The organism is Cohnella suwonensis (assembly GCF_042655365.1).
GTDB classification, from domain to species: Bacteria; Bacillota; Bacilli; order Paenibacillales; family Paenibacillaceae; genus Cohnella; species Cohnella suwonensis.
The window spans coordinates 1-55,683 of record NZ_JBHSMH010000090.1; the positions used below are offsets into that span (position 1 = coordinate 1).

Here is a 55,683-nt window from a genome sequence, read left to right on the forward strand (position 1 = left end):
ATGAGGGAAAACCTCACGTCCGGTTTGATGAAGGGGGAGCTGGGAAAGTAAAAGGAGGGCTTCCGCCCTCCAATGAAATTTCAGTTCTCTACTCTACGAGTTGCTTGTATGCGATTGGTGCGGTGGACGAGTACGGATTACGAATTGGCTTTGCGAGTAAGGCGGCGTTGTGCGCGCAGGTCTATCGTTCGTTCTTCCAACGACCTGCAAAAGTGCAGTTTGATTCCGGTAATAATCTGCATCGTGAGAATCAAACTGCATGGGGTGCAGTTTGATTCCCTGGAAATCGCGGATATGAGCCGTTTACGTTATTTAAACTGTAGTAGACGCAGGTTGTTGGTCGACGACGAGGAAAATGGTGAAAACAAACTGTAGTCCATGCAGTTTGTCGCGACGGTGGAGGAAGGAAGTGAGGGGCGGCGAGTGTGCTGGAAAGTGGAATGACGAGAGGGAAGTCCGGGAGCGAGATTGCTGGAATTGCGGAAGCTCCAAGGGATGCATGCGAGGATGCCATCTGCCGATGACAGCATCCTCGCATGGATTCGCCAACCCCCAACCCCCAACTCAAACGCCGAATTGCACGGAGTACAACAAATTTTAAAGGTAAGTCGAATTATTTGGAACTAGTTGTAAAAAGAGCATGTAATTCAGCCCATTTCATCGAAAACCGGCTAAAGTTGAATAACAGATGTCTTTTGTGCAACTAGGCGTTGGAGTCGCGCACAATGTCATCAATTTACTGACATTACTACACTTAGTTGCCCGCTTAAGATGAGCTGAACTAGCCGAGCAAAGCGGCTCGTACCTGTTGAAACGTTACATAAACGCACTATCAAAGGGCCGTCGAGGAAACTCCCTTGACTGTTCTTCTTTGTATCGAAAAAATTAGTTTGACAAATATACACCTGGGGGGTATATTTGAGTTGTGAGAAATACCCCGATGGGGTATGATATGAAACAACGAACGAAGGAGGGGATGCGAAATGACGGAAGACGCGAGCTGCTCGACCGTAGCTGGACATTGCGACACAGCGGGCGACGGCGAGACCGGAAGGAAAAGCCATCACTCGGACAAAATGAAGTCGAACCTGATTTCCCGCTTGAACCGCATCGAAGGACAAATTCGCGGCATCAAAGGGCTTATCGATAAAGATACTTATTGCGACGACGTGCTCAATCAGATCGCGGCCGCGCAATCGGCGCTGAACGGCGTTGGCAAGCTGCTGCTGGAAGGACACATGAAAAGCTGCGTCGTCGACCGGATCCAGTCCGGCGATCACGCCGTCATCGAGGAATTGCTCGTAACGGTCAACAAATTAATGAAATAACCCCAATACGATGAACCTATGGAGGGATTCGATATGACTCAACTGACGTTAAAAGTAGAAGGCATGTCTTGCGGACATTGCGTGAATTCGGTGGAAGGCGCGGTGAAAGGGCTGGGCGCGAGCGCCAAAGTCGATCTGCGCAGCGGCTTGGTAACGGTCGATTACGACGCGGCCCAATTGTCGGCCGACGCGATCAAAGCGGCCATCGAGGATCAAGGCTACGACGTCGTATAGTCGTAAGCGAAATCAAGCGACGGGGTCATCTCGCGATGGCCCCATTATTGGGAGCGAAACATACCCCCGGACAGTATATCCGGACGATAGGGACGAAGACGATAAGCGAAGGACGAAGGTGAAGCGACGATGACGACAGCGACAACGAACGTAACGGAGATTACCCCGGTAGGAGACGGGCAAGCTTCCTTATTCATAACGGGCATGACTTGCGCGGCTTGCGCGAACCGGATCGAGAAGGGGCTGGGCAAGCTCGAGGGCGTCTCGCAAGCAACCGTGAACTTGGCGCTGGAGACGGCCCAAGTGCAATATCGCTTGGAAACCGTATCGGTAGAAGACTTGATCCGCAAGGTCGAACAACTGGGCTACGGCGCGAAGCCGAAGGAAGAAAGAGCGGAGCTGGCCGCGGAAGAACGCGGGGAAGAGCGTAAACGCACGGTACGACGGTACGCGCTGAAATTGGCGGCGTCGGCCGCGTTGTCGTTACCGCTGCTGTGGGCGATGGTCGGCCATTTCTCCTTCACTTCGGGGATCTGGGTGCCGGAACTGTTCATGAACGCTTGGTTCCAGCTCGCGCTCGCGACTCCGGTGCAGTTTATCGTCGGATGGCCGTTCTACGTCGGGGCGTATAAGGCGCTTCGCAACGGGAGCGCCAACATGGACGTTCTCGTCGCCTTGGGGACGTCAGCGGCGTACTTCTATAGCCTCTATCTGACGATCGACACGATCGGCGGGCACGCCCACGGCGTCGAGCTTTACTACGAGACGAGTTCTGTGCTTATTACGCTGATCCTGCTCGGCAAGCTATTCGAGACGATGGCGAAAGGCCGCTCGTCCGAAGCGATCAAGTCGCTGATGGGCTTGCGGGCGAAGACGGCGCTCGTCGTCAGGGACGGCGCGGAGATCAGCGTTCCGCTAGAGGAAGTAACAACGGGAGACGTCGTGCTCGTGAAGCCAGGCGAGAAAATTCCGGTCGACGGAGACGTGCTGGAAGGCGTATCGGCCGTCGACGAATCGATGATTACCGGCGAGAGCATTCCCGTCGAGAAAAGAGCGAGAGACAAGGTCATCGGCGCGACGGTGAACGCGAACGGCATGCTTCGCATCCGGGCGACGCAAGTCGGCGGAGAGACGGTGCTGTCGCAAATCATCCGCGTCGTCGAGGAAGCGCAAGGCTCCAAAGCGCCGATTCAACGCGTCGCGGACGTCATCTCCGGCATCTTCGTTCCGATTGTCGTGGGTATCGCGATCGTCGTGTTCCTCGTCTGGCAGTTCGTTATCGATAGCGGCAACTTCTCCGGCGCGCTGGAGAAAGCGATCGCGGTACTCGTCATCGCTTGCCCGTGCGCCCTTGGATTAGCGACGCCTACGTCGATTATGGCTGGCTCCGGCCGGTCGGCAGAGCTCGGCATCTTGTTCAAAGGCGGCGAGCACTTGGAAGCGACGCATCGCGTGAACGTCGTCGTACTCGACAAGACGGGGACGGTCACGAAAGGCAAACCGGAGTTGACCGATATCGAGATCGCGGACGGCGCCGACGAGGACGGAAGACTGCTCGCCCGGTTCGCGGCGGCGGAGCGGCGGTCCGAGCATCCTTTGGCCGAGGCGATCGTCTCCGGCATCGCGGCCAGAGGCGTGACGGCGCCCGAAGCGGAGGCGTTCCAAGCGATACCCGGGTACGGCGTTCAAGCGACGGTGGAAGGGCGCGAGCTGCTCGTCGGCACGCGCAAGCTAATGAACGAACGCGGCGTCGATATCTCTGCCGCGGAAGCCGGGATGCTCGAGCTGGAGCAGCAAGGCAAGACGGCGATGCTCGCGGCGGTCGACGGGCGTTACGCGGCCATGGTCGCCGTCGCGGACACGATCAAGGAAACGTCGAAGGAAGCGGTCGCCAAGCTGCTCGCGTCCGGCATCCGGGTCGTCATGATCACCGGCGACAACGAGCGGACCGCGCAAGCGATCGCGCGGCAAGCCGGCATCGACGAAGTGGTAGCCGAAGTGTTGCCGGAAGGAAAGGCGCGCGAAGTCAGGAAGCTGCAGGAAGCGGGCAACGTCGTCGCCATGGTCGGCGACGGCATTAACGACGCTCCGGCGCTCGCGACCGCGGATATCGGCATGGCGGTCGGCACCGGCACGGACGTGGCGATGGAAGCGGCGGACGTGACGCTTATGAGAGGCGACCTTAACGCGATTCCGGACGCGATCGGGATGAGCCGCAAGACGATGCGCAATATTAAGCAAAACTTGTTCTGGGCGCTCGCTTACAACGTCGTCGGCATTCCGGTAGCGGCGAGCGGTTTTCTGGAGCCTTGGCTGGCCGGCGCGGCGATGGCGCTCAGCTCGGTATCGGTCGTGCTCAACGCGCTCAGACTGCAACGGGCAAAGCCTTAACGAACGAAAGCGATGGAGGAACGACTATGAGAAAAATGGGAATAGCGGCATTGGCGATCGTATTGACGGCTGGTTTGCTGGCGGGGTGCGGCAAGAAAACGGATCACGCAACGATGGAACACGGAAGCATGGCCTCGGAATCGGCGGAAGCGTCGCATGCCGCTTCGAACGGCGATGGGCACGTGGGACACGACGAAATGGAGGGAATGGGCGAAGAAGAGGCTAAGCCCTCCACGACCGCGGAATGGCAATGGGAAGATGGGGATAGCGGGGCGCTCGAATTTAACGAAGAGAACCCGCTCATGATTCGGATCACGGACGAGAACGGCAAACCGGTCGAGAAGTTTAAGTTGAATCACGAGAAGCTGATGCATCTGATCGTCGTCAGAAGCGATCTCATGCATTATCAGCATATTCACCCCGAGTACGAGGGAGACGGTCGATTCGTCGTGTCGGTCGATTTCCCGACGGGAGGGACGTATAAGTTGTTCGCGGATTATATCCCGGAGAACGGTTCGGCAACGACGCATTCCGTTGCGGCTGACGTAACCGGGAAAGGCGGAGTCGCGCCCACGCCCTTAGTACCGGATATCGAAACGTCCAAAACGGAGGGAGGCACGACGGTTTCCCTTCAACTGGACGGCGCCAAGGCGGGCAAAGAGACGAAGCTGACTTACCATTTGACGGACGAGAAGACGGGTAAGCCGGTTACCGATCTAGAGCCCGTGCTCGGCGCGATCGGGCACGTCGTCATCCTGGACGAGGGAGCGGAACGTTACTTGCACGTTCATCCCGTCGTCGAGGACGCTAAGGGGCCGGACGCCGAGTTTATGACGACGTTCCCCGTCGCGGGCTTGTACAAAATCTGGGGGCAGTTCAAGCGCGACGGCAAAGAGTTCACCGTGCCGTTCGTCGTTCGAATAACATAACGATGCTTGACGAACAAAAAGATGACCCTGCGCGAACCCTGCGCGAAGGTCATCTTTTTGTTTACGGCGTGACGGCCGGTTTCTCCGGCGGCGCGTCGGGCCGTTCCTCGACCGTCTCGTCGTCTGCCGGGTCGTAAAGGCCGGACTTCCGTCTGAACCATCTGAACAAGTGGGTCGTGATGACTTTCAGGATGGCGTAGCCCGGCACCGCGAGAATGATGCCGACGAGACCGAACAGGTTGCCCGCCGTCAAGATCGCGAAGATGATCGTGATCGGATGAACCCTCATCGCCTTGCCCATCACTTGCGGCGAGATGACCTTGCCTTCGATTACTTGAACGATCGTCCAGATGATCGCCATCTTCAGCAGCATGATCGGCGACGTGACCATCGCGACGACGAGCGCGGGCATGATGGCGATGGCCGGTCCGACGTAAGGGACGACGCTCGTGCAGGCGGCGATGACCGCGAGGACGAGCGAGTAATCGAGGCCGATAATCAAATAGCCGATGTAGAGCAATAAGCCGACGCAGAAGCTGACGAGAATCTGGCCGCGAATGTACGAGCTGATCTGTTGGTTCATCTCCAGCAGCACGCGCAAGGCGCGACCGCGAAGCGCCGACGGCGCGAAGTCGAGCACGTACGGCGTCAGCTTCTTGCGATCGCGAAGCAGGTAGAACAAGATAAGCGGCACGGTGATAATAGAGAGAATCGTATGCGTGACGCGGCTGACGAGCCCCCCAATGCCGGACCACGCGTTGTTCAGAACGGAAGACACTTGGCCGGAGAAATCGTGCGCCAGCTTCGACGTGTCGATGCCGAGCGTGCTCTGGATCTGGTTAAAAGAATCGCTGCCGACCCATTCCTCGAACTTGGCTTGCGCGTCTTGGCTGTAATCCGGGAACGAAGAGACGAGACCCGAGATTTGATCGCTGAGCAGCGGGACGACCCGCATGACGATAATCGTGATCGCGGTGGCGATAATCAAGTACAGGACGGCGATCGTGTAGCCGCGGGCGATGTTGCGCCTCTCCAGGAAGTCGACGATCGGATTGAGCAGATAGAAGCCGACCCCCGTCAACAAGAATGGCAGGAACACCGTCTCGAGCACGACGATGAACGGGTGGAAGATGTACGAGATTTTGTCCAAGACGAAAATATTCAAGCTGATTAATAGAATGACGACCAGGACGAGAACGACCTGCTGGTTCAGCAGCATCCACTTGACCCGGTCCGACCATTTGCGCTTCGCCGTTTCCACGGAAAACCCTCCCTTACGATACTTCCTATTTTAACCGACGGCGGCTCGGAACACCAACGGAATTGGTGCGGTATCGAACGCGGATCGCCATTTCGAATGCAGCCAGTTCGCTTGCTGTCGGTTCGGCTTCATTCGGGCGCTCTTTACAGAGACGTAACGGTCTGCTATATTATCCCTGTTAATTGTTAACCTAAGAATACGAACTTGGTTAACAATTGGTTTTAGAAGGGGAGGTGATCATCTTGTCGGCTCGGTATGAACGTCTCGCGGCTATGAATAAAGCGTATTTATGGCATCCTTTTACCCAAATGAGAGACTACGAAAACACCGACCCTCTGATCATAGAGCGCGGTGAAGGCATCATGTTGTTCGACGTTCAGGGACGCGCGTACTACGACGGTTTCTCGTCCGTATGGCTTAACGTGCATGGGCACAACGTGCCTGAACTGAACGAAGCGATCGCGGATCAGTTAGGAAGGGTCGCCCATTCAACGCTGCTCGGAATGGCGAATATCCCAGCCATCGAGCTTGCCGCGAAATTGGCGGAAATAACGCCGAATGGCTTAAACAAAACGTTTTACTCCGATTCGGGAGCTACCGGCGTCGAGATCGCGATCAAAATGGCTTTTCAATATTGGAGTAACCGAGGGAATACGCGTAAAAAGACTTTCGTCACGATGGATCAAGCGTATCACGGAGATACGATCGGAGCGGTCAGCGTCGGCGCGATTCCGCTCTACCATGAAGTGTTTCGTCCGATGTTGTTTCCTTCGCATGTCATTCCGTATCCGTATGGATATCGCCATACAGGCGGTGCGCCAGGCGCAAAGGAAGCGACTTTAACCGCATTGCGCTTATTGCTGGAGACGAGCGGAGACGAGATCGCGGCACTCATCGTGGAGCCGATCGTGCAAGGAGCGGGGGGGATGATCGTCATGCCTTCGGGTTGCTTGCGCGAGATGGCCGAGCTTTGCCGCGAGCATGACGTGCTTCTGATCGCCGACGAGGTCGCGACGGGATTCGGACGGACGGGCGCCATGTTCGCCTGCGATCTGGAAGGCGTTACGCCCGATCTCATGGTCGTCGGCAAAGGGCTGACGGGCGGGTACTTGCCCGTTGCCGCGACGCTTGCGACGGACGAAGTGTACGGCGCCTTCCATGCCGACTACCTGGAGCGGAAAACTTTTTTCCATGGCCATTCTTACACGGGCAACCCGCTTGGTTGCGCCGTCGCCTTGGCTAGCTTGAAACTGCTCGAAGAGCGAAACATGGTTCAAGGCGTTATCGCGAAAGAATCGTTCGTGCGGCGGAAGCTGAAGGCGCTCGAGGAAAGGCCGCATGTCGGAGAAATTCGTCAGAAGGGCTTGATGATCGGGATCGAACTCGTACGGGACAAGGCGTTGCGCGAGCCATTCGCTTGGGAGGATCGGATCGGCGTTCGCGTGGCCGCTCGCGCCAGGGAACTCGGCATGCTCACTAGGCCGTTGGGCAACGTCATCGTATTCATTCCGCCTCTTGCCAGCACGGAAGACGAGCTGGACGTCATGACGGATCTATTGACCGCATCCATCGTCGATGTTACCGAAGGTCAATCGTCCGCATGATCGGGACGCGCGGATTATTCGTGACCGGAACGGATACCGGCGTCGGGAAGACGATGGCGACGGCGGCGCTTGCCGCGACGCTTCGAGCCGAGGGGCTGAATGCCGGAGTCTGGAAGCCCGTCCAGTCCGGCACCCTATTAGGAAATGGCGTTACGGATGCGGAACGGTTGCTTCGGCTCTCGGGTATCGACGAGCGGCCGGAGGCCGTGGCGCCTTATACGTTCGAAGCGCCGCTAACCCCGCTGCTTGCCGCCAAGCATTCCGGAGCGACCCTTTCGTTAGAGGGAATTATTGCGGCTGGTCGACCTCTGTTCCAACGTTACGAGGCATTGCTCGTCGAAGGCGCAGGCGGCGTTGCCGTACCGCTTACGGAGAATCGTCTGATGATCGACTTGATCTCGGAGCTTCGCATGCCGGTTCTGATCGTAGCCCGTTCCGGACTCGGAACGATTAATCATACGCTCTTGACGGTATCGCTGTTAAGGCAACGCGCAATCCCGGTCATAGGCGTGATCATGAACGACGGTCCGCAGGCAACGCATGAAGATCCGAGCATCGCGACGAACGCGGAGCTTATCGAACGTTACGGCGCAGTGAAAGTCCTTGGCCGTTTGCCCAGCTTCCGCGGAGAGGCGAATACGGAAATGCTAATACGCGCCGTTCGATCAAGGATTCATTTCGCGCCTATCAGGCAGCTGTTTTCATAAACGACAACCGATCGGAGATGAACGAGAATCCATGAATAACGCAACGAAGTGGCAATCTCTTGCCGACAAAGCGCTGAACGGGGAACGATTGACGATTGACGAAGGGCTTGCCGTCCTGGAAGCCGATCATGACGATGTCCTGTCGCTCATGCATGCCGCTTTCCAGGTCAGGAAATTTTTCTTCGGCAAAAAAGTGAAGCTGAATATGATCATCAACGCCAAAAGCGGCCTATGCCCCGAAGACTGCGGCTACTGCTCGCAATCTATCGTATCTACGGCGCCGGTCAAGAAATACTCGCTGCTCGACAAAGAAACGCTGCTCGCGGGAGCCAGAGAGGCGATGGCTCGCAAGGCGGGGACCTATTGCATCGTTGCCGCCGGCAAGGGTCCGACGGACAAGGAACTGGATCAGGTCGCGGAAGCGGTGAAGGAAATCCGCGATACGATGCCGCTCAAGATTTGCGCATGTTTGGGCATTCTGAAGAACGATCAGGCGGAGCGCCTTGCGGAAGCAGGGGTTCACCGCTATAACCATAACTTGAACACGAGCAAAGCGAACTACCCGTCTATCACGACGACCCATACGTATGATCAGCGCGTCGAAACGATAGAGAAAGTAAAGTCCCGAGGCATGTCTCCTTGCTCCGGCGTCATTATCGGAATGGGGGAGACGAACGTGGAAATCGTCGAAATGGCCCATGCTTTGCGCGAGCTTGACGCGGACTCGATTCCGATCAATTTCCTCAATGCGATTCCGGGAACCCCGCTTGAACATGCCGGGCGCACTCCGCCAATGCAAGCGCTAAAAGTATTGGCATTGTTCCGGTTCGTCTGCCCTTCCAAAGAAATTCGCGTGGCGGGTGGACGAGAGGTTAATCTCCGTTCGCTTCAGCCGTTATCTCTATACGCGGCTAATTCTCTCTTCGTGGGCGACTATTTAACGACGGAAGGGCAAGACGTCTCGTCGGATCATAGTATCATTGAAGATTTGGGCTTCGAAATCGAATTAAACGCGTTATAAGGAGGGCGGACGATGGATGGGCTGGCAAATGAGCTAGAAGCGTTAAATCGCGCGTCGTCGGTTCGCCGTTTACTGGACAGCGCGTCCATTCCCGATCGCCCCGGCTATATATTACGAGGAAATCGCGCGCTGCTCGACTTATGTTCGAATGATTATTTGGGGCTTGCCCGGCATTCGGCCATCGCGGAAGCGATGCGCGATTCGCTCCTGACCGAAGGAGCCGGCGCAGGCGCTTCCCGGTACGTGACCGGCAACTTTCCGTCTTACGGGCTTCTCGAAAAAGCGTTGGCCGAATGGCAGAACCGCGAAGCGGCGCTTGTGTTCGCGAACGGATATATGGCGAACGTCGGCGTAATCGGCGCGCTAGCGAGCCGGGGCGACGTCGTATTCAGCGATCGGTTCAACCATGCGAGCATCGTCGACGGGATCGCGATCAGTCGCACCGAGCATGCCCGGTATCGTCATAACGATATGGAGCATTTGCGCTTTTTATTGAATAAATACCGCGACAAGCGGCGCAAGCTGATCGTTACGGATGCCGTATTCTCCATGGACGGCGATAGGGCCCGGTTGACCGAGCTGGTTGCGCTCAAAATGGAATACGGTGCCATGCTGATGGTCGACGAGGCGCACAGCGGCGGGATTTACGGACAACGCGGCGAGGGATTGGGGCATGAGCTCGGGCTGGAGAACGACGTGGATATTCATATGGGGACGTTCAGCAAATCGTTCGGCGTCTACGGAGCTTACGTGTGCGGGAGCAACACGCTTATCCGGTGGCTCGTGAATAAAGCAAGGCCTCTGATGTATTCGACGGCGCTGCCTCCTTCGGTCGTAGCCGGTATTGCCAAGTCGCTGGAGCTCGTGCGGACGGAGCATTGGCGTCGCGAGCGGCTGTCCGCGGCAAGCCGGGTTTTTCGTTCTTCATTAATTGAAGCGGGATTTAACGTCGGATCGGATGATACTCCGATCGTTCCTCTGCTCGTGGGCGATAACGATAGGGCCTTGAGATTCAGCATCGCATTAGAGGAGGAAGGCATAGCCGCGGTAGCCATTCGTCCGCCGACCGTACCGGCAGGAACGGCGCGTATCCGCTTTACTTTGTCGGCTTCGCATACCGTAAACGAACTGAAAGAAGCGGCTGCGCGTATTCGCGGCATCGGCCTTCGATTGGGAGTGTCGGATTCGTGCAACGGGAGTTAAGCGGGACGATGATGTGGCTGACCGGATGGAGCATGCCGGCAAGCACATTCGATCGGCTACGGGATCAGTTGCCGGACTTTCGTCATGTTTCCGTAAATTACAGCAGGGTCGAAAGTGCCGATGAGATGTTAGAAATGACGGAATCCGCCGCAACAGCTCTATCGTCGTCTCGCGACGGCCCGCTCTTCATCATGGGCTGGTCGCTCGGGGGAGTATTGGCGCTAAGACTCGCGGCGCTAAAGTTGGCGGACGGCCTAGCGTTGTTCTCGACGACGGCGAAATTCACCCGGCCCGTGGACGAGGCGGATCGCGGATGGGCGGATGCTTACGTTAGACGGATGATCCATGGCATCCGGAAAGAACGGCATGCCGTCGAAGAAAAATTTCGGAGGCTGGCATTCGGCGAGACGGAATGGAGAGTCGGTTACGGCGATGAATTCCCTATCGCGGGCAGTTGGTCGGATTCCGCGCTAATCGCCGGACTCGAAGTCCTTCGCGGCGTGGAATGCCTGACCCGATTGCGGGGAATCGAGTGTCCGGTTCTTCTTGTTCACGGTAAAGAGGATCGCATATGCCCATACGCGGCGGCGGTGGAGTTATTCACGGGATTGCCTCGCGCGAAGCTGTTGACCCTTCCCGGAAGCGGGCACGCGCCGTTCCTTGGTAGGGAAGCGGATTTGGCCGAATCGCTAAGGAGCTGGTGGCATGATCGATAGAAAATCGGCGATAAGGCGTCAATTTAACCGAAGCGCCGCAGGCTCCTACGATGCTCATGCCCATGTTCAGCGAATCATGGCTCATAAGCTTTCTAACTCTCTCGAATCTTGGAGACGCGAAGGGGATAACGACGCGCCTCGTATTCTCGAGATCGGTTGCGGAACCGGCATGCTGACGGAAATCATGGTCAACGATTGGCCCAACTCGTCCATTACCGCGATTGATATCGCGCCCGCAATGATCGCGGCGGCCGAACGGCGCGTTAGAACGAGCTTCGCGGAGGGTTCCGCCCATGGCGAAAGGCGATCGTCCCGCGTTCGCTTCTTGCATGCGGATGTCGAAGCATGGTCGGCCAGCGCTTCCCCATCCTCGTTCGATCTCATCGTTTCCAGCGCTTGTTTTCAGTGGTTAAACCGTCCGAAGCAAACGTTGGAGAACCTTCGACGGATGCTTTCCCCCGGAGGTCTGATCGCATTCGCGACGTTCGGTCCGGAAACGTTCCGCGAGCTGCATGCGTCATTCGATGCCGTATACCGTGCCAATGGCAACAATCCGGAGCGGCACGGGCTATCGTTTCAATCGGCGGATCAGTGGGGAAGTTTACTGAAGGAAACAAGATTCTCGACGATCCGATGCGAGCGCTTGGTTCATACGGAAACACATGCTTCCGCGAGGGAGTTCCTTCACTCCGTCAAAGCGCTTGGAGCCAGCGCCTCGGAAGCTGCCGCTTCGCGCGGCTTCGGTTCGAGGCGACTGATCGCCGGCATGTATGAAGAGTACGAGCGTAGTTTCAGTTTGCCGGGAGGCGTCGCCGCGACTTACGAAGCGTTATTCGTCGCGGCCCGGAAAATCGATCCTCCGGCTAATCCCGGGTTTGAGAAATGAACGTCTTCAAGACCGCGTCCTCGACCGATCCGACATACGGAACGGTCTTTTTTCTATTTCCGCGCGTTTCCCGCCGAACCGACAAAGCTTCCCCCATTCCTCGCCGACCGTTTGACATGCTTCTCGCAGGCGTCCCGGTACACTCTATCTAGCCTACCAAACGGAGGGAAACGATAGGATGTACCGCGGAATAAAGATGCTTGTTTTCGTGCTCGTATTCGCCGTTTCGTCACAGCAGATCGTTAATGCCGGCAGTCTTTTTTCGCATGAATGGAATCGGAGTCCGGCGCAGGCCGAGGCGTTCCCGCCGACGTACTCGAACGTGGAAGGAGTGCTGACGTTCCGGGGGACGAACGAGAGAAGCGCGCCTTCATACGGCACCGTCGACATGAAGACGTACCAACCGATGATCGCGTGGACTAAAAGAACGAAGTCGAGCTCGTGGGGCGGGGGAGCGGGATGGACGGGGCAGCCGGCCATCGTGAAATGGTCGCCGGAGGTGCTGCGGACGATGAACGTGAAGCCGAAGTTTCATTCGAAACCGGGTTTCACGGAAGTGATCTACGCCTCGCTCGACGGTTACGTGTACTTCCTCGATCTGGATACGGGGGAAGAGACGCGGAATCCGATTAGAATCGGCAATCCGATCAAGGGAAGCGTGTCCGTCGACGCGCGGGGGTACCCGCTCTTGTACGTAGGCGAAGGCATTCCGGAGAACAAGACGATCGGGTTTAACTTGTTCAGCCTTATCGACCAGAAGCGGTTGTTGCGGGTGAACGGTTACGATTCCTATGCCTATCGCAAAGGCTGGGGAGCGTTCGACAGCTCGGCCGTGTTTAACCGTCTGGACGATACGCTGACGGTCGGCGGGGAGAACGGCATCGTCTATCATCTGAAGCTGAATACGAAGTTCGAACCGGACAAGAAGAAGCTCTCGATCGATCCGGTCATCAGCAAGTACCGATATAAGATCCCGGGCAACAATTACCAAGGCATCGAGAACTCCATCGCGACTTACGGAGATTACGCTTATTTCGCCGATAACGGCGGCAGCTTGCAAGCGATGAACGTCAAGACGCACTCGCCCGTCTGGAATCTCGCCCCGATCGACGACACGGACGCGACGATCGCGATCGAAGCGGAAGACGGCGTGCCTTTCCTCTATACGGGAACCGAGGTCGACAAGCAAGGCCGCAAGGGCTTTGCCCATATTCGCAAAATCAACGGGCTGACCGGGGCCGTCGTCTGGGAGATGAAATACGCCAGCTTCTCTTTGCTCGGCGCCCATCCGGTCAACGGGGGGTTACTCGCGACGCCGGTGATCGGCAAGAAGACGATCTCGGATCTCGCGATATTCACGATCGCCAGGTACGGATCCTTCAGCGGCGGCCTCATGGTCGCGTTGGACAAGGAAACGGGCAAGGAAGCTTGGCGGCTGCCGATGAAGGATTACGCTTGGTCGTCTCCGGTCGACGTGTACGATCTCGCGGGCAACGCGTCATTGCTGCAAGCGAACTCGGTCGGGCTCGTCTCCGTCATCGACGCGAAGACCGGCAAAGTTCGCGGCTCGCTGGACATCGGGACGAACATCGAGTCTTCGCCGGCGGTATTTAACGATATGGCGGTCGTCGCTTCGCGCGGCGGGTTGATCTATGGGATCAAGCTGAATTAGCTTCGCGGCGCGTTATCTTTAGCCGATGAGGTTCCAGAGCCGGGGGGCGTCGCTTCGACGATCCGCCAAGGGGATTCCGGCGTCTCTCTCTTGAAGGCGAAACGGAACGTGCCGCCGCGACCCGCGCCGCCTAGGCCGTAGACGGTGACGGGCAGATCGACCGAGGCGTTCAAGGCGTCGGCGGCGAGTCTTCCGGCGTCTTCCGGCTGCTTGCGGAGCGAATCCGCTTTAATCCGGATCGACTTGAGCGTCCGCATTCGTTCGACGAAGCGGTCGAGCGTCGAAGCCGGCATGTCCGGCCAGATTTGCATGAGCAGTTCCGAGTCGCGTTGATGAAACGCTTCGACGAAGCTGGCGGCGATCATATAAGGAGTAGCATGGTCCAAGTAAGGCCGCAGGTTTCCTGCGGCCTTATTGATCATGAGCTGATGCGACGGGTCGGGGTATTCGGATTTGTGCGACGAACTGCCGAGAAAGTGGATGCACGAGTGGCCTTTGAAGTCGTTGTCGGGTATCCCGTCCCCGCCGTGCGGCATGCCGTTCATGGAAGCGGCGATCTTATGGCCGTCTTCCGTGACGACGACGATCGCCCGGCGATCCCAGCTCCATTCGCCGCCGTAGATCGTCTTCATGATCCGCGAATCTTCCTTCCCGATCGGCTGCACGTCGGCATGATCGCTGCCGGCCCGGCGTTGCACGCGGAACGATAGTCCGGACTCGAGGTCGACGACCGTGAAGATGCTCTTGCGAGGGATGATCGAGCGCGCCTCGTTCCAAGGGAGCAACCGGCCGTAATGGGCGTTTCTCGCCGCTTCGGCGTAGATCAACAACCGGGAAGCGACGGCCTGCGGCAAGATCAACATGCGGGAAGCGTCCTCGTCGAGCAGATTGCCGGAACGGTCGATGCGATGGACGCTGCCGCTGCCTGAGGTAGCCGATCGCGCGACGACCTCGACGTCGGGCCATGCGACCGAGGCACGAACGGGATCGACCTGCGCGTATGGCGCCTTGTAGATCGCCTTCGCGATCCGCGAGCTCTCTATCGTTAACGTCGTTAACAACTCCGAACGAGAGCTTGATTTGACGATCATCTCGACGGTTAACGGTTGCGCGGCCGGTCGCGTCTGCACTGAAGGAATCGAAGGCGCAACCGCGACCGCGGACGCTGACACCGAACCGCTCGTCATTAACGCTATAGAGAGCATTATAAGTTTCATTCCGATGACCTCCGTTCCTGCACCTATTTTCGACGAAACGACCGCCATTTATGTTGAGCGATTTGGATAATCCCAGAGTGGATGACGAAGCTTATAGAGGAGTTCAATAGGGAGCGATACGGAAACAGCGAATCGGAGGCGATGGGATTGGGTTGGCACGCGATAAGCGGCATCGTGCTGTTGCTCGGACAGTTGGGACAGACGCTGCCGCTGCCGGATCGATTAACGATTACGCAAGAGGGCGCCGCGATCGCTCAAGTGAAGCGTGCGGAATACGAGCTGCCTCCAGGCGGACTGCCGTTCGTCGACGTCGACCGGCTGGAACATCTCACGGATAAACTCGATAAGCTCGTGAATCGCCCTCCGGCGGACGCCGGACTGGATGCGGGCATGGGCATCGTTCCCGAGAGGATGGGCTACCGGCTCGATCGTCGGCAATTCGCGGAGCGGTTCATGCGATTCATGGCCGAAGGAGCCTCGAACGGGCTGGAAGCGCCGCAGAAAGCGATCTATCCGAGGGTAGACAGCGAGATGTTGTTGACACTGAAGGAAAAGCAGATCGGCCAATATACGACTTACTTCAATTCCAACAACAAGAGCAGAACGAACAATATCGTCTTGGCCGCCAAGGCGATTAACAACCAATACGTATTCCCGGACGAGACGTTTTCCTTTAATCAGCGGGTTGGCTACAGATCGGCGGCGAAGGGTTATACCCGCGCGAAAATCATCGTCAGAGGCGAGGTGTCGGAAGGGATCGGCGGAGGCATCTGCCAAATCTCGTCGACGTTGTTCAACGCGGTCGATCGGGCGGGACTCGAGATTCTGCAGCGCTATTCCCATAGCCGCAACGTCACTTACGTGCCGCCGGGACGCGACGCGACCGTCAGTTGGTATGGCCCGGACTTCGTCTTCCGGAACAAATACAACATGCCGGTGCTCGTGCGCGCCACCGTATACGGAGGGGCGGTGTCGGTGACGTTGTATTCCGCCGAGACGATCGCCTTGAAGAAGCGAAGCGTGCCTAGCGCGTCCAAGCGGTTGCCGGAGGAAGTGCCCGCGGATCGGGGCGTGCATCTGCCGAATAGGTTCGATTCGCCGGGCGGTGCCGGAGGGTCGCGAGGAATGAATTCGTCGGCGAGTTGAAAAACAACGCGAGCTTCGATTAGCGGTACGTCGACGAGGCGGAAGCTCGTATGGGCATGCTTGGCAATCGCTATTACGCGCAAATCACGATTCTTCCAATTTCTCGGAGAAGGCGCTTTCTCTGGGAGGTGACTAGCCGAAGCAAGCGGAGCTCGTGTTCAAGTCGAACAGCTATTACAACTTCGTCGCCGGACAGATCAGCGAGAACGCCGCGAATGAGCTGAAGGAGAAGCTGTCGCACAGCTTGACGGAAGCTTATTCGCGCGGCATCTTCGGCGAAGCCGGAAACAAGTTGGCCGCCGGCGCGACGAAGGCAGAGCAAGGCGCCGTGGCGCTTAAAGTCGGCACGCAAGCAGCAAGATCCGCTCCGACGACGAGATGATTAGGCTGCTGGCGCAGCCTGTCGCCATCCGGTCGAACGAGGAGCGGAAGGTGTCGGTATACGGGGCGGGTATCGCGCCTTACTTTATATCGATGGCGCTGTTCGCGGGCTCGCTCGTCGTGTAGCGGACGGCGACTCGTCCTCGCCGATGCCGGATGGAGACGGAATGGTGCCGATGAAAGCTTCGAGCGCTCGGCTCATGGCGGCATCCTTGCGGGTAATGAATTCGGTTCGCATATGGGCGAAAGAAGGAGGAAGGGAAAACGCGCGCAACGTTCCGTCTTTCTCCAATTTCCCGCTGACCGATCTCGGCATCAGCGAGATGCCAAGGCCGGCGCCGACGCCGCCAATAATGGCTTCGAGCGTACCGAATTCCATCGTCGCCGTACGGTCGCGTCCCGTCGTCTCGAGCCAGCTTTCCAGCACCTCGCGGTAGGAGCAGCCGATGCTGAATACGAGCACCGGCTTTTTCAACGCGTCCGGGAGATCCCGGACGGCCGGCGGAGCGACGATAACGAGCTCTTCGTCGAACGCGTGCATCGACCGCAGCACCGGATGGTTGCACGAGCAACCGATAAAGGCGCCGTCCAGCTCGTAACGGAGCACTTTGTCGATTAATCCTTGGGAGTGGCTCGTCGTCAAGGAAAGACTGACGTCGGGATGTTCGCGGTGGAAGGAGGCGAGAAGCTTCGGCAAGCGAACGGCCGCCGCCGTCTGCGTCGAACCGATCGCCAGCGGTCCGCCGGGCTTGTCGGACCACGATACGGCTTTCGTCGCTTCGTCCAACAAACCGACGATTTTATCCGCGTAGTCGAGCAGCGTTTTGCCTGCCGAGCTTAGGATCATGCCTCGGTTATGGCGATGAAAGAGCGCGGTTCCTAGCTCCGTTTCCAGCTGTCGGATTCTCGCCGTCACGTTCGATTGCACGTAGCCGAGCTTTTCCGCCGCCTTCGTGATCGTCCCTTCCCGCGCAACCGCTTGAAAAATACGCAATTCGGCGCTTTCCATTCGATCGATCTCCTTTTTTGCGGCTGATATCATTAATTGTGATGCAAATTATCTGTAACATTCATTATACATAATACAAGAACCCTCTTACACTGGGATTACAGACAGGATAAACGGAGGGAACGAAATGAGTAAATTCAAATACGCGAGCCTCGTGCTCGCGACGACGCTGTTGATGGGGCTAGCTTTTCCGGTCGGCAAAATCGGGATCGGTTACGCGCCGCCGTTTTTCCTGATGGGCATCCGTTTCGTCGTCGCGGGCGGCATATTGGCGGCTATCGCCGGGAGAAACGGGAGACCGCGGGAGACGCGATCCTGGCTGCGGGCGGCGACGATCGGCATGTTCCAATCCGCGGGCGTCATGGGCTGCGCTTACTACAGTATGAGGTGGGTGTCGTCCGGAGAATCGTCCATTCTCATCTCCCTTAATCCGCTGCTCGTCATCGTGCTCGGTTCGCTGCTGCAACGAATTCGCTACCGCTTCAGCCAGTGGGCGGGCGTCGCGATCGGCTTCTTCGGCATATTGACGGCTTTCGGATTCCGCGTCGGTTTCCAGCCCGGCACTTGGATCGGCATCGGAGGCGCGTTTTGTTTCGCGGCAGCGACGCTGACGACGAAGAGATGGGGCGGCGGCTTCGATATGAAGGCGCTCGCCGGTTACCAGATGCTGTTCGGCGGATTATTGCTGCTCCTATTAAGCATGGCGACCGAACGCCCGAGGTTCGATATTGTGCCGGCATCCATACTCGCTTTGGTCTGGCTGATCGTCTTCTGTTCTATCGCGCAATTCCTACTTTGGTATTACCTTTTGAGCCATGGGGATGCCGCGAAGACGAGTGCCTTCTTGTTTCTGATGCCGCTGTTCGGCGTGCTGACCAGTTGGCTGCTACTCGGCGAACGGGTGCATGCGTCCGTCTACGCGGGAGGTGCGCTCGTCTGCCTCGGCATTTACCTTGTCAATCGGGAGCCGGCCGCGGGAGGAAAGTCGATGCGGAACATGCTACAATGGGGAGGTGGAAAAAGTAGCCGATCGGCCAAGGAGAGGATCCGCGATGGATGTGAAACTGTTCACGGTTGAAGAAGCGAACGGGCTGTTGCCCGATCTGATCGCCGACTTGAAGGTTTTGCAGGAGCTGGCTAAAGAGATTGAATCGAAGCAGCGCGATTTGAAACGGGCAAAGACGAGGCATAGCGCGACGGGAGCGAGCGACGGCGGGGACCCGTTCTTCGAGGCCGAAAGCATGATCGATTTTCTGAAAATGGAAGGCGAGCTGCTCGTCGGCAATTTTTCCCGCAAGGGCGTGCAACTGAAGATGATTCATCCCGGATTGCTCGATTTCCCGGCGGTCATCAACGGGGAAGACGTGCTGCTCTGCTGGCGCGAAGGGGAAGATCGGGTCATGCACTACCATACGTGGCACGACGGCTTTCAAGGACGGAAGCCGCTCGGGTGACGGTGCGGAATATGAAGAATCCTATTGACAATCGACGACGATGCATGCCATAATCGACACTGTTGATTATAGAACATCTACAATTTCGTATAACCTCACGATTTCAGGGTGGGGGTATCTACAGGAAGCCTTAACTTCCTTGCTACGAATTCGGAATCGAGCCATCGGGCCATCGGTTCCGCTTTCGGGGCAGGAAGTTTTTTTGCGTCTTCGGGCTCCCGCGGAACATATTAGGAGGAAAGCAAAATCATGAAATATCGATTGTCCGTGCTGATAGGCGCGGTTTGTTATGGCATTTTATCGACGATCGTCGTTACCGCATACGGGGAAGGCTACGGGCTCGGAGAAGTCGTCGGCAGCCAGTTGCTCGTCGGTTTCGCGTTATCGTGGGCGCTTGTCGGCGCGATGAAGGGTATCGGGCGTCGGAGGAAGAGCAAGGCGTTGCGGTTCGGTTCGAACGTGGATACGGATTCGGCGAATTCGTCCGATTCGGCGTTAGAGGACGGCGGGGGCCGTACAGCGTTCGATTCGGAGTCGCCGAAACTGACGTGGAAACACCGCTTTTATTTGATGGCGGCCGGCATGCCGACTGCCGTTACCGGCCTGCTCTACTACCAATCGCTTCGTTACATTCCGAATTCTCTCGCCATCCTGTTGCTGTTCCAATTCACGTGGATCGGCGTTCTCCTGCAAGCGGTCATACAACGGAAAAAACCGAGCGGAACGATGCTTCTCGCGCTCGCCGTGCTGTTCGGCGGCACGTTGCTGGCGGCCGGCGTATTCGAGGAAGGCCTGACCCGTTTCGATTGGCTCGGCGTCGCGTTCGGATTGCTGTCGGCCGTCAGCTACTCCTTGTTTATCTTGCTTAGCGGGAAAGCGGTTCCGAAGGCGCCGGCGGCCGTGCGCAGCGGCTGGATGGTCACGGGCGGCATGCTGCTCGTCTTCGCGTTGTTCCCGCCGACGTTTTTGTTCGACGGCCAGCTGTGGAACGGGTTGCTCGGTTACGGAACTTTGCTCGGGTTCTTCGGCGCTTTCCTGCCGCCGGTGCTGTACGCGATCGGCGTGCCGCATATCGGGGAAGGAATGACCGGCATACTGGGCGCTTCCGAGCTGCCCGTCGCGGTCATGCTGTCCGCGGTCGTCCTTCACGAGCAAGTCAGCCTGCTGCAATGGGCCGGCGTAGCGCTCGTGCTCGCCGGCGTGGCGTTGCCGGAGCTGTTCAAGGCGATCAAGCAAGCGTCAGGTCGGCCGTTATCAGGGCGCAGATTAGGGATGTAGTCTTTTCCGGACGGCATTTGCCCGGGCGTAGGCTAGGGATGCAGCCGTTTCCGGAACGGACGGTTCGCGCATCCGATTCGCGGATCGCTTAGACGCTCGTCTAGCCTACGCCGCCCGGATTCGCTATACTGGACTTATCTAGGACGTATAGGCGAAGGAGCTATGAGCGATGGAAGCGACCAAGGTTAACGACATTAAATATCAACCTCCGAAAGGGGAGTTCTCCCCGTTCGCGGACGAGGACGATTACGCCGATAGAGGGCGGGGCTGGGGCTTGTTCGGCAAGACGCCGAAAAGGCAGTTCTGGTACAAGAGCTCTTCCGCGCAATATCCGGTTACGATCGTCGGCTTCGAGGAATATCAGTCGCTGAACGTGCTCGTTATCGAATTCGAGAACGGGCAGTTATCGTGCATTCACCCGTCTTACTTGAAGGAAATGCAGAGCGGCACGTTCGGACGTTACGCGGTGTCTGAAGAGTCCGAAGGGACGGAAGCCGATGCTCCGGCGGCCGCGGTCCGAGGCGAAGGCGCAGATGCGGACGAATCCGCTCCCGCGAAACCGAAAGCGAAGGCATCCGCCAAAGAGAAGGGCGCGACGAAGGCGGCCGCTCCGAAGAAGGAGAAAATCGAGCTTCCGACCGAGAAGGTCAAATTCTCCGCGAAGCTGAAGGAATTCGCGACCAAAACGAATCCGTTCTCCGACACGGACGACGAAGTGCTGCTGTTCGAAGAAGTCGTTATCGCGGGCGAGACGCCGCTCGTGCTCGGAGACGCTTGGTGCGGCTACAGCAATACGCTGAAGGCGCTCGGGCTCGAGGTCGGCAACGTGCTTTCCTTCGAAGGCAAAGTCGTCGACAAGAAGTTCAACAAGGAAATTATCTACAAGGTGAACAACCCATCCAAGATTGCCGTTCAATAGATGTCGAGAAGCCCGCGCGAGCGGGCTTTTTCGATTCCGAAAAACTCCGCGCACCCTGCAGAAGCCGATTTTTCGCTCCCTCATCGTGCCCGATGATGAATCAAAATGCAAAAGTACAGTTTGTTGACGGCTAAAGAGGCTATTGCCTCCTACAACCTGCAAAACTGCAGTTGGATGCTCACGAAAATGGCTTTTTCGGGCAAATCGGGAAATCAAACTGTAGTCAGTGCAGGTTGATTGGCGGGTACTTGAGATTTTGATAAAACAAACTGTAGTCCGTGCAGGTCATGAAATGTGTTGAAGGGTATATCCGATTCAGGGTGCGATCTGACGGGCGCGATTAGGTACTGGCGGGTCGCATCATTTTCCGAAAAATCAGCTGGATTATCGCTTGACCTTGACGTTACGTCAAGGAGTACGATGAATTCGCAGGGGGGATCGCGAATGGAATATACGGTTCAGAAGCTCGGCCAGCTAGCGGGAGTCAGCACCCGGACGCTTCGGTATTACGACGCTATCGGCATTCTCAAGCCGGCGAGAGTGAATACGTCGGGATACCGGATATACGGGCAAAGGGAAGTGGACGCGCTACAGCAAATTTTGTTCTACCGGGAGCTCGGCGTCGGCCTCGAGGAGATCAAGGAAATCGTCACCTCGCCTTCCTTCGACGCGGACCGCGCGCTCATGGAGCATCGACAGAACTTGCTGGAAAGACGGAAGCAGCTGGACGCGCTGATCGCCAACGTCGATCTGACCCTAGCCCAAAGGAAAGGATCGGGAACGATGAGCGACAAACAGAAATTCGAAGCCTTCAAGATGAAGCTGATCGACAATAACGAGAAGCAATACGGCAAAGAAGCCAGGGAGAAGTACGGGGACGACCAAGTCGACAAGTCGAACAAGAAGCTCAAGAACATGACCGAAGAGCAGTACGCGGAGGTCGAGAAGCTCGCGTCGGCCGTTCACGTCGCGCTCGAGGAAGCTTTCGCGACGGGCGATCCTGCCGGAGAGCCGGCGCAAAATGCAGTCGAGTTGCATCGCCGCTGGCTGACGTTCTACTGGGACAGCTACAGCAAAGTAGCCCACGCGGGGCTCGCCCAAATGTACGTCGACGACCCGAGGTTCACGGCGTATTACGACAAAGACCAGCCGGGCGTCGCGGCGTTCCTGAGAGATGCCGTCAACGTGTACGCGGGCATTCGTTAAGTGGAAGTCGCAGCCTGCAAGCTGTGACGATTCGATACGCTAATATTCGAAGCTGATCCAAAATCGCTCTATCGACAAGCTACCGAGGTAAGTTTCGGTAGCTTCTTGCGTTCTCCATAAGGAGGCAGTCCCTTTATTCACAATGAACAACATTTTCCCAATTCATGCTTGACAATTACAGTGTATGAACTACATAATACATACAGGTCGTATGAAGTGGTTAATACACTCTCGATACGGAATGCGAGGGATAGGGATGAACAAGTTCGAGGGCTGGAGCGATATGACATTCAATAGCCGGGACCCGGTATACGCTCAGGTCATTCGGCATTTCAAGGAACAGATCGTGACCGGGAAACTGGCGGCCGGACAAGCGATACCGTCGAGAAGGGAGCTGGGCGCATTGCTGAAAATTAATCCGAATACGGCGCAGCGCGCGTATAAAGAGATGGAAGATCAACGGCTGATCGTTACCGAAGGCAATTCGCCGAGCCGGATTACGACGGAAACGGACGTGCTGCGCGCGATCCGGTCGGAGCTTCTCGGCGAAGCGGTGCAGGCATTCGTCGCATCCGTGAGGAAGATCGATGTTCCCGTCGACGAACTGCTGCAGTTAGTCAGGGAAACGTACGTCACGAACGACGACAACGCAGAGGGGAGGAATGGCGATGATTGAGGTCAGCGACGTATCGAAACGATACTTGCGCCGTAGCGTGCTGAAGGGCGTCACTTTCGGCGCGGAGAAAGGGCACATCACATGCTTGATCGGCTTGAACGGCGCCGGCAAGTCGACGCTGCTGAAGGCGATCATGGGCCTTACGCCCGTAAGCGGCGGCAGCATTCTGATCGACGATACGCCACCGGGCAAAGAGATTTACGGCAAAGTCTCGTACATACCCGACCACCTGACGATGCCGATGGGGATGCGAATCGCGGAAGCGTTTCGCTTCATGGCCGACTTCTATCCGAATTGGGAACCCAAGAGAGCGAACGAGCTGCTGAGCTTCTTCAAGCTGGACGCTTCGGACAAATTAGGCAACCTATCCAAAGGAACGGCCGCGAAGCTGAATCTCTTGCTGGGTTTCTCGCTTCGTACCGAGTACGTGCTGATGGACGAGCCGTTCTCAGGCATCGACCTGTTCAGCAGGGAGGCGATCGCGAGCGTGTTCGCCAGCGACTTGATCGAGGACAGAGGCGTGCTCATGACGACGCACGAGGTGAACGAAGTCGAGCATCTGATCGACAGAGCCGTATTGCTCGGCGACGGGAAAGTCATTCAAGACTTCGACTGCGAGCGGATGCGAAGCGAGCAAGGCAAGTCGATCGTCGACGTGATGAGGGAGGCGTACCGGAGATGAAGCATTATTTGAAACTGCTGCATATGGAGATCCATCGCTTTCGTTACGCGCTCGCGGCGATCATGGCGCTTGCGATCGTCATTCAAATTTGGACGCTCGTCGCCTACGTGAACGAACAGAAGGCGACGAGGCAATATCATATCACAGAGTCCGAAGCCAATAATGTCGACATTATCGATCAATATGTATATGGCTCGGATACCCCGTATGCTTTACGCCAAGTTTCTTTCGCGGACGCGATCGAATACAACCAAGGGTCGTATATCATATCCGTCATGATTGGCATCGCCGTCATCGGTCTGTACGTATTCCTGATTTGGTATCGTGACTGGATCGGCCGCAGCACGTTTATCTACCGGCTTCTTGCGCTGCAAGCGCCTAGGGGAGCAATCTATGCGGCGAAGTTGTCGGCCATATTGTTGTTCGTGTTTGCCGTGATCGCGTTCCAAGCTACGCTTCTCGCGATCGAACAAGGACTGTTCCGCATGCTCGTCCCGGACGAACTGTATAAGTCATCTTATTTCCTTGACGCGGTACAGTCGAACTATGCGTTCAAAATATTGCTTCCGCGGAGCTACGATCAATTCGCGTTCGCATACGGAATGGGGATCGTCGCAGTCGTCGCGATCTTCACGGCGATCGTCATCGAGAGAAGCTACAGGCTTGTCGGCATCGCGTATGCAATCGCATTCTTGGTGCTGTGCGCGGCAATGTTAGTCTATCCGATGTATCAATTGAAAACGAACGACGGGCGCGGATTTTTCTACAACGAAGAAATATTCGCGATGGAAGTCGTCAGTTGCGTCGTCGTGCTGGCCGTATCGGTATGGCTCGGGTTACGGTTGCTCGGTAAAAAAATATCCGTATAAGGGGGAGCGAACATGAGACGGTATTGGTTATCGATTACGCTCGGGGCGCTCGCCTTCCTCGGGCTCGGCGGTTATTATTTTCGCGCGGCGACGGATCGGATGCCCGACTATCGCCTCGTTACGAAGTCCGGGGACGAGAAGGTCGCCGAGGCGTTGACGTTATTAGGGGCTTACGCAGGGCGGAGAGAGCCGGAGTACGTTCAAATCAGCGGCGAAGGCAGCGACTACAGAAGAGAGCAGTCGCTCTATGAACGAAGCTTCGGAAGCCGCTCGCAATATCTATTCGAGCGATTCGTCGAGCTGAGGAAGCTGAAGCAAGATCATCGCCAGTTTATGCGCGGCAAGACGGACGCGGCTGGATTTTATCGGGATGAGAAATGGGTGGCGTACGCAACGACGGAGCGGCATGAGCTAGGCAGCGGTTACTCGGAAATGTGGCTTAAGCTAGATCTGTTGAATGAAACGTCCGGTAAGCGAACGAATTATAGCGTGAATTTCAGCGAATCCGCGAGCTTCTCATACGTTTATGACGTTCAGTTGATCGACGAAGAGCTGCACGCGCTTGTGTTGGACGAGGATGGACGAGGGGGCGAACGCGTCCTGAGGGACATCGTCGTTAACGTGTCGGATGGTCGCGTCGTAAGAAGCGATGAAATCAAGCTATCGGGGGATGCGAAATTTTCGCATGCGATCTCGGAAGAGGCAATTACCGAGCCGAGCGCGAACGTCGTTCTCATATCGGCGACCGGCGGCAAATCGGGTAAAGGCGCGATATACGCCTACGACTATAAAGAAGGCAAGCTGGCAGAGATAACGGTTCCCGGCGACTCGTACAATGCCAACGAGGGCCAGCTTAGCCTTCATCACGGGGTGCTGACGAGCGTATTCTCGAACAAGGATGGCGTGTCGTTCTGGTCGAAGCCGATTGAGCAGGCGTCGGCCGCGATACAAGCTCATAAGCTAACCGCAAAGGAGCTGGGCGCGGACAAAATCGTATTCGCGACGCCTCGAAACAATCGTATCTATGTCATGAAGCGAAAGCTGGACATCTCCCAAATCGCCGTCTTCGATCCGAATAACGGGGCGTCCCTTTACGAAGGCGAAGTCGTCTTGGGCGGCGACTCGCTTCCGGTGTCGGGAGAGCTGTCGAAGCTGGAATTCCACGGCATTCGCTATTAGTCGCCGATAAAAAAAGCTTCTCTCCGTCGCCGGCGTTCGGCGCGGGAGAAGCTTTTTCGTTAACCCGCCGAAGCCGCCAAGTCGTGCGTCTCGCATTCAGCCGAGCAGTAGCCGCCTTTTTCCGATTCGCAATCGGCGCAGACGAGATGCTGCAGGTGGCACGTATCGTCCGTGCAGTTCACGTAGACGTCGGTCGGCGCGCCGCAGTGGTGGCATTTGCCGACGAGGACGTGTTCGTCCGTCTGGTTGATCCGCACCGATACGCGCTCGTCGAACACGTAGCAATTGCCGTCGAAGCCGCGGCCCTGCACTTCCGGATCTTGGCCGTACGTCACGATGCCGCCGTCGAGCTGGTACACGTTGTCGAACCCTTCGTTCTTGAGTACGGCGGTAAGCATCTCGCAGCGGATGCCGCCCGTGCAATATGTCAGGATCTTCTTGTTCTTGTGCTCTTCGGTCAGGTTGTTGCGAATCCAGTCCGGGAACTCGCGGAACGTCTCGAGGTCGGGCCGAACCGCGTTGCGGAAGTGGCCGAGATCGTATTCGTAGCCGCTCCGTCCGTCGAGGATATACACGTCGTCGCGACCCAGATGCTCGTGGAATTCTTTCGGCGTTAACCGTCCGCCGCCGTCCGCGCGAGGATCGAGTTTCTTGTCGTAGCGAAGCGTGACGAGCTCTTTCTTGTAGCGGACGAACAGCTTCTTGAACGCGTGGCCTTCGGACTCGTCGATCTTGAACAGCAAATCCGCGAAGAGGGGATTCGCCCGCATGTCGGCCATATAACGTTCCGTTTGCTCGACCGTGCCGGACAACGTGCCGTTAATGCCTTCGCTCGCGATCAGAATCCGTCCGCGAATGCCGAGGTCCTTGCAATATTGAAGATGCTCGGCGGCGAACGTCTCCGCGTCTTCGACCGGCACGTAGTGGTAAAATAGCAAAATGCGGTAGGGTTGGCTCATCTTTATCGTACACCTTCCGATATAAGTTCCGTAGGATCGTCATGCCATTTTAGCCCCTCGGGGCGGACATAGTCAACATGTATGTATAGGAAGTGAAAATGGGCTTGCCAACGATTGACAATTCGCGTCCCCGATTCTAAAATAAAAGTAATCACTCACTTTTTTATTCTGGAGTAGGAGGCGCGGCCGTGACGGCGGAACGAACGGAGTTATCGGTTGTCGTAGAACGAGTCGGCAAGCGTTACGGGGACAAGGTCGTGTTAAACGAAGTCGATCTCGCGATCGAGAGCGGAACGATCTACGGGCTGATCGGGCCGTCCGGGGCGGGCAAGACGACGCTCGTCAAGATGCTCGTCGGCATGGAGACGGCGGATACGGGCGCGGTCAAGGTGCTCGGACGTCGAATGCCGAATCTGTCTTTGCTACAGGAGATCGGCTACATGGCGCAGTCCGACGCGTTATACAACGAGCTGACGGGCGAAGAGAACCTGCAGTTTTTCGCGTCCTTGTTCAAGCTTCGCAAGAACGAACAGAAAGAAAGGATCGGTTACGCGGCGGGCCTCGTCAATTTGGCGAACGAGCTGAAGAAAAAGGTCGGCGCGTATTCGGGAGGCATGAAGCGGAGGCTGTCGCTCGCGATCGCGCTCATCCAGAATCCCCGGCTGCTTATCCTGGACGAACCGACCGTCGGCATCGATCCCGAGTTGAGGCTGTCGATCTGGAACGAGTTGCTGCGACTCAAGAGGGAAGAAGGCAAGACGATCATCGTGACGACGCACGTCATGGACGAAGCCGAACGGTGCGACGAGCTCGCGATGGTTCGGGAAGGGCGCATCCTAACGAGAGGAACGCCTGCCAAGCTGAAGAGCGACTACGGCGTCCATAGCCTCGAAGAAGTATTCCTGCACGCGGGAGGGAGGCGCCAATGAGAGTCGCGGCATTGATTCGCAGAATCGTACGGCAAATGCTCCGGGACAAAAGAACGTTGGCCTTATTATTCGTAGCTCCTCTTCTCGTGTTATCGCTTATGTACGTCATGTTCAACGGTAGCGGCAACGCCGGCAATCCGAAGCTCGGCGCGGTGAACGTGCCCGTCCCGCTCATGCAGGCGCTCGGCCAAGCGGAGCTCGACGTCGTACCTTACGCGACGGCCGACCGTCTGACGATCGTCGACGACGGCTTGGACGGCTTGCTTCTGCTGGAGAACGGCAAGCCGAAGCTGATTCTGGAGAACGGCGATCCGACGCAAGCGAACATGATCCGCTTGAAAGTGGGCCAATTGCAAGCGACGGCCGTCGCGGCCATGAACGGACAGTCGGGCGTAACGTCCGTTGCCGATCGCGCGCTGGCCTTGCCGACCGAATACGTATACGGGAACGGCGAATCCACGTTCTTCGACGTGCTCAGTCCGATTCTCGTCGGTTTCTTCGTCTTTTTCTTCGTCTTCCTCATCTCGGGTATCGGCCTGCTTCGCGAAAGAACGACGGGCACGCTCGAGCGTCTCATGTCCACGCCGATTCGGCGTGGCGAAGTCATCGGCGGTTACTTGACGGGATACGGCATCTTCGCGGTCGCGCAGACGATCATCGTCGTGCTGTTCGCCGTGAATATTCTCGATATATCGCTCGTCGGTTCGATCTGGAACGTCTTGCTCGTGAACCTGCTGCTCGCTCTCGTCGCGTTGTCTCTAGGCATCTTGCTCTCGACGTTCGCTTCGTCCGAGTTCCAGATGGTCCAATTCATCCCGGTCGTCGTCGTTCCGCAGATTTTCTTCTCCGGCATCTTCCCGCTCGACACGATGGCGTCGTGGCTGCAAGCCGTCGCCCATGTCATGCCGCTGTATTATGCCGCGCACGCGCTGAAAGGCGTCATGTACAAAGGGTTCGGCTTCGAAGACATCGCTCTCGACGTCGCCGCGCTCGCGCTGTTCGCGGCCGCTTTCATCGCGCTTAACGCCATCGCGCTAAGGAAATACAGGAAACCTTCGGCGCGCGACTGACGCCGAATACTCGAATAAGGAATGAAGCCGATGTCCTCCAATAACTTGCTCGACAAGATCATCCAACAATCGAAGCTGTCGAAGAAGGAAACCGCCAAGCAGCAACGGATCGTCGAAACGGCGATCGCGTTGTTCGCGGAGCGCGGCTACGCCCATACGTCGACGAGCGAGATCGCCAAGCATTCCGGCGTCGCCGAAGGGACGATCTTCCGCCACTACGGGACGAAAGAAAACTTGCTTTTGTCGGTCATCGTCCCTTTCCTGAAAGAATCGATGCCGTCGCTCGCGGAGGAAATATCCGAACAGGTCGATCCGCGGGGCTTCGGCAGCTTCGGCGAATTCGTCCGGGCGCTCATCCGCAACCGGTTCGAATTCTTGATGGCGAACAGGGAAATTTTCCGCGTCGTCGCGAAGGAAATGCTATACCGGGACGAATTGCGGGCGGAATTGTTTCCGCATGTCGGCGGGGCGATCTTCGGCTTTCTCGGCCGCGCGCTGGCCCATTTCAAGGAACGGGGAGAGCTCGCGGACATACCGCCGCCCGAGCTCGCGAAGCTGATGCTGACGACGATCGCCGGCAGCTTCGTCGCTCGGATCGTTCTGGCGCCTGAGCCGCCCGGCGAGGAAGCGGAAGCGGATCTCGAACGACTGGCGAGGTTCGTACTGGAAGGTTGTGCGTCGGGACGGGCTGCCCTATAATGAGGGCAGGCCGTCTTTCGCATATATCACGATTGGAGTTGTCGCGCACATGATTATCCTCGCCACGATCGGGGCCGTAGCACTTATCGTCGCCCTTATGTTTTACTGGTCTTCGTTCAAGACGAACCGGGACAATACGAGCAAGCTGAAGAAAGACCAGAAAGCGCAATTGAAGGAAAAAGCGCGCAAATCGAAGCTGATCGCCCACGCGCTCCTCGCGCTCGGCATCATCTTGATCCTTATTCCGATCATCCGCAACGCATCTACGAATTACGACGTGGATTCGCTCAATACAGGAGCTTCCATTGAAGTGACTTCGGACAAAGATCTTGGCGGCGGCCACTCGGACATGCCGGTGCAATACGAGACGAAATTCCCGACTTCCGGAACGCATAGCCCTCACGACCTGAAGTTCGGCTTCTACGAGAAGAAACCGGAGACGGAGATGCTCGTCCACAATTTGGAGCACGGCGATATCGAGATCTATTATCGCGCGAACGCTTCGGAAGAAACGCTCAAGTCGATCAAGTATTTGACCCATTTCCGGGAAGCGGGAGCGGGCGTGCTCGCCATTCCGAGCGAAGACATTCCGGAAGGCAAAGACGTCGTTCTGACCGCTTGGACGAAAACGATGGCGCTCGATAAATACGACGAGGCCAAAGTCGGCCAATTCATCTACGATCACATCGACAACGGTCCGGAGCATATTCCGGCGAATGTCCGCCGCGGCGGCGGCACGATGTAAGCCAGTCGGCATAGCGCGATCGCGCGTCGATGAACCGCGTCCTAATGGGCGCGGTTTTACGTTTTACCCGCGGCGTGGTCCGCATAAAATCGCACATCATTGTCGTAGCTTTGCAACCCGAAATCGGGCTCTTTTCGCGTTCGCGGGTCTCCGGACTTGTGAAGTATGCTCCCGATCCGATATGTTAATAGTGATGAGGAGTATCGCGCAGGGGAGGTTTCGCATTGGGTTTTCTGACGGATTTGTTGGAGCAGTACGGCTATTTGGTGTTGTTCCTATCGCTGCTCTTGGAGATGCTCGCGCTGCCGCTTCCGGGGGAAGTGCTGATGACGTACGCGGGGCTCATCGTCTACCAGGGGAAGCTGAACTATATTCTCATCATCTTGGCCGGGGGAATCGGGACGTCGATCGGCATGACGGCTTCTTATTTCATCGGCTACAGGCTCGGCTATCCGTTCTTCGAGAAATACGGGTCGAAATTCCACCTCGGTCCGGACAAGCTGAAGCTCGCGTCGGGATGGTTCGACCGATACGGAGACAAGCTGCTGCTCGTCGCGTATTACATACCGGGCGTCCGGCATTTCACGGGCTACTTCTCGGGCGTCACCCGCATGCCGTTCCGCAAGTACGCCGCATACGCCTACACGGGAGCGTTCATCTGGGTCGCCGTATTCATTACGATAGGCAAGCTGTTCGGGGAAAAATGGGAGCAGTATCACCATACGCTGAACCGTTATTTGACGGTCGCGGGGGTACTCGCCGGCATCGTCATCGTGCTCGTGTTCGTGTTCCGAACGTTCAAGAGCCGGATGAGGCAAGCGATCGATCTGTTGCTCGACAAAGGGCTGCTGCGATATTATTCGGTCGGCAAGGTCGAGTTTATCGCGATCGCCGGAGGGGTCTTTTTTTTCGCGTTGTATTCGTTCGCGATCGGACTCGGAATTTCCAGCTTGGGCGAGGACTTCGCCAAGCTGAACGAGATGATTACGTATTTCGTCGGCGAATTCTTCGATTCGCATTGGACGGAGCCGATGAACGGCCTCGCCGTGCTGTCGTCGCCGCTGATCGTCGTTCCCGTCACTTTAGCGACGTGCGCGTGGGTGTGGAGCCGGGGCAAAGGCTTCCGGCTGGAAATCGCGTTCTACGCGATCGTGTTCGCCGGCGGCATCGGCATGGTCGACGCGTGGAAAGCGGCGTTCCGCGTGGCTGGCGTCCACGACCGGGTGCTCGCCTACCCGAGTACGGAAGCGTGGCTGACGATCGCCGGCTACGGCTATGCCGCTTATTTGCTCGTACGCCATCAAGCGAGATGGGCGAACCAGTTCGTCGCGCTGTACGGCGTCGCCGCCTGCTGCGTGCTCGTGTTCATCAGTCACGTGTTCCTCCGGGAGGAAGAGCCGGGTAATCTCGTCGCGGGTTTCCTGTACGGCGGCGTATGGCTCGGATTAAGCGTGCTGTGGCTGGAGCTATACCGAAGTTTAATTCGCAAGAAAATCGCCGTACCGGTCCGATAATCGGACGTGGCGGTCCATGGGGAGAGCGGCCGATGAACGAGCAAGAAGTCATGGTGGAGTTGCTCGAGAAGGGGAACGCTTTCGTCAAGAAAATCTACATGAGCCACGGAGCGGCGGAGCTGCTGTCCGGCGTGAAGATGACGGTCATTCGGGCGTTGCAGAAGAGAATCAAAACCGATCACGACCTCGCGATCGCGCTGTACCGGACCGGCAATGGCGACGCGATGACGCTCGCCGGGCTGATCGCCGATCCGAAACGGGCAACGGCGGAAAACCGCATTGCGGCGCGAATAGCACGCTGTCGGCGTATTGCAAGGCGGTCGAGCCGCCTTGCGGCGCGAATAGCACGCTGCCAGCGTACTGCTGGGCGGTCGAGCCTGCTTGCGGCTCGGTTAGAATTCGATGCCTCTGACTTTGGCGTACACGGACGTATCGGTTAGCCGGCTCGAATCCGAGGATAGCTGGTTGCCCCGAAGCGTTCCTTCGAGCACGTAGCCGAGTCGCAAGGCGACGTTGGCGCTGCGAACGTTGCCGCGGTCGCAGCGAATCTCGATCCGGTTCGCGCCGAGATGTTCGATCGCCAGCCTCTCGAGCGAACCGGCGGCTTCCGTCGCGAACCCGTTTCCGGCGAATTTCGTTCGCACCCAGTATCCGATCTCGAATACCCGCACATGCCAATCGATCCGGTGAAGCCCGCAGCATATCGCGAGCTCTCCGGATCTTTTGTCGTAGCCGTGGAAGCGGAGATCCGTCCGCTCGATAAACTTCGCGTGGCTCTGGCGGATGATTTGTTCCGTGTCGGATACGTTCTGGTCGCGGTTCGCCCAAAGCAGCCAAGGACGAAGTTCGGCAAGGCTCTCTTGCATCGCCGCGTTCACTTCCGCGCCGTCGCCGGGAAGAGGAAGGCGAATGAAGAGCCTATCGGATTCGAATCGGTCGGGAAAATCGATCAGTATGGGCGGAACGGCGGACATCGGATCAGCTCCTGCGCGGCATGCGCCGCTATGATGTCCAAAGTATAGCACGATCCGTTCCGGCCGGCTGTCACAAGTTGGGATGTTCCTCCCCGATTTGCTCTTACTCCTACAATGTATGCGCGGCTTCGCGGCCTCGGATTCGGACTCTCGCGGAAGTACGTTGGTGCTTCGTCCCGATTTTCTATATAATCGACAGTACGAACGCAATGGAAAGGAACGTGGCTCGAAATGGAAATGGCGGAAAAAGTAAAGCTGACCTCGTACTCTAGCAAAGGAGGATGCGGCTGCAAAATCGGACCTGCCGACTTGCAGCAAGTCATTCGTTCCCTGCCGCCGGCGATTCCCGATCCGAATCTTCTCGTCGGCCTCGATACGAGCGACGACGCAGGCGTCTACCGGTTGAACGACGAACTGGCCCTCGTTCAGACCGTCGACTTCTTCACGCCGATCGTGGACGACCCCTACGATTTCGGGCAGATCGCCGCGGCGAACGCGATCAGCGACATCTACGCGATGGGCGGCAAGCCGTTAACGGTATTAAATATCGTCGCTTTCCCGATCGGTACGCTGGACAAATCCGTTCTGGCCGATATCCTGCGAGGCGCGGGAGACAAGGTGAGGGAAGCGGGGGCGACGCTTGTCGGCGGGCATTCCATCGACGATAAGGAGCCGAAGTTCGGCCTCGCCGTCACGGGACTCGTCCATCCGGGCAAAGCTCGCACGAACGCCGGCGCGAAGCCGGGCGACAAGCTGATCCTGACGAAGCCGATCGGCGTCGGGATCTTGACGACTTCCATCAAGAAGGATCAATTGAGCGAAGCGGAGATCGCCCGGTTAACGGCCGTCATGGCGACGCTGAACAAGACGGCGGCGGAAATCATGGAGCCGTACGAGGTAAACGCCTGTACAGACGTGACCGGATTCGGGCTGGTCGGGCATGCGCTCGAGATGGCGAAAGGCAGCGCGGCGGGCATCGTGCTGCACGCCGATCGCGTACCGCTGTTGCCTCGCGTCAAGGAATTAGCCGAGAACGGGTTCGTTCCCGGCGGCACGAAAAACAATTACAAGCACGTCGAGGCCGACGTAAGCTTCCCGCCGTCGATGGAGCAAGTCGATCGCTGGATTCTGTGCGACGCGGTGACATCCGGCGGGCTTCTGATTTCCGTCGCGCCGGAGAAAGCGGACGAGCTGTTGGAGAAATTGCTGAAGGCAGGCGTCGAAGCGGCCATGATCGGTGAAGTCACGGAAAAGAACGCGGGCCGAATCACGGTCGTCTAACGAGAGGACGTCTATAACGAATGGTTCACGACATTACGATAGAAGAATGGCTTGCGTTAAGAGAGAAGGGCGAATTGACGTTGATCGACGTACGTTCGCCTTCCGAATACGAAGAAACGACGATACCTGGAAGCGTTAACGTTCCTCTGTTCGACGACTCGGAGAGGGCGGAGATCGGCACGCTGTACAAGAAGACGAGCATTCAAGCGGCTAAAGACAGAGGCTTGGAAGTCGTCTCCGCCAAGCTCCCGGCGTTCATAAGAACCATCGCCTCCATTCCCGGCAAGAAGGCGGTATTCTGCTGGCGCGGAGGCATGCGAAGCCGGACGACGGCGACGCTTCTGTCTCTCATGGACATTCGCGTATCCCGCATCGCCGGAGGGTATCGCGCTTACCGCAAGTGGGTCGTCGACACGCTTGCATCCTTCGATATCAAGCCCGAAGCTTTCGTGCTGCACGGATTGACGGGCACCGGGAAGACCGCGATCTTGCAGGCGATGGCGGAGCGGGGAATCGGCGTGCTCGATCTGGAACGGCTTGCGGGACACCGGGGCTCGATATTCGGAGAAATCGGAATGAAGGCCCGTAATCAGAAGACGTTCGAGTCGCTGCTGCTGGAAGAATTGCTTCGGCTTCGGAACGAACCGTTCGTCGTATTCGAAGCGGAAAGCAGGCGAATCGGAAAAGCGACGCTACCGGACTTCCTCGTGCGGAAGAAGGAGGAAGGCGCGCCGATCTGGATCGAGCTGCCGTTCGAGGAACGGGTGAAACGTATTTTGCAAGATTACAAGCCTTGGGAGCACCCGCTGGAATCGCTGGAAGCGTTCCGCAAAATCAAATCCCGCATTCATACGCCGATAGCGGCGGAGATCGAAACATGTCTGAAAGAAGGCGGGTTCGAGCGCGCCGCTTCGTTGCTGCTCGAATACTATTACGATCCCCTTTACGAGCATACGGCGACCCGGTACGAAGACAAGGAGCGGACAGTCGTCCGCGCGAGCACGATCGAAGAAGCGATCGAGAGCGTGGAGACAATCGTCAGAAACAAAGAGAAAGCATCCGAACGCGGGTAGTCGCGTCTCGTATGCTTTTTTTTGCCGTGATTTCTCCGGGTTGCGCGATTTATTAAAAAATTAGGGTTTACAAAAGGCAAGGCCGTGACCTATAGTAAAGCTGAAAGGTATTTTGCGGTCATGCAACATTTTAACCATCACACACGAAAATATTTTTTTATCCTAAATTTTGCGCAAGGCAAACTTTATTTTACTCGTACAACAATGGAGGCGATGAACATGGCGTTCGATCCGAAACGTCCCGTATCCCGAAGACAAGTATTGAAATGGGGGGCGGCCGGGGCGATGAGCGTCATCGGCGCGACGATGATGAAGCCCGCGTCTTGGTTCGGGGCAAACGCGGACGCGGCTTCGAATTCGCACGAGGGACACTCCGCGAGCGAGCCACTCAAGCATCAGACGATGGCGCACGGCTACGATCCGGGCGACAAGTTGACGGATGGGCTTCAGAGCGCGATCGACGCGCTAACGACGTTCGATTACGGAAAAACCAGCGTACGCGCGGACGGGAAAACGGTAAGGGAATACGAGATCGTGTCCATGGATACCGAGGTCGAGATCGCTAATGGCATCAAGTTCCCCGGGTGGGCGTTCAACGGCACGATTCCGGGCCCGACGATCCGGTGCACGGAAGGGGACATCGTGCGGGTGAAATTCACGAACGGCTCGATGCATCCTCACTCGATTCATTTTCACGGCATCCACGCTCCGAGGATGGACGGTCTCGAGCCGGTGCTTCCGGGTACCGAGTTCGTATACGAATTCGAAGCGAGACCGGCGGGCATGCACGTGTACCATTGCCATATTCCACCGCTCGCGAAGCACATCCATAAAGGGCTGTACGGCAATTTCATCATCGATCCGAAAACGCCGAGAGCGCCCGCCAAAGAACTGAATATGGTCATGAACGGCTTCGATCTGGATCTGGACGGCGCGAACGAAGTATACACGGTCAACGGCTACGCTTTCGCTTTCCAGGCGTATCCGATTCAAGTGAAGGTCGGGGAACTGGTGCGCGTCTATCTCAGCAATCTGACGGAATTCGACCTGATCAATTCCTTCCATCTTCACGCGAATTTCTTCAAGTATTACGAAGTCGGAGCGGATCCCGACGCCCGTCCGATACTGACGGATACGGTCATGCAGTGCCAAGGGCAACGGGGCATTCTCGAGATGACGTTCCCGGAGGCCGGCAAGTATATGTTCCACGCGCACCAGAGCGAGTTCGCGGAGCTCGGCTGGATGGGGTTCTTCGAGGCGAATCCGTAAAGGAAGGAGCGAAAGGACATGGAAACGGAAGCATTGGCGGCCGTCACGGTCGCGAAGCGAAAAACGAGTTGGATATGGGGCGCATTGCCGCTAGTCCTTCTTATTGCCATTATTTATTTGTTGTCGAGCATGGGCACGGGAATCGCCGATAAGTCGGTCGCCCCGATCGAAACGTTAAACATTCAGAAGATCGTTCTGACGGAGGACGGCTTCCACTTGAAAGTGCTCAATTCCGGGCCGGAGGCCGTTACGATCGCTCAAGTCGTTGTCAACGACGCCTTCTGGAACGCGGAATTCAGTCCGGGCGCGACGATCGGACGATTCGAGCAGATCGACGTCCATATTCCGTACGGCTGGGTCGAAGCGGATCCGTATACGATCGTGCTGATGACGACGAACGGCTTGTTGTTCACGGGGGAAGTGCCCGTCGCGGCGCTGACGCCGCAACCGGACGCGAACCGGTTCCTGCAATACGCGCTCATCGGCTTCTATGTCGGCATCGTGCCGGTCGGGCTTGGCTTGCTCTGGTACCCGTTCATGCGCCGGTTCTCCCAACGAGGCATTCAAGCAGTGCTGGCGTTGACGGTCGGCTTGCTCGCGTTCCTCGTCGTCGACACGATCCAAGAAGGACTGGAACTCGGAGCGGAAGCGCCCGGAATCTTCCAAGGTACAGGGCTCGTTTGGTTCGCGGCGTTGCTGAGTTTTCTCTTTCTCGTGGCGATCGATCAGGCGAACGAACGGAAAGGCGCGGCGTCAGGCAAGAAAGTCGCCTATAAGATCGCCGGCGGCATCGGTCTTCATAACCTCGGAGAAGGCTTGGCGATCGGCGCGGCTTTCGCCGCCGGCGAAGCCGCTCTCGGCACGTTCCTCGTCATCGGGTTCACGTTGCATAACGTCACCGAAGGCGTCGGCATCGCGGCGCCGCTGCTCAAGGATCGGCCGAACGGGAGGACGTTCCTGCTGCTCGCCGTCGTGGCGGGAGCCCCCGCCATCGCCGGGACGTGGATCGGCGGTTTCCTCTTTAATCCTACTCTCGCGGCGTTGTTCTTCGGCATCGGAGCGGGAGCGATCGTGCAAGTCGTTTACGTCATTTGCAAGATGATCGCCAGAGAAGCGGGCCAATCGGGCAAACCGACGGTATCTTGGACGAATTTCGCCGGATTGACGCTAGGAATCGCGATCATGTACGCCACGGCGATATTCGTCAATTAACGATCGGGGAGAGGTGAAAGGTTTATGCCATTAAATATCGGAATGACGGGGATGATCTTGCTCGTCTTGATTGCGTTGCTGTTGTTCGGCCCATCCAAGCTGCCGCAACTAGGCAAAGCGATCGGAACGACGATCCGGGAGTTTCGCAGCGGCACGAAGGAGCTCATCGAACCGGAGCAACGCGAGGAGAAGGAGAGCGAACGCTAGGCGGAAGCGATAAGAAGCGGAAGATGAGCAAGGCGAAGAGCCGAACCCCGAAAGGCCGGGGTTTGGCTCTTTTTTTCGTAATTCGATTTGACGTACCCGGATGCTTACAGCATGATGAGAAAGAAGCCATCGCCGGTTCCGGAAATGTAGCCGAGAACGGAAAGGATCGCCATGAAACGCGAATCGACGAACGAATGGAACGAATCGTTATGGTTGGAAGCGAAGAAGCCGTACGAGGAAGGTTTTCCGGAGCGCGGCAGGAAAAACGATCGCATCGTCCGCCGAATGCTGGAAAGAAGGCTGTGCGATCTCCACGTCTGGAGAGAGCGGAAGGAAGCCGTCGCCATGGCGCTTACGGCTTTCGACGCGAGCTCCGGCCTGCTGGTCATCGACTACTTGGCCGTGAGTCTAGCGTGGAGAGGTAATGGAATCGGACAAGCCTGCGTCTCGGATCTCCGCGAATGGGCTTCCGGGATTCCGAATTGCCGAGGCCTCGTCATCGAAGCGGAAGCGGAGGAAACCGAAGAGAACACGGGGCGCGTCGCATTCTGGCGGAAAGCGGGCTTTCGGCTAACCGATTACGTTCATTCGTATATTTGGGTGCCGGAAACGTACCGCGCGATGGTTGCGGGGCTACGAGAAGGGGACGAACCGATATCCGACGGCAAACAGCTTTTCAAGGCGATCACCCGGTACCACGAGAAAGCTTACCGGGGACATAAAGAAAATTAAGAGCCGCGCTTACTACTTCTGCGCATACCCGACCAGTTCGACAAAACCGCTTCCTTCTACGCGATGGCGCCGCCCGTCCGGCGTCCGCGCTTCGACGACGACGGAGCAGACGCCTTCCCAGATGGCGCGCAGCGGCCCGATGATCGGCATTTCCTGATCCGCGAGAAGCGGGAACACGGCAAGCTTCAAGGCGAAGTCCGGCAAGGAAAGCCGCCATTCCGCCGGATAAGTCGCCCCGCTGCGTTCGCTCGTCCACGACTTCGTCTCCAACCATCCGACGCGCTCCGACTCCGCCACCGATCCGTCTCTCCGAATCAGCTTCGCCACCGTATACGGCTTCAAGCCCGGCTTCGCCTTGCGCAGCCGGCTGACGATCAGATCGTTGCCGTCCTTCAGCTGAAAGCCGAACCAATCCCAGCCGTCCCCCAGCAGAAGCCCGTAATTGCGTCCCCACTGATGGTCGAACCAGCCTTCCCCCCATAACCGTTCCGTGCCTTCGGGCGTTCGAAGCTCGCCGGCCACCCGATTGCGCGTGACGGAATAATACCTCAAACCGTTGAGATCGCCTTTCTCGTCGATGAGGGAAATCGGCTTCGCCGGCGTGAAATCGAGCGAGAGATCGGATTCGGGCATCGACAGCGACAACCGGAAATCGGTTCGGGAATCGTCACGGAACGTTAGCCGGTGGCTGCCGTACGAGAGCCGCGTCGGCCGGATGCGAACCTCGGCCGAAGACAAATATCGGTGGGGAGACGGCAGGTCCGTGCCGCTCAGCATCCGTTTGTACAAGCTCCACGTATGCGTATCCCGAGGATTCTTCACCAAGTAAGCGGGCAAGTAGACGCCGGCCATCTGGAAGCCGAGCATTCGGTCGATCTCGGAATGGCATTCGAACCGACCGTCGCCCAGCCGGCGTAACGAATGGATAACGTAGTGGCCTTTCGGAACGGCGAGCTCCCCGACGCGGAAGAAGGAAGCCATCGCGGCGTAGCGGTTGCCTCGGCTCCCCGACAGCAGCGCGTAACCGTACCACCATTCGACGTTCGAGATCGGGTGGCTAGCGGCGTCCTGCGGAAACGAGATGGCTTCGGGCAATCGGTGCACGGCGATCCCTCCTTTACTGAATCAACGTATGTGGGCGCGGAGATAGGGGTGAGTAAGAACCCGATATTCTCGATTGGATCGCCGCTCATACGATAGAAGCAGGAAGATTGTCCATCCTGGACAGTTCGGAGGCTCGCATGAACAAGGTGGAATTGGGCGGAGAAACGATAAATCGATAACGATAATAGAAATCGTCGATTAGGGGATCGTCGTCCTGTTGTGTTAAAATGTGTTCATTGTCATGCAATCATTATCGATTTACGGCGTCAGGAGGCTGGAACATGCAACTCATCGATAAAGCGCACGTGCAAGCGATGATCGATCGGCTTGCCGGTCAAGACTTGTACATTCATCTGGAGATGACGATGGGAGCGTACGCATCCCACGTAGATAGTTCGAAACATCCGGCCGCGACGTTTATCTCGAATGCCGTCATCCGTTACGGGAACGGCTCGATATCCGGCAAAGGTCCTTTTCGCGTCGGCTTGAAGACCGAGCAAGGCTGGGTGTATTCGGAAGGGTTGACCCATTACGAGGACGAAGACCGTGAACGTCTCATTCTGGCGGGCCACGACGGCCAAGGCAAGCTGATCGTCGCGCTGCAGCTGAGCCGGGAACCGTTCTGACGGACAGAGGAGAGGAGACATAAGCATGGATAAACGCATATTGGTCGTCCTGCCTCATCCCGACGACGAAGCGTTCGGCGTGTCCGGAACGCTCGCCAAGGAAATCAGAGGTGGAGCGCAAGTGACTTACGCCTGCCTGACGCTTGGGGAAATGGGGCGCAACATGGGCGTTCCGCCTTTCGCGACTCGGGTTACGCTGCCTGCCATCCGCAAGCTGGAGCTCGAAGAATCTTGCCGCGCGATCGGCATACAGGATTTGCGCATGCTCGGGTTCCACGATAAGACGATCGAATTCGAAGACAAGGCGAAGCTGGACGGCAGCATTCTAGCCCTCGTGGAGGAAATCGATCCGACGCTGATCATTACGTTCTATCCGGGTTATAGCGTGCATCCCGATCACGACGCGACCGGAGAAGCGGTCGTCAGGGCGATCGGCGGCCTTCCCGCGAACAAGAGACCGCCTGTTCATTGCGTGGCGTTCTCCAAGAACCACGAGGACGACATCGGCCGGCCGGACGTCGTCAACGACGTGCAAGATTTCCTGTCCCACAAGATGGCGTCCATCCGCGCCCATCGTTCGCAGTTCCAAGCGGCGGAGCTTCTCGGCAACAAGAAGATGCCGGACAAGGACATCCGCGACCGGTTCGGTACGGAGCACTTCTGGACGTACCGGTTCGACGATTAAGAAGTATACAATAGACATGCAGAAGTCAGCCGGCCTCCCGGCTGGCTTTTTTTCGTTCGAAATCCCCGAGAAAAGAATGTATGATTATGGAAACGAAAAAGATTTGAGAAAAACATTCGAACGGATGTCGATTTCGGAGGCGGCCGTTCGTCGTCTACATGTGGGAGCACACAGAACGATCCGTAAATTACTCTCTGGAGGTAATTCGAATGAGATTCATGATGATCGTAAACGCGACGAAAGATTCGGAAGCGGGAGTCCCGCCAAGCCAGGAGTTGATCGACGCGATGATGAGCTACAACGAGGAATTGATCAAAGCGGGCGTATTGGTTGCGGCCGACGGCCTACATCCGAGCGCGAGCGCGATACGCATCTCCTATCCGGATCCGGGCGGCAAGCCGAAAATCATCGACGGGCCGTTCACCGAGGCGAAGGAGATGATCGCAGGTTTCACGATGATCGAGGTCAAGTCGCGGGAGGAAGCGATTGAATGGGCGCTTCGCATGCCGGATCCCCACGGCTTCGGGGAAGGCCGTATCGAGCTTCGCCAAGTGTTCGAGCCGGAAGATTTGACGGACGACGCGGAATCGATCGCCAGAGAACGCGCGATGCGCGAACAGCTTAAACATTCATGACGCAGACCGCCGTCCACCGTTCGATCGACGCGATCTGGAGAATCGAATCGGCCAAGCTCATCGCCGGTCTGGCTCGCATCGTTCGCGACGTCGGACTGGCGGAAGACTTGGCGCATGACGCTCTCGTCGTCGCGCTGGAGAAGTGGCCGCAGACCGGCATTCCGGACAAGCCGGGCGCCTGGCTGATGACGACGGCGAAGCGGCGCGCGATCGACTTGTTGCGCAGGGACAAAACGCGAGAGCGCAAATACGAGGAGTTCGGCCGTTCTCATCCGCTCTACACCGAGGACGACGTCGATTTGGCGCTCGACGGGGAGATCGGCGACGACTTGCTTCGTCTTATTTTCACGACTTGCCATCCGGTTCTCTCGAGAGAAGCGCGAGTGGCGTTGACGCTCCGGTTGCTCGGAGGTTTAACGACGGACGAGATCGCACGCGCGTTCCTCGCGACGGAGCCGACGATCGCGCAACGGATCGTGCGGGCAAAGAAGACGTTAAGCGCCGCGAACGTGCCTTTCGAGATGCCCGCGGCCGAAGAGATCAAAGATCGGTTGTCGACGGTGCTCGAAGTCATTTACTTAATGTTTAACGAAGGTTACGCGGCGACGTCCGGTAACAGTTGGGTCCGTCCGCTCCTCTGTCGGGAAGCGCTGCGGCTCGGACGGATTCTTGCGGCCAGCGCGCCGTCGGAACCGGAAGCGCAGGGACTCGTCGCGCTGATGGAAATTCAATCGTCGCGATTCAAGACGAGGGCGGACGCGAACGGCGATCCGATTCTTCTCATGGATCAAAACCGGGCCTTGTGGGATCGTCTGCTCATCCGCCGCGGATTGGCCGCGCTCGCCAAGGCGCGCGCGTTAGGCCGTCCGCTCGGCCCGTATGCGCTTCAGGCGGCGATCGCCGCTTGCCATGCCGAAGCCCGTACCGCGGCCGAGACGGATTGGGTACGCATCTCGGCGCTCTACGAAGCGCTAGCGAGGGCGATGCCGTCTCCCGTCGTCGAATTGAACCGGGCTGTCGCCATCTCGATGGCTTTCGGTCCGCAATTCGGGCTTCGGCTCGTCGACGAATTATCGGACGAACCGTCGCTGAAAGACTATCACTTGCTGCCGAGCGTCAGAGGAGACTTGCTGCTCAAGCTCGGACGCTTGGACGAAGCGAAGGCGGAGTTCGAACGGGCGGCGGCGCTTACCCGCAACGAGCGGGAGCGCGCCCTTCTGCTCAATCGCGTTGCGGCATGCTCCTCGCCGTCATGACTACTGTTATAACATCTCGAAAATATTTTACGCCGGTTGTCGATTTCGCGGTTTCCCGTTCGTCGTATAAGCAAAGGGGGGGACTAATTGCGATTTCTATTGCTGGTCAAGGCAAGCGGACATTCGGAAGCGGGGCTGAAGCCGAGCGCGACGATCGAGGAAGCGATGAACGCCTTTCGCGAACGATTGGCAGGCGCGGGCGTGCTCGTCGCTTCGGATGAGCTGGAGACGAGCGCCAGCGGCGTCAGAATTTCTTATCCGAAGGCGGGCGAGGGGCCGGTCGTCACGGTCGGTCCGTTCCCGGCGCGGGAACGGGGGATGGTCGCCGGGTATACGGTGATCGACGTCGGGACGCAAGAAGAAGCGATCGAATGGGCGATGCGGATGCCGGATCCGAACGGATACGGGGAAGGAAATATCGAGCTTCGACAAATCAAAACGAAAACGGGAGGCTATTAACGATGACAACGAAATTAATACCGTACCTCATGTCCGAGGACGCAAGAAAGCAAGCCGGGTTTTACGCGCAATCGCTGGGAGGGGAAATCCAATCGGTCATGACGTTCGGCCAGATGCCGAATACGCCGGAAGCTGATAAGGACAAGGTCATGCACCTGGCCGTCGAAGTGGCGGGCGGTCTGACGATCTTCATGTCCGAAGCGTACGGCGGCTCCGTCGACGGAGAAATTCTCGACACGTTCGGCGTCACTTGGATGGACGCGACCCAATAAACTTACTTATCGGAATAGAAGGGGAGAATCGGATATGAACGAAGAAGTGATCGCGTTTATCGACGGGCTGAACGAGCCTTGGCAGAAGGAAATCAGCAATGGACTTCGGAGCGTCGTGCACGAAGCGATACCGGATTTCCAGGAACGGATGCAATACAAGAAGCCGCATTTTCTGAAGAACGGCAAATATGCCGCGGTCATCAGCGCTTCGAAGGACGCGGTCAGCTTTACGATCTTTAACGCGACGGGGCTCGACGTTCCCGCAGGGTTCGACGGCCCGCCGGAGCGGAAGACGATCAAGCTGAAAAAAGGTCAAGCGGCCGACTATGGTTTATTGTCATCTTTGGTTAAACAAGCTTCGGCTTCGCTATAACGAATAGACGATCCGAACCCGCCTGCTCAAGGCGGGTTTATTCTTATGCGGATATGCGGAAAATAGGCGGAGAAGACAGGGGGTGCGCGAATGCGGATCGTATTTCTCGGCACGAGCGCCGGTAGGCCGACGAAGACGCGGAACGTCACGTCCGTCGCGTTGCTGCTCGGACGGCATAACCGATTTTGGCTGTTCGACGCGGGAGAGGGGACGCAGCATCGGCTGCTCGCGTCCAAGCTGAAGCTGAACAAGTTGGAAAGGATATTCATTACCCATCTGCACGGGGATCATCTATACGGCTTGCCGGGACTGCTGACCAGCCGATCCTACTTCGAAGGAGCGGGACCGCTGCGGCTGTTCGGCCCGCCCGGCATTCGGGAATATATCGACTGCGCGTTCAAGACAAGCGAAGCCCACCTGGACTACGAGCTGGACATCGTCGAGATCGAAGCGGGCACGATCGCCGAGGACGAAGGCCATAAGGTGGAAGCGCTCGAGCTGGAGCACCGGATTCGCTGCTTCGGTTATCGCGTAACCGAACGTCCGGTTCCCGGGCAACTCGACTTGGCCGCGTTGGCGCGTCTCGGCGTGCCGTCCGGTCCGCTGTTCGGCAAGCTCAAGCGCGGGGAAGACATAAGCATGGCGGACGGAACCGCGGTCCGATCCGCCGAAGTCGTAGGGCCGCCGATCCCGGGACGCACGGTCGCCATTCTCGGAGACACGACGCCTTGCGCCAACGCCGTCATGCTGGGGAAAGACGCGGACGTTCTCGTTCACGAAGCGACGTTCGCGGCGGGGATGGAAGAGAAGGCGCTCGCCTACGGGCATTCGACCGTTAGGGATGCCGCCGGGATCGCCGCGGAGGCCGGCGCGAAGCGACTGATCGTAACGCACATCAGCTCGCGGTTCGACGACGAGGCGGTGGCTCGGATGATCGACGAAGTGAAGGACGTATTTCCGAATATCGAAGCGGCCGAAGATTTCTACGAGACGGACGTCGCCAAGAATTGAATGCGGGCCGAAGATTAATTATACTTAGTTCACTTGACTCGAAAGGAGGAGGGTACGGATGACAATCGTTGATTGTCGGACTAGCGGCACTCATGCAAAGCCCGGTACGGAGGCGATACTTTGCGTGAGGCGAGACGAAGCGGTACCCTATCGCCCCGAATAAGCAAGGATTGTTCCTTGCCGGCTTTGCACCCGTTCGGTACGAATACGAATAAAGGGGCTGAGTCGCGATGCGCGAACCATTTATCGCAAACCATGATTTCAATTTTATTAAGAAACAAGCGGATCAATTACTGCATGCAGTTAGAACGGTAGCCGACCGCAAAGTGCTGTCGTCTGCCAGATCGGGAGCGGAAGCGAGCATTTTCGACTTATTCCCGGAACTGCCGGACGACGCGAGAGAACGGTTAGGTTCGATCGCGAAGCTGGAAAAGGCCGAGGACTTCAAACGGTATCTCGATGAGCTCGAGCCTTATCGAACGGAATTTCCGCCGATATCAAAGGATATGATTTTGAAGCTGTTCCCCAAGAGCAAGAAACTCGCCGTTCCCGACCTGGCGGGAATCGACAAAAGGTTAGTCACTTATTTGAACTGGCTGGACGTGGCCGCTAACCGGTCGTACATCGTCTATCCGATGGACGGGCGATTCGTCGGCATCGAAGGTCGGATGACGCCGACGAACAAGAAGAGTTATTGCTTCGTCTGCAATCGGTTCGAGGAGATCGGCTTGTTCACGGCCGTGTCGAAGAAGAGGCCGGCCAACGCGTCGCCGGACTACTATAAGGCGCTCGGCCAATATTTGTGCGTACACGGGCAAGAGTGCAACAAGAACATTACGGATACGGCTTCGCTCGAGAGGTTCATTCGGGAATTGATCTTGTAATATCGCATGAAAAAACGGCATTTCGGAGTTGCAATTCCGAACTGCCGTTTTTTCTCGCGTTTAGAAGTCTTGGGAAATCATGAAATAGAGAATGACGATCGGGATCAGCGTGGCCGCGATGCCGAATATCGCCCAATTGCGGGAGGCGTTCTTGTACGCTTGGGAAAGGGTGCCGGATGCGAGGGAAGCGGCGCTATGACGGATCATCGCGCGTTGCAACGGGAGAAGGAACGCGATCCAGATCACGCCGGTAATCGCGAACAGGACGAGAGAAGCGGTCAGCCAATTCAATCCGGACATCGGCAAATCCGCCTTAACGGCCATCGCGTTGCCGGAAGCGATAAGGAGTACGAGTCCGGGCAGCGTAAAGACGTAATCCGCGAGCATGACGTTCTTGACGGCTTGATGGACGACGGCCGCGTCTTTCGTCGCGTCGGCCCGGATTTTCCAGAAAGCCGCCGTGACGATGTTGCCGAGGAACAAGACGACGCCGATGACGTGAAGCGTTAACCAAACGTTCATGAAGATCTCTCCATTCTTCGCCGCGTTAGCGGGCTTGTAAGATGTCGGCGACGAGCGCCGTAAACCGCTCCGCGTCGAACGCGCCGGATACCCCCGGTATCGAAGCTCGCACCCGCAAGCCGAGCGAAAGGATCATGAACATGTCGGCGACCTCTTCCGCGTTCACGGAGGAAGGGATGACGCCATGCCTTTGTCCCGTCGTGATCCATTCCTTCGAATAGTGGTAGGAGCTTTCGTAATACCGCTTAAGGGCGGCGGCGACGATCGGTTGATCCTCCTTGCCGAGCAAATAGGATAACACTTTGTTCGTGACGTCTTCCGGGTTGCCGAACGATGCGAACCTTTCGGCAAGGCGCAGCATAGGCCCGTCGAAGCGCGAGTTCGAAGGATCGACGGCGGCGTTGAAGCGCGCGTTCGTCTCTTCCAGCCGTTCTTGCAGCACGAGGGCGAAGATTTCGTCCTTGCTTCCGACGTAATGGAAGATCGCCCCTTTGGACATGCCCGAGCGTTCCATGATGTCCTGCATCGTAATCGCCTGACAGCTTTTCTCGCGAATCAATTCCTTCGTCGCCTCGAGCAGCGATTGGAACGATTGTTGTCTTCTTTCCTGTTGTTTCATGGAATCACCCTCGTCAAATACGGAGTTAGAATAATCTGGTAAACTCATTATACAAACAGACTGTCGGTTTGTAAATGAGTTTTTAATCAGAAATGGCTCTTTCCAAGGGCGGTGTCGATAGGCTTATAATAGGAGTGACGTAAGATGAAGGGGGAGCGGCATGACAAACGCAGGAATTTCGACGGAGTCGCAAGTGCGGCCGAGACAAGCGTTAGATAAACTGAAACCATATACGGCGGGGAAACCGATCTGGGAAGTCCAGCGCGAATACGGACTCGATCGCGTCATCAAGCTCGCGTCCAACGAAAATTCGCTCGGACCTTCTCCGAAGGCGATGCAAGCGATTCGCGAGAAGGTAACGGAGCTTCACCGGTATCCGGACGAGCGTTCGTCCGGGTTGGTCGGCGCATTGGCGGAATCGTTCGGGCTTCCGAACGAATCCTTCCTCGTTACGAACGGCGGAGACGAACTGATCATGCTTCTCTCCAAGGCGTACGTGGAGCCGGGCGACGAGATCGTCGTTCCGGACCCGACGTTCAGCGAGTACGAGTTCGGTTCCTTGCTGATGGCGGGCCAAGCGGTGAAAGTGCCTCTTCGGGAACGTTTCTCGTATGACGCGGACGCCTTGCTTGCCGCCGTCACGGACAAGACGAAGATCGTCTACTTGTGCACGCCGAACAACCCGACGGGCACCTATTTACCGGAACCGGAAATGCGGCGATTGCTGGACAGCCTCCCTCCGCGAGTGCTGGTCGTCGTCGATGCGGCTTATCGGCATTACGCGACGGCGGACGATTACAGCGACGGCTTGGCGTTCGTCCGCGAAGGGTATCCTGTCGTTTCTTTGCATACATTCTCCAAAATTTACGGTTTGGCCGGTATCCGGGTCGGCTACGGCGTCGCGCGCGGCGATATCGTCCGCACGATGCTGAAGGTCAAGGAACCGTTTAACGTGAACGCGCTGGCCGACGTCGCCGCTCAAGCCGCATTGACGGACGAAGAGCATCTCGAAGCCTCCGTTCGCATGAACGACGAAGGCCGTCGCCAACTGTACGAAGGACTCGGCAAGCTACGCATTCCGTACACGGAAAGCATGTCGAATTTCGTGTTGGCCGAACTCGGCGAGCATACCGGGCGTATCTACGGACAGTTGCTGGAGCGCGGCGTTATTTTACGTTCGGGCAAAGGTTGGGGGCTTAACGAACACGTTCGAATTACCGTCGGTACCCGGGAAGAGAACGAGGAATTGCTGAAGGCGCTGGGGGAATTGTACGGATGACGACGACCGTTCAACAGATTATCGATCTTTTTCTCTCGAACGTCGCGCCGAGGCCGAATACCGTCGATACGTTAAAAAGCGGACGGCCGGACAAAGAAGTTCGCAAAGTGGCGGTGACGTTCACGTCGACGTATTCGGTGATCAAGCAAGCCGTCGATAACGGCGCGGACTTGCTCGTCACGCACGAGTCGAGCTATTACAACCATCGGGACGAGACGGAATGGCTTCGCGGAAATTCGGTATACGAGAAGAAACGCGAGTTGATCGAAAGCTCGGGAATCGCGATCTTCCGGCTGCACGATCATATCCATGATTACGAGCCGGACGGCATCCTCGCCGGAATGCTAAAGGCGTTGGATTGGGAGAACCGCGTCATCGCCGGCGAACATAGGATGATCGAGTTGCCGGACGACAAGGCGCATACGGTCCGTTCGATCGCAGCTTACGCGAAGGAGAAACTTGGGATCGAGAGAGTACTGGCGACGGGAGATCCGGAACAGCCCGTACGCAGAATCGCATTGTTACCCGGTGCCGTAGGCGCCCTGCGGCAAATCAAATACCTTTCTCGTCCGGACGTCGATCTGCTCATCGCGGGCGAGACGAACGAATGGGAAGCTAACGAATACGCCAGAGACGCGGCGGATATGGGGCAATCGAAAGCCTTGATCGTTCTCGGCCATCAGAAGAGCGAAGAAGCCGGCATGCTGACCGTCGTGGACATGCTCCATCGTTCGTTTCCCGAGCTTGAAGCGGCGTTCGTCGAAAGTCCGGTCGCCGTACGGAGCCTGTAAGCATAAGGCGATATTCTCCTGACGACACTAGTCCGAAAGGAGATGAGCTTATGGTCTTGCCACTATTGAAAGTCGTTGTATCCGTAATGATAGTGTGCGCATCCGGCATGCCCGCAAAATTCGATCCGAACGACGGATATCGCGAGTATATCGTTTGGGTGCCGCACGCGAGGAAGGCAGTCGGCGAAGCTTACCCGGACGCCGCCGCGGTCGACTTCCAATACGTCGGCTGCGAAGCCCGGTCGCCGACGATTACCGCCTGCAAGTATAAATACTGGATGAAAGACGCTCAAGGACGGGAATTCGGCGTCTACGTAACGGTTGAAGGCGACAATAAGTCTGGGAGGGCGCTCAGCGTCCGCACGGAGAAGACGGATAGCTAGACAAGGAGGCAACTAGTACTTTGAACATCGACGAATTACTGTTGGAGACCTATAACGAAGCCGCTTATCCGGTCGGGGGCCACGGCAAAAGAAACGTTCAAGTGCTGAAGGACGCAATCATGGCTTTCGACGGCACCGCGATGAGCGATATGTACGGGAACGGCAAGATCATCGCGGATTTCGAACGGAAAATCGCGAACGTCTTAGGAAAGCCGGCGGCCGTCTTCTTCCCTAGCGGCACGATGGCCCAGCAGATCGCCTTACGGATCTGGTGCGATCGTAACGGTCTGAAGAAGGTGGCGTATCATCCGCTCAGCCATCTGGAAATCCACGAGAAAGACGGCCTGAAAGAGCTGCATCATATCGAGACCGTGCTGCTTGCGGACAAGGAGCGGACGATCGAACACGAAGACGTGCTCCGCATGAAAGAGGACGTTTCGTGCTTATTGCTCGAATTGCCGCAACGCGAGATCGGCGGTCAATTGCCGTCCTACTCCGATCTGGAGGCGATCGCGGCTCATTGCCGCGAACGGGGCATTCGGCTTCACTTGGACGGGGCGAGGCTATTCGAGATTTTGCCCTACTACGGCAAGACGGCCGCGGAAATCTGCTCGCTGTTCGATAGCGTCTACGTCTCGTTCTACAAGGGCATCGGAGGGGTCGCGGCGCGATTCTCGCGGGCGAACCGGATTTCGCGGACGAATCGAAAATATGGAAGAGACGTCACGGGGGCGATCTGATCAGTCTGTATCCGTACATTATTAGCGCGGACAAGAATTTCGACGATCGGGTCGGTCAAATGGCGCGGTACTACGAAGATGCGGTCGAGCTCGCCGCGATGTTCAACGAATGCGATGGCGTGGAGACGAAGCCGGCGGTGCCCGTATCGAACATGTTCCACGTTCACGCTTCGATGTCTTGGCAGAAGTTCGGAGCCGCGCTCATCGCTTCATACCGAGAGACGGGCATCGGCATGACCCCGTTCATACGGGGTACGGGGGACGACTCGTGTTATTTCGAGATTAGCCTGGGCGATCGCTACGAGGGCGTGGCGAAGGACGCACTAGCGAGCTTCTTCGAAGCGTTAAGAGCGAACCTGAAGGAAGTTGCGGATTTCGACGAATTTGCCTCTCGTAAACTATGATAAAATAATCGTAGTTTGCAGATTCTTTCGAGTTACGAGGTGGAAGCGTGTCAAATACCGTATGGAAACAACGTTCTTTAAATTGGTTTAGCGTCGTCGGACAAATCGAAGCTTGGTCTTTTTTGATTCTGCTTGGCATCGCCATGCCGCTTAAATACGGGATGGACGTGCCCGAAGCGGTCACGATCGTCGGGATCGCCCACGGCTTTTTCTTCGCCTTGTATTTGTCGACCGTCGTTCTCGCGACGATCGTCCATCGCTGGAGCGTGCTGCGCATGCTTGCCGCGTTCGTCGCCTCGTTGCTGCCGTTCGGTCCTTTCGTGATGGATCGCCGGATTCGCAAAGCGATGCTCGCGGAGGGCGGTAACGCCGCATCTCGATAAGGAAAGCCGGAAGATGAAGAGCCATCGGAGTTGTCATTCGATCCCGGTGGCTCTTATTCGTTGCCGGTACGCTTTTTCAAGGGTTCGCTACGCCGCTAACGCGCCCTTGACGGCTTCATACGGCACGTTCGGGAGCAGGCTCTTTTTTGTTTGAAGATCAGAGAGTTGCCGCGGCAGCCTGTTTAGTGAGGCGGCATTATTTCCCCATGCTCATATTTGAGATCATCAACAATCCACCGATCCCCTTTCTTTATAAGGGAAGCATGGACTCTTGCAAGAAAGTATTCAGCCAGATCGCCGTATTCAACAGACCAAGATATCTGTAGACTTGTGAAGTTCGTGTACTTCATCCAACTCACATCTTCCTTAGTAAGTGGACGTGGAGACTGATTAAATCCTTTCTTCTCGATAATGGTATTAATTGCCTTGTCTGTAAAATGCGGCTGTAGGTATTCTCGCTTTTGTTTGACGTTGGTTATACTGTTCGCTTTGGCGATTGCAGTATAAAGAATGTGCATGGCTTCATCTTTCGTTAGGGGAGCAAGTGAAACGCGCATGTGATCTGAGCCAGCAGAAAGACTGTCGGGATACCAATAAACTTGCTCAACTCCGAAAAACGTATCATTAACCTCTCGGAATTGAACATAAACCCGTCCATGGAATACTTTGACGAATGGTCCGCCGACCTTGGCTATTAGTTGTTTATCGTCCTTCGTCATTGTTGCGGTTTTCGTTTTGTTATCCCAAGACACTTGAGCTTTGATTTGATCAGCGGCATATCTCAAAGGAACATAGATACGATCATCAACCATTTTACCTTGCACTTCAGCAGCGTATGCACTGATGGTCGGGCTTAACATCAAAGCGGCTCCTATCAGTCCAGCTAAAATTTTCATCCTCATGATCTTGTCTCCTATTCATCGTATAGCTATAGCATTAAGACGAGTTTCACCACGGAAGGTTGCAAAGAAGACGAATGGTAATAAACGGAACTAAATTGCAAGGTTGGAGGGGTTCATTCGAATGGACACCTTGAGGCCTGCTGATATAATGGAGAAAGCTTACTATCCCCGAACGAAGAAGGAGCAGGCATAGATGATCATTCATTCCGTTATTTTTTCGCTGAAGCACGAGAAAGGCTCGGCGGAGGAACAACGTTTCCTCGAAGACGGCCGCGCGACTCTGAGCGCGATCCCTACGGTAAACGACTTTCGGGTTCTTCGGCAAGTCAGTCCGAAAAATACATACGACTTCGGATTCTCGATGGCGTTCGACGACCAAGCCGGCTATGAGGCGTACAACGAGCATCCGATGCATGTCGACTTCGTGGAAAACCGTTGGAAGACGGAAGTGTCCGACTTCCTCGAAATCGATTACAACGAATATGAAGTGATCGACCGTCTCTATCGCGCGAATAAAACGAAAGGAACCGTCTCCGAGGAAACGGTTCCTTTCGCGATCGCTCTAGCAAATGCGATCATGAATCTTTCTTCTTTTGTTGCTGGATCGATGCCCGCAACGCTTTGTATTTGTTTAAGCCGACCGCGATCAATAAGAGGCCGACGGCGATCAACGCGATTCCGATCGCTTCGTTGACGTAAATCATGTCGACGATGCCGAAGACGAACAGCATCAGTCCGAATACCGCGATGACGAGCGGATTGGTGGGTTTGGATTTCATGGGATCAAGCTCCTCGCCTACGAATAAAGTGGTTAATGGTACATCCAGTATAACCGATAGAATCGAATGTGTCGTCGATACGACCTCAAGGGAGGAGCGTCGCGGATGAAATCCGTTAATCCGATAGTTCCATCCGAAGATGGAAGTCGCATTTATAAGCGATCGTTAACGATCGTCGTACTCTCGCAAATATTCGGAGGCGCCGGGCTTGCGGCCGGCATTACCGTCGGCGGGCTGCTGGCGCAGGAAATGATCGGTTCGGAAGGCTACGCGGGAGCGCCTTCCGCGTTATTCACGCTCGGGTCGGCGGCATCGGCATTCCTCGTCGGGCGGCTGTCCCAGCGTTACGGACGAAGAATCGGCCTCTCGGCGGGATTCATGGCGGGAGGCGCCGGCGCGCTCGGCGTCATCGCCGCCGCGGTAACCGATCAGTTGTTCCTGTTGTTCTTATCGCTTCTTATCTACGGAGCCGGCATGGCGACGAACCTGCAGGCGCGCTACGCCGGAACCGACTTGGCCAAGCCGACGCAGCGGGCGCGCGCGATTAGTACCGCGATGGTGTCGACGACGCTCGGAGCGGTGGCGGGACCGAATCTCGTCGATCCGATGGGGAGAATCGCGGAGTCGATGGACGTTCCCGCGCTGGCGGGACCGTTTATTCTGGCCGCTGCCGCTTACTTGCTTGCGGGCGCGACGTTATTCGTCTTCCTGAGACCGGACCCGCTGCTGGTCGCCCGATCGATCGCCTCCGAGCAAGCCGGCAATGCCGTGAAGGCGCCCGGACCCTTCGAACGGGAACGCGCGGCGAACGGCCGCGGCTTGTTCGTCGGCGCCTCGGTCATGGTGCTTACGCAATTGGTCATGGCCGCGATCATGACGATGACGCCCGTACACATGAAACATCACGGGCACGGCTTGGGAGACGTCGGACTCGTCATCGGCATCCATATCGGGGCAATGTATTTGCCTTCCCTCGCGACCGGGATGTTCGCCGACAAGTTCGGGCGCACCGTAACGGCCTGCTCGTCCGGATTCATCCTTCTGTCGGCGGGTATGTTAGCCGCTTGGGCGCCCGCGGATTCGATGCCGCTGCTCGTCGTCGCGTTGGCCCTGCTTGGCCTCGGCTGGAATCTCGGTTTCATCAGCGGCACCGCGATCATCGTCGACGCGACTTCGCTCGAGAACCGGGCGAGAATGCAAGGCTCGCTCGACGTCACGATCGCGCTCGCCGGCGCGACGGGCGGCGCTTTATCCGGCATGGTCGTCGCCGCGTCCAGTTTCTCTACGTTGTCATGGATCGGCGGGGTGTTGTCCCTGCTGCTCATTCCGATCATCGTATGGGCGCGCGACAATAACAATAAGCAATCGAGCGAAGCATGATGGAGGCTTAGGGGCATGCAACAATCCGTTGGGGAAGTCGGCGAAATCAACCGTTATCCAATCAAGTCGTTCGGAGGGGAAAAACTCGAATCGTGCGAGCTCGCAGCGTACGGCATGCTCGGCGACCGGTTTGCCACCTTCTACGACGAGTCCCAAGAGGGCTGGCAGAAGTACATCACGGCGCGGAATATTCCGAACATGATGACTTATCAAGCGAGATACGTCGACGGCGATATCCGGGTGACGGCATCCGACGGGCGCGAGTTCGGCTGGGAAGAATCGTTGCTCGTAGAAATCCAAGGCCAGACGAAGACGCCGATCGCGATGTCCAGAATGATGGATCCGAATCCGGAGAATCCGCACTTGTTGTCCGTCGATGAAGCCGGCATTCTGATCGTAACCGACGCGACGATGCGCAAGCTGGAGAACATGTGGGGCAAGGAGCTAGACCAGCGGCGGTTCCGCGGCAACTTCGTCGTGAACGTCAACGATCAGGTTATGTTTGAGGGAGATTGGATCGGCAAAGAAATCGAGATCGGCGGCGCAAGACTGAAGGCGGACGACTTCTGCGAAAGATGCGTCATGATCGCGATGGATCCCGACACGACCGAGAAAGATCCGTCGCTGCTGAAGATCGTAAACAAAGAGTTTAACCTTCGCTTCGGCGTGTATGCTTCCGTCGTCCGGCCGGGTCGCGTACAGGTGGGCGATACGGTCAAAGTGATCGGTTAGTTACCGCCACTAATTAAAACGCCGATCCCATTCGACTATGGGATCGGCGTTTTCAATCAAGCGTTACGCTTCGGGATATTTCTTCTCGATTTCGGCGAAATAAGCTTCGGTGATCCGTTCGAACGCCGCGTTGAGAATAACGGTTTCTGCTCAGCACGGTTAACTTCCTTTCCGCTCGATGACGGCAGGGGCTTGTTTTTTCAATTGAAGTATTGGGGGGGACTTCAGTCATTACAACCGCTCCGGTTGACGCTCGGCGCCGTTCGGGAGTATACTAACCTTCAACAAGCGGAATTTAGTTATTTAGTAAATTAGTAAACTTTAAAGTGAGGGCATCGCATGAAAATACCGACAACACTCAAACATAAACCCGTCATCGTCTCGGAAAATTACGAGCGAGTGGACGGTCGCTATGCAGGGAACACGGACGCTAAGGGTATATCGCTCGGATTGGCCCAGTGGAACGACAGAGGCAAGGTCGACATTTCCGCGAAAGTATGGCGATATACGGGAGAGAAGTGGTCCCGCCAATCGGAGGAGCTTCCGCTGCATCGCGTGTTGGACTTGTCCATCCTGATTACCCGTTCCATGGCGCATTTTCGCGAAGCATACCGGTACGAGAACTTGTACGATCAGGAGAAGCCGGTCATCGACCGGGTAGGCTTGCAGGGGGACGCGATGACCGTCTCCGTCTGCACGGACAACGAGAAGATTAACGACGACATCAAGCTGTTCAGCCAAGCGCTGAGCGACGACGACGAATTGATCGGAGAACGCCTTCGGACGCTTTCGCGCATACTGAAGGATATGGGGTATTGATCATTAAGACGCT

At 56.9% G+C, this 55,683-nt stretch carries 61 protein-coding genes, 2 pseudogenes and 1 riboswitch; of the genes and pseudogenes, 53 read left to right on the forward strand and 10 right to left on the reverse strand.

Features of this window, described 5'->3' with window-relative positions:
• From ACFPPD_RS20420 to ACFPPD_RS20440, 5 genes are all read left to right on the forward strand, one after another.
• The coding region (locus tag ACFPPD_RS20420) for a hypothetical protein (protein WP_209745985.1) at positions 1-275 on the forward strand (275 nt) is incomplete at its 5' end.
• A gap of 708 nt (positions 276-983) precedes the next feature.
• Complete coding sequence (locus ACFPPD_RS20425; protein ID WP_209745987.1) at positions 984-1,328, forward strand: metal-sensitive transcriptional regulator; 345 nt, start codon at positions 984-986, stop codon at positions 1,326-1,328.
• Positions 1,329-1,361: 33 nt separating this feature from the next.
• Positions 1,362-1,562, forward strand: a complete 201-nt coding sequence (locus tag ACFPPD_RS20430; protein ID WP_209745989.1) for a copper ion binding protein — start codon at positions 1,362-1,364, stop codon at positions 1,560-1,562.
• Positions 1,563-1,691: 129 nt separating this feature from the next.
• Positions 1,692-3,953, forward strand: a complete 2,262-nt coding sequence (locus ACFPPD_RS20435) for a heavy metal translocating P-type ATPase (protein WP_209745990.1) — start codon at positions 1,692-1,694, stop codon at positions 3,951-3,953.
• 26 nt (positions 3,954-3,979) lie between these two features.
• Positions 3,980-4,882, forward strand: coding sequence for a hypothetical protein (locus ACFPPD_RS20440; protein ID WP_378083108.1), 903 nt, complete (start codon positions 3,980-3,982; stop codon positions 4,880-4,882).
• A 61-nt stretch (positions 4,883-4,943) separates the two neighbouring features.
• Here the strand turns inward: ACFPPD_RS20440 and ACFPPD_RS20445 are convergent, their stop codons facing one another.
• Positions 4,944-6,143, reverse strand: coding sequence for an AI-2E family transporter (locus ACFPPD_RS20445; protein ID WP_378083110.1), 1,200 nt, complete (start codon positions 6,141-6,143; stop codon positions 4,944-4,946).
• 272 nt (positions 6,144-6,415) lie between these two features.
• Here ACFPPD_RS20445 and bioA point away from each other — a divergent pair, with 272 nt between their 5' ends.
• From bioA to ACFPPD_RS20480, 7 genes are all read left to right on the forward strand, one after another.
• Positions 6,416-7,747 (forward strand): adenosylmethionine--8-amino-7-oxononanoate transaminase, encoded by a 1,332-nt coding sequence (gene bioA, locus ACFPPD_RS20450; protein ID WP_378083240.1) that lies wholly within the window; start codon positions 6,416-6,418, stop codon positions 7,745-7,747.
• Positions 7,744-8,454, forward strand: coding sequence for a dethiobiotin synthase (gene bioD / locus ACFPPD_RS20455; protein ID WP_209745992.1), 711 nt, complete (start codon positions 7,744-7,746; stop codon positions 8,452-8,454). Before bioA ends, bioD begins: the two co-directional genes overlap by 4 nt.
• 31 nt (positions 8,455-8,485) lie before the next feature.
• On the forward strand, positions 8,486-9,475 hold the full coding sequence (gene bioB / locus ACFPPD_RS20460; RefSeq protein WP_209745994.1) for a biotin synthase BioB: 990 nt from the start codon (positions 8,486-8,488) through the stop codon (positions 9,473-9,475).
• A 12-nt stretch (positions 9,476-9,487) separates the two neighbouring features.
• The gene (bioF, locus tag ACFPPD_RS20465; RefSeq protein WP_378083114.1) at positions 9,488-10,678 is read left to right on the forward strand and encodes an 8-amino-7-oxononanoate synthase; all 1,191 of its coding nucleotides are present in this window, start codon (positions 9,488-9,490) and stop codon (positions 10,676-10,678) included.
• On the forward strand, positions 10,663-11,394 hold the full coding sequence (locus tag ACFPPD_RS20470) for an alpha/beta hydrolase (protein ID WP_378083116.1): 732 nt from the start codon (positions 10,663-10,665) through the stop codon (positions 11,392-11,394). Before bioF ends, ACFPPD_RS20470 begins: the two co-directional genes overlap by 16 nt.
• Complete coding sequence (bioC, locus tag ACFPPD_RS20475) at positions 11,384-12,280, forward strand: malonyl-ACP O-methyltransferase BioC (protein ID WP_209745996.1); 897 nt, start codon at positions 11,384-11,386, stop codon at positions 12,278-12,280. The genes ACFPPD_RS20470 and bioC overlap by 11 nt, the downstream gene beginning before the upstream one ends.
• A gap of 178 nt (positions 12,281-12,458) precedes the next feature.
• Positions 12,459-13,952, forward strand: coding sequence for an outer membrane protein assembly factor BamB family protein (locus ACFPPD_RS20480; protein WP_209745998.1), 1,494 nt, complete (start codon positions 12,459-12,461; stop codon positions 13,950-13,952).
• On the opposite strand, the gene ACFPPD_RS20485 is transcribed toward ACFPPD_RS20480, so the two are convergent.
• The gene (locus ACFPPD_RS20485; RefSeq protein WP_209746000.1) at positions 13,949-15,169 is read right to left on the reverse strand and encodes a hypothetical protein; all 1,221 of its coding nucleotides are present in this window, start codon (positions 15,167-15,169) and stop codon (positions 13,949-13,951) included. The two genes, ACFPPD_RS20480 and ACFPPD_RS20485, sit on opposite strands and share 4 nt — an antisense overlap.
• Before the next feature lie 141 nt (positions 15,170-15,310).
• Here ACFPPD_RS20485 and ACFPPD_RS20490 point away from each other — a divergent pair, with 141 nt between their 5' ends.
• The gene (locus tag ACFPPD_RS20490; RefSeq protein ID WP_209746337.1) at positions 15,311-16,315 is read left to right on the forward strand and encodes a VanW family protein; all 1,005 of its coding nucleotides are present in this window, start codon (positions 15,311-15,313) and stop codon (positions 16,313-16,315) included.
• 154 nt (positions 16,316-16,469) lie between these two features.
• The gene (locus tag ACFPPD_RS20495; RefSeq protein ID WP_209746002.1) at positions 16,470-16,697 is read left to right on the forward strand and encodes a hypothetical protein; all 228 of its coding nucleotides are present in this window, start codon (positions 16,470-16,472) and stop codon (positions 16,695-16,697) included.
• An 84-nt stretch (positions 16,698-16,781) separates the two neighbouring features.
• On the opposite strand, the gene ACFPPD_RS20500 is transcribed toward ACFPPD_RS20495, so the two are convergent.
• Positions 16,782-17,705, reverse strand: coding sequence for a LysR family transcriptional regulator (locus ACFPPD_RS20500; protein ID WP_209746004.1), 924 nt, complete (start codon positions 17,703-17,705; stop codon positions 16,782-16,784).
• Between the two features lie 127 nt (positions 17,706-17,832).
• On the opposite strand from ACFPPD_RS20500, the gene ACFPPD_RS20505 reads away from it, so the two are divergent.
• From ACFPPD_RS20505 to ACFPPD_RS20545, 9 genes are all read left to right on the forward strand, one after another.
• On the forward strand, positions 17,833-18,783 hold the full coding sequence (locus ACFPPD_RS20505; RefSeq protein WP_209746006.1) for a DMT family transporter: 951 nt from the start codon (positions 17,833-17,835) through the stop codon (positions 18,781-18,783).
• Positions 18,758-19,159: a DUF2203 domain-containing protein gene (locus ACFPPD_RS20510; protein WP_209746008.1), complete on the forward strand. Its 402-nt coding sequence runs from the start codon at positions 18,758-18,760 to the stop codon at positions 19,157-19,159. The genes ACFPPD_RS20505 and ACFPPD_RS20510 overlap by 26 nt, the downstream gene beginning before the upstream one ends.
• Before the next feature lie 65 nt (positions 19,160-19,224).
• Positions 19,225-19,324: riboswitch (purine riboswitch) on the forward strand.
• Positions 19,325-19,408: 84 nt separating this feature from the next.
• Entirely contained in the window at positions 19,409-20,437 is a 1,029-nt protein-coding gene (locus ACFPPD_RS20515) for an EamA family transporter (protein WP_209746010.1), read from the forward strand.
• A 169-nt stretch (positions 20,438-20,606) separates the two neighbouring features.
• Positions 20,607-21,356 carry a hypothetical protein gene (locus ACFPPD_RS20520; protein WP_209746012.1) on the forward strand — a complete coding sequence of 250 codons (750 nt, stop codon included), beginning with the start codon at positions 20,607-20,609 and terminating at the stop codon, positions 21,354-21,356.
• Between the two features lie 444 nt (positions 21,357-21,800).
• The gene (locus ACFPPD_RS20525) at positions 21,801-22,562 is read left to right on the forward strand and encodes a MerR family transcriptional regulator (protein ID WP_209746014.1); all 762 of its coding nucleotides are present in this window, start codon (positions 21,801-21,803) and stop codon (positions 22,560-22,562) included.
• A gap of 256 nt (positions 22,563-22,818) precedes the next feature.
• Positions 22,819-23,238: a GntR family transcriptional regulator gene (locus ACFPPD_RS20530; RefSeq protein ID WP_209746016.1), complete on the forward strand. Its 420-nt coding sequence runs from the start codon at positions 22,819-22,821 to the stop codon at positions 23,236-23,238.
• On the forward strand, positions 23,231-23,920 hold the full coding sequence (locus tag ACFPPD_RS20535; protein WP_209746019.1) for an ATP-binding cassette domain-containing protein: 690 nt from the start codon (positions 23,231-23,233) through the stop codon (positions 23,918-23,920). The genes ACFPPD_RS20530 and ACFPPD_RS20535 overlap by 8 nt, the downstream gene beginning before the upstream one ends.
• Positions 23,917-24,789: a hypothetical protein gene (locus ACFPPD_RS20540; RefSeq protein WP_209746021.1), complete on the forward strand. Its 873-nt coding sequence runs from the start codon at positions 23,917-23,919 to the stop codon at positions 24,787-24,789. The genes ACFPPD_RS20535 and ACFPPD_RS20540 overlap by 4 nt, the downstream gene beginning before the upstream one ends.
• Before the next feature lie 12 nt (positions 24,790-24,801).
• Entirely contained in the window at positions 24,802-25,968 is a 1,167-nt protein-coding gene (locus tag ACFPPD_RS20545; RefSeq protein WP_209746023.1) for a hypothetical protein, read from the forward strand.
• A 59-nt stretch (positions 25,969-26,027) separates the two neighbouring features.
• Here ACFPPD_RS20545 and trhO read toward each other — a convergent pair whose 3' ends face one another.
• Positions 26,028-26,927: an oxygen-dependent tRNA uridine(34) hydroxylase TrhO gene (gene trhO / locus ACFPPD_RS20550; RefSeq protein ID WP_209746025.1), complete on the reverse strand. Its 900-nt coding sequence runs from the start codon at positions 26,925-26,927 to the stop codon at positions 26,028-26,030.
• A gap of 188 nt (positions 26,928-27,115) precedes the next feature.
• Between trhO and ACFPPD_RS20555 the strand changes: the two genes are divergently transcribed.
• The 6 genes from ACFPPD_RS20555 (at position 27,116) to ACFPPD_RS20580 (ending at position 32,324) form a co-directional block, all read left to right on the forward strand.
• On the forward strand, positions 27,116-27,856 hold the full coding sequence (locus tag ACFPPD_RS20555; RefSeq protein WP_209746027.1) for an ABC transporter ATP-binding protein: 741 nt from the start codon (positions 27,116-27,118) through the stop codon (positions 27,854-27,856).
• On the forward strand, positions 27,853-28,926 hold the full coding sequence (locus ACFPPD_RS20560; RefSeq protein WP_209746029.1) for an ABC transporter permease: 1,074 nt from the start codon (positions 27,853-27,855) through the stop codon (positions 28,924-28,926). Before ACFPPD_RS20555 ends, ACFPPD_RS20560 begins: the two co-directional genes overlap by 4 nt.
• A gap of 30 nt (positions 28,927-28,956) precedes the next feature.
• A complete protein-coding gene (locus ACFPPD_RS20565) occupies positions 28,957-29,625 on the forward strand; it encodes a TetR/AcrR family transcriptional regulator (RefSeq protein ID WP_209746031.1) in 669 nt (222 codons plus the stop codon).
• 49 nt (positions 29,626-29,674) lie between these two features.
• A complete protein-coding gene (locus tag ACFPPD_RS20570) occupies positions 29,675-30,370 on the forward strand; it encodes a DUF3105 domain-containing protein (RefSeq protein WP_209746033.1) in 696 nt (231 codons plus the stop codon).
• Between the two features lie 224 nt (positions 30,371-30,594).
• Positions 30,595-31,884: a VTT domain-containing protein gene (locus ACFPPD_RS20575; RefSeq protein WP_209746035.1), complete on the forward strand. Its 1,290-nt coding sequence runs from the start codon at positions 30,595-30,597 to the stop codon at positions 31,882-31,884.
• Positions 31,885-31,916: 32 nt separating this feature from the next.
• Positions 31,917-32,324: a hypothetical protein gene (locus tag ACFPPD_RS20580; protein ID WP_209746037.1), complete on the forward strand. Its 408-nt coding sequence runs from the start codon at positions 31,917-31,919 to the stop codon at positions 32,322-32,324.
• Here the strand turns inward: ACFPPD_RS20580 and ACFPPD_RS20585 are convergent.
• On the reverse strand, positions 32,277-32,858 hold the full coding sequence (locus ACFPPD_RS20585) for a GNAT family N-acetyltransferase (protein ID WP_209746039.1): 582 nt from the start codon (positions 32,856-32,858) through the stop codon (positions 32,277-32,279). The genes ACFPPD_RS20580 and ACFPPD_RS20585 overlap by 48 nt on opposite strands.
• Positions 32,859-33,095: 237 nt before the next feature.
• On the opposite strand from ACFPPD_RS20585, the gene selD reads away from it, so the two are divergent.
• From selD to ACFPPD_RS20615, 6 genes are all read left to right on the forward strand, one after another.
• Positions 33,096-34,139 carry a selenide, water dikinase SelD gene (selD, locus tag ACFPPD_RS20590; RefSeq protein ID WP_378083242.1) on the forward strand — a complete coding sequence of 348 codons (1,044 nt, stop codon included), beginning with the start codon at positions 33,096-33,098 and terminating at the stop codon, positions 34,137-34,139.
• A gap of 20 nt (positions 34,140-34,159) precedes the next feature.
• Positions 34,160-35,212: a tRNA 2-selenouridine(34) synthase MnmH gene (gene mnmH, locus ACFPPD_RS20595; protein ID WP_209746043.1), complete on the forward strand. Its 1,053-nt coding sequence runs from the start codon at positions 34,160-34,162 to the stop codon at positions 35,210-35,212.
• A gap of 219 nt (positions 35,213-35,431) precedes the next feature.
• Positions 35,432-36,481, forward strand: a complete 1,050-nt coding sequence (locus ACFPPD_RS20600) for a multicopper oxidase domain-containing protein (RefSeq protein WP_378083129.1) — start codon at positions 35,432-35,434, stop codon at positions 36,479-36,481.
• Positions 36,482-36,499: 18 nt separating this feature from the next.
• Positions 36,500-37,693, forward strand: a complete 1,194-nt coding sequence (locus ACFPPD_RS20605) for a ZIP family metal transporter (protein ID WP_209746045.1) — start codon at positions 36,500-36,502, stop codon at positions 37,691-37,693.
• Between the two features lie 24 nt (positions 37,694-37,717).
• On the forward strand, positions 37,718-37,900 hold the full coding sequence (tatA, locus tag ACFPPD_RS20610; protein WP_209746047.1) for a twin-arginine translocase TatA/TatE family subunit: 183 nt from the start codon (positions 37,718-37,720) through the stop codon (positions 37,898-37,900).
• A 171-nt stretch (positions 37,901-38,071) separates the two neighbouring features.
• On the forward strand, positions 38,072-38,632 hold the full coding sequence (locus tag ACFPPD_RS20615; RefSeq protein WP_209746049.1) for a GNAT family N-acetyltransferase: 561 nt from the start codon (positions 38,072-38,074) through the stop codon (positions 38,630-38,632).
• Positions 38,633-38,644: 12 nt separating this feature from the next.
• On the opposite strand, the gene ACFPPD_RS20620 is transcribed toward ACFPPD_RS20615, so the two are convergent.
• On the reverse strand, positions 38,645-39,736 hold the full coding sequence (locus tag ACFPPD_RS20620) for a lipocalin family protein (RefSeq protein ID WP_209746052.1): 1,092 nt from the start codon (positions 39,734-39,736) through the stop codon (positions 38,645-38,647).
• A 281-nt stretch (positions 39,737-40,017) separates the two neighbouring features.
• On the opposite strand from ACFPPD_RS20620, the gene ACFPPD_RS20625 reads away from it, so the two are divergent.
• The 9 genes from ACFPPD_RS20625 (at position 40,018) to ACFPPD_RS20665 (ending at position 45,937) form a co-directional block, all read left to right on the forward strand.
• The gene (locus ACFPPD_RS20625) at positions 40,018-40,362 is read left to right on the forward strand and encodes a YojF family protein (RefSeq protein WP_209746054.1); all 345 of its coding nucleotides are present in this window, start codon (positions 40,018-40,020) and stop codon (positions 40,360-40,362) included.
• Between the two features lie 25 nt (positions 40,363-40,387).
• A complete protein-coding gene (gene bshB2 / locus ACFPPD_RS20630) occupies positions 40,388-41,047 on the forward strand; it encodes a bacillithiol biosynthesis deacetylase BshB2 (RefSeq protein WP_209746056.1) in 660 nt (219 codons plus the stop codon).
• 209 nt (positions 41,048-41,256) lie between these two features.
• The gene (locus ACFPPD_RS20635) at positions 41,257-41,682 is read left to right on the forward strand and encodes a YciI family protein (RefSeq protein WP_209746058.1); all 426 of its coding nucleotides are present in this window, start codon (positions 41,257-41,259) and stop codon (positions 41,680-41,682) included.
• Positions 41,679-42,938, forward strand: coding sequence for an RNA polymerase sigma factor (locus ACFPPD_RS20640; RefSeq protein ID WP_209746061.1), 1,260 nt, complete (start codon positions 41,679-41,681; stop codon positions 42,936-42,938). Before ACFPPD_RS20635 ends, ACFPPD_RS20640 begins: the two co-directional genes overlap by 4 nt.
• An 87-nt stretch (positions 42,939-43,025) precedes the next feature.
• Complete coding sequence (locus ACFPPD_RS20645; RefSeq protein WP_209746063.1) at positions 43,026-43,397, forward strand: YciI family protein; 372 nt, start codon at positions 43,026-43,028, stop codon at positions 43,395-43,397.
• Positions 43,398-43,399: 2 nt separating this feature from the next.
• Positions 43,400-43,669 carry a VOC family protein gene (locus ACFPPD_RS20650; protein WP_209746066.1) on the forward strand — a complete coding sequence of 90 codons (270 nt, stop codon included), beginning with the start codon at positions 43,400-43,402 and terminating at the stop codon, positions 43,667-43,669.
• 34 nt (positions 43,670-43,703) lie between these two features.
• Entirely contained in the window at positions 43,704-44,042 is a 339-nt protein-coding gene (locus tag ACFPPD_RS20655; protein WP_209746068.1) for a DUF1801 domain-containing protein, read from the forward strand.
• A 90-nt stretch (positions 44,043-44,132) separates the two neighbouring features.
• Positions 44,133-45,053, forward strand: coding sequence for a ribonuclease Z (gene rnz, locus ACFPPD_RS20660; protein WP_209746070.1), 921 nt, complete (start codon positions 44,133-44,135; stop codon positions 45,051-45,053).
• Between the two features lie 230 nt (positions 45,054-45,283).
• Positions 45,284-45,937, forward strand: a complete 654-nt coding sequence (locus tag ACFPPD_RS20665; protein WP_209746072.1) for a FusB/FusC family EF-G-binding protein — start codon at positions 45,284-45,286, stop codon at positions 45,935-45,937.
• A 60-nt stretch (positions 45,938-45,997) separates the two neighbouring features.
• On the opposite strand, the gene ACFPPD_RS20670 is transcribed toward ACFPPD_RS20665, so the two are convergent.
• Together ACFPPD_RS20670 and ACFPPD_RS20675 are read right to left on the reverse strand one after the other, a co-directional pair.
• The gene (locus ACFPPD_RS20670; protein ID WP_209746075.1) at positions 45,998-46,459 is read right to left on the reverse strand and encodes a DUF2269 family protein; all 462 of its coding nucleotides are present in this window, start codon (positions 46,457-46,459) and stop codon (positions 45,998-46,000) included.
• A 25-nt stretch (positions 46,460-46,484) separates the two neighbouring features.
• Positions 46,485-47,078 (reverse strand): TetR/AcrR family transcriptional regulator, encoded by a 594-nt coding sequence (locus ACFPPD_RS20675; protein ID WP_209746077.1) that lies wholly within the window; start codon positions 47,076-47,078, stop codon positions 46,485-46,487.
• A 160-nt stretch (positions 47,079-47,238) separates the two neighbouring features.
• Between ACFPPD_RS20675 and hisC the strand changes: the two genes are divergently transcribed.
• From hisC to ACFPPD_RS20700, 5 genes and pseudogenes are all read left to right on the forward strand, one after another.
• Positions 47,239-48,357: a histidinol-phosphate transaminase gene (gene hisC / locus ACFPPD_RS20680; protein WP_209746079.1), complete on the forward strand. Its 1,119-nt coding sequence runs from the start codon at positions 47,239-47,241 to the stop codon at positions 48,355-48,357.
• Entirely contained in the window at positions 48,354-49,148 is a 795-nt protein-coding gene (locus ACFPPD_RS20685) for a Nif3-like dinuclear metal center hexameric protein (RefSeq protein WP_209746081.1), read from the forward strand. Before hisC ends, ACFPPD_RS20685 begins: the two co-directional genes overlap by 4 nt.
• A 50-nt stretch (positions 49,149-49,198) precedes the next feature.
• The gene (locus ACFPPD_RS20690; protein WP_209746085.1) at positions 49,199-49,531 is read left to right on the forward strand and encodes a DUF3889 domain-containing protein; all 333 of its coding nucleotides are present in this window, start codon (positions 49,199-49,201) and stop codon (positions 49,529-49,531) included.
• A gap of 20 nt (positions 49,532-49,551) precedes the next feature.
• A pseudogene (locus tag ACFPPD_RS20695) lies at positions 49,552-50,675 on the forward strand (threonine aldolase family protein).
• Between the two features lie 47 nt (positions 50,676-50,722).
• Positions 50,723-51,058 (forward strand): DUF3817 domain-containing protein, encoded by a 336-nt coding sequence (locus tag ACFPPD_RS20700; RefSeq protein WP_209746087.1) that lies wholly within the window; start codon positions 50,723-50,725, stop codon positions 51,056-51,058.
• A gap of 182 nt (positions 51,059-51,240) precedes the next feature.
• Here ACFPPD_RS20700 and ACFPPD_RS20705 read toward each other — a convergent pair whose 3' ends face one another.
• On the reverse strand, positions 51,241-51,960 hold the full coding sequence (locus ACFPPD_RS20705) for a copper amine oxidase N-terminal domain-containing protein (RefSeq protein WP_209746089.1): 720 nt from the start codon (positions 51,958-51,960) through the stop codon (positions 51,241-51,243).
• A 193-nt stretch (positions 51,961-52,153) separates the two neighbouring features.
• Between ACFPPD_RS20705 and ACFPPD_RS20710 the strand changes: the two are divergent.
• Positions 52,154-52,426, forward strand: a pseudogene (locus tag ACFPPD_RS20710) (Dabb family protein); the annotation flags it as partial.
• Positions 52,427-52,535: 109 nt separating this feature from the next.
• Here ACFPPD_RS20710 and ACFPPD_RS20715 read toward each other — a convergent pair.
• Positions 52,536-52,739 (reverse strand): hypothetical protein, encoded by a 204-nt coding sequence (locus tag ACFPPD_RS20715; protein ID WP_378083256.1) that lies wholly within the window; start codon positions 52,737-52,739, stop codon positions 52,536-52,538.
• A 105-nt stretch (positions 52,740-52,844) separates the two neighbouring features.
• Here ACFPPD_RS20715 and ACFPPD_RS20720 point away from each other — a divergent pair, with 105 nt between their 5' ends.
• The 3 genes from ACFPPD_RS20720 to ACFPPD_RS20730 all read left to right on the forward strand — a co-directional run bounded on the left by ACFPPD_RS20720 (position 52,845) and on the right by ACFPPD_RS20730 (position 55,670).
• On the forward strand, positions 52,845-54,119 hold the full coding sequence (locus tag ACFPPD_RS20720; RefSeq protein WP_378083142.1) for an MFS transporter: 1,275 nt from the start codon (positions 52,845-52,847) through the stop codon (positions 54,117-54,119).
• Positions 54,120-54,134: 15 nt separating this feature from the next.
• Positions 54,135-54,851 (forward strand): MOSC domain-containing protein, encoded by a 717-nt coding sequence (locus ACFPPD_RS20725; protein ID WP_209746095.1) that lies wholly within the window; start codon positions 54,135-54,137, stop codon positions 54,849-54,851.
• Positions 54,852-55,190: 339 nt separating this feature from the next.
• Positions 55,191-55,670 (forward strand): DUF6530 family protein, encoded by a 480-nt coding sequence (locus ACFPPD_RS20730; RefSeq protein ID WP_209746097.1) that lies wholly within the window; start codon positions 55,191-55,193, stop codon positions 55,668-55,670.
• The last annotated feature ends 13 nt before the right edge of the window (positions 55,671-55,683 follow it).

Bases quoted from the DNA above. Each gene is read 5' to 3' on its own strand.
- ACFPPD_RS20500 (WP_209746004.1), bottom strand. From the start codon at position 17,705: ATGGAAAGCGCCGAATTGCGTATTTTTCAAGCGGTTGCGCGGGAAGGG.
- ACFPPD_RS20515 (WP_209746010.1), top strand. From the start codon at position 19,409: ATGAAATATCGATTGTCCGTGCTGATAGGCGCGGTTTGTTATGGCATT.
- selD (WP_378083242.1), top strand. From the start codon at position 33,096: ATGGCGGAAAAAGTAAAGCTGACCTCGTACTCTAGCAAAGGAGGATGC.
- ACFPPD_RS20440 (WP_378083108.1), top strand. From the start codon at position 3,980: ATGAGAAAAATGGGAATAGCGGCATTGGCGATCGTATTGACGGCTGGT.
- ACFPPD_RS20490 (WP_209746337.1), top strand. From the start codon at position 15,311: ATGGGATTGGGTTGGCACGCGATAAGCGGCATCGTGCTGTTGCTCGGA.
- hisC (WP_209746079.1), top strand. From the start codon at position 47,239: ATGACAAACGCAGGAATTTCGACGGAGTCGCAAGTGCGGCCGAGACAA.
- bioD (WP_209745992.1), top strand. From the start codon at position 7,744: ATGATCGGGACGCGCGGATTATTCGTGACCGGAACGGATACCGGCGTC.
- ACFPPD_RS20605 (WP_209746045.1), top strand. From the start codon at position 36,500: ATGGAAACGGAAGCATTGGCGGCCGTCACGGTCGCGAAGCGAAAAACG.
- ACFPPD_RS20650 (WP_209746066.1), top strand. From the start codon at position 43,400: ATGACAACGAAATTAATACCGTACCTCATGTCCGAGGACGCAAGAAAG.
- ACFPPD_RS20685 (WP_209746081.1), top strand. From the start codon at position 48,354: ATGACGACGACCGTTCAACAGATTATCGATCTTTTTCTCTCGAACGTC.
- ACFPPD_RS20655 (WP_209746068.1), top strand. From the start codon at position 43,704: ATGAACGAAGAAGTGATCGCGTTTATCGACGGGCTGAACGAGCCTTGG.
- ACFPPD_RS20505 (WP_209746006.1), top strand. From the start codon at position 17,833: ATGAGTAAATTCAAATACGCGAGCCTCGTGCTCGCGACGACGCTGTTG.
- ACFPPD_RS20480 (WP_209745998.1), top strand. From the start codon at position 12,459: ATGTACCGCGGAATAAAGATGCTTGTTTTCGTGCTCGTATTCGCCGTT.
- ACFPPD_RS20535 (WP_209746019.1), top strand. From the start codon at position 23,231: ATGATTGAGGTCAGCGACGTATCGAAACGATACTTGCGCCGTAGCGTG.
- ACFPPD_RS20725 (WP_209746095.1), top strand. From the start codon at position 54,135: ATGCAACAATCCGTTGGGGAAGTCGGCGAAATCAACCGTTATCCAATC.
- ACFPPD_RS20485 (WP_209746000.1), bottom strand. From the start codon at position 15,169: ATGAAACTTATAATGCTCTCTATAGCGTTAATGACGAGCGGTTCGGTG.
- ACFPPD_RS20720 (WP_378083142.1), top strand. From the start codon at position 52,845: ATGAAATCCGTTAATCCGATAGTTCCATCCGAAGATGGAAGTCGCATT.
- ACFPPD_RS20635 (WP_209746058.1), top strand. From the start codon at position 41,257: ATGAGATTCATGATGATCGTAAACGCGACGAAAGATTCGGAAGCGGGA.
- ACFPPD_RS20585 (WP_209746039.1), bottom strand. From the start codon at position 32,858: ATGTCCGCCGTTCCGCCCATACTGATCGATTTTCCCGACCGATTCGAA.
- ACFPPD_RS20560 (WP_209746029.1), top strand. From the start codon at position 27,853: ATGAGAGTCGCGGCATTGATTCGCAGAATCGTACGGCAAATGCTCCGG.
- bioF (WP_378083114.1), top strand. From the start codon at position 9,488: ATGGATGGGCTGGCAAATGAGCTAGAAGCGTTAAATCGCGCGTCGTCG.
- ACFPPD_RS20615 (WP_209746049.1), top strand. From the start codon at position 38,072: ATGAAACGCGAATCGACGAACGAATGGAACGAATCGTTATGGTTGGAA.
- bioB (WP_209745994.1), top strand. From the start codon at position 8,486: ATGAATAACGCAACGAAGTGGCAATCTCTTGCCGACAAAGCGCTGAAC.
- ACFPPD_RS20705 (WP_209746089.1), bottom strand. From the start codon at position 51,960: ATGAGGATGAAAATTTTAGCTGGACTGATAGGAGCCGCTTTGATGTTA.
- mnmH (WP_209746043.1), top strand. From the start codon at position 34,160: ATGGTTCACGACATTACGATAGAAGAATGGCTTGCGTTAAGAGAGAAG.
- ACFPPD_RS20530 (WP_209746016.1), top strand. From the start codon at position 22,819: ATGAACAAGTTCGAGGGCTGGAGCGATATGACATTCAATAGCCGGGAC.
- bioA (WP_378083240.1), top strand. From the start codon at position 6,416: ATGAATAAAGCGTATTTATGGCATCCTTTTACCCAAATGAGAGACTAC.
- ACFPPD_RS20430 (WP_209745989.1), top strand. From the start codon at position 1,362: ATGACTCAACTGACGTTAAAAGTAGAAGGCATGTCTTGCGGACATTGC.
- ACFPPD_RS20640 (WP_209746061.1), top strand. From the start codon at position 41,679: ATGACGCAGACCGCCGTCCACCGTTCGATCGACGCGATCTGGAGAATC.
- ACFPPD_RS20715 (WP_378083256.1), bottom strand. From the start codon at position 52,739: ATGAAATCCAAACCCACCAATCCGCTCGTCATCGCGGTATTCGGACTG.
- ACFPPD_RS20580 (WP_209746037.1), top strand. From the start codon at position 31,917: ATGAACGAGCAAGAAGTCATGGTGGAGTTGCTCGAGAAGGGGAACGCT.
- trhO (WP_209746025.1), bottom strand. From the start codon at position 26,927: ATGAGCCAACCCTACCGCATTTTGCTATTTTACCACTACGTGCCGGTC.
- ACFPPD_RS20600 (WP_378083129.1), top strand. From the start codon at position 35,432: ATGGCGTTCGATCCGAAACGTCCCGTATCCCGAAGACAAGTATTGAAA.
- ACFPPD_RS20625 (WP_209746054.1), top strand. From the start codon at position 40,018: ATGCAACTCATCGATAAAGCGCACGTGCAAGCGATGATCGATCGGCTT.
- rnz (WP_209746070.1), top strand. From the start codon at position 44,133: ATGCGGATCGTATTTCTCGGCACGAGCGCCGGTAGGCCGACGAAGACG.
- ACFPPD_RS20565 (WP_209746031.1), top strand. From the start codon at position 28,957: ATGTCCTCCAATAACTTGCTCGACAAGATCATCCAACAATCGAAGCTG.
- ACFPPD_RS20670 (WP_209746075.1), bottom strand. From the start codon at position 46,459: ATGAACGTTTGGTTAACGCTTCACGTCATCGGCGTCGTCTTGTTCCTC.
- tatA (WP_209746047.1), top strand. From the start codon at position 37,718: ATGCCATTAAATATCGGAATGACGGGGATGATCTTGCTCGTCTTGATT.
- ACFPPD_RS20435 (WP_209745990.1), top strand. From the start codon at position 1,692: ATGACGACAGCGACAACGAACGTAACGGAGATTACCCCGGTAGGAGAC.
- ACFPPD_RS20545 (WP_209746023.1), top strand. From the start codon at position 24,802: ATGAGACGGTATTGGTTATCGATTACGCTCGGGGCGCTCGCCTTCCTC.
- ACFPPD_RS20690 (WP_209746085.1), top strand. From the start codon at position 49,199: ATGGTCTTGCCACTATTGAAAGTCGTTGTATCCGTAATGATAGTGTGC.
- ACFPPD_RS20425 (WP_209745987.1), top strand. From the start codon at position 984: ATGACGGAAGACGCGAGCTGCTCGACCGTAGCTGGACATTGCGACACA.
- ACFPPD_RS20665 (WP_209746072.1), top strand. From the start codon at position 45,284: ATGCGCGAACCATTTATCGCAAACCATGATTTCAATTTTATTAAGAAA.
- ACFPPD_RS20675 (WP_209746077.1), bottom strand. From the start codon at position 47,078: ATGAAACAACAGGAAAGAAGACAACAATCGTTCCAATCGCTGCTCGAG.
- ACFPPD_RS20730 (WP_209746097.1), top strand. From the start codon at position 55,191: ATGAAAATACCGACAACACTCAAACATAAACCCGTCATCGTCTCGGAA.
- ACFPPD_RS20540 (WP_209746021.1), top strand. From the start codon at position 23,917: ATGAAGCATTATTTGAAACTGCTGCATATGGAGATCCATCGCTTTCGT.
- bshB2 (WP_209746056.1), top strand. From the start codon at position 40,388: ATGGATAAACGCATATTGGTCGTCCTGCCTCATCCCGACGACGAAGCG.
- ACFPPD_RS20510 (WP_209746008.1), top strand. From the start codon at position 18,758: ATGGATGTGAAACTGTTCACGGTTGAAGAAGCGAACGGGCTGTTGCCC.
- ACFPPD_RS20520 (WP_209746012.1), top strand. From the start codon at position 20,607: ATGGAAGCGACCAAGGTTAACGACATTAAATATCAACCTCCGAAAGGG.
- bioC (WP_209745996.1), top strand. From the start codon at position 11,384: ATGATCGATAGAAAATCGGCGATAAGGCGTCAATTTAACCGAAGCGCC.
- ACFPPD_RS20570 (WP_209746033.1), top strand. From the start codon at position 29,675: ATGATTATCCTCGCCACGATCGGGGCCGTAGCACTTATCGTCGCCCTT.
- ACFPPD_RS20525 (WP_209746014.1), top strand. From the start codon at position 21,801: ATGGAATATACGGTTCAGAAGCTCGGCCAGCTAGCGGGAGTCAGCACC.